The 56,044-nt window shown below is 63.1% G+C and carries 50 protein-coding genes, 3 tRNA genes and 3 rRNA genes (1 of these 56 cut by a window edge); 25 read left to right on the top strand and 31 right to left on the bottom strand.

From position 1 onward, the window contains the following. The 11 genes from ACZ415_RS06360 to dksA form a co-directional block, all read right to left on the bottom strand. On the bottom strand, window positions 1–1,039 hold the 5' portion of the coding sequence (locus tag ACZ415_RS06360; RefSeq protein WP_344701154.1) for an acetyl-CoA C-acetyltransferase. Its footprint begins 152 nt before the window's first position; the window shows 1,039 of its 1,191 coding nt (coding positions 1–1,039); its start codon is at window positions 1,037–1,039; the stop codon falls past the left edge of the window. A gap of 73 nt (window positions 1,040–1,112) precedes the next feature. Beyond that, a complete protein-coding gene (gene panD, locus ACZ415_RS06365) occupies window positions 1,113–1,493 on the bottom strand; it encodes an aspartate 1-decarboxylase (RefSeq protein ID WP_344701152.1) in 381 nt (126 codons plus the stop codon). 126 nt (window positions 1,494–1,619) lie between these two features. Then, window positions 1,620–2,471: a pantoate--beta-alanine ligase gene (gene panC, locus ACZ415_RS06370; protein WP_344701150.1), complete on the bottom strand. Its 852-nt coding sequence runs from the start codon at window positions 2,469–2,471 to the stop codon at window positions 1,620–1,622. A 73-nt stretch (window positions 2,472–2,544) separates the two neighbouring features. Then, entirely contained in the window at window positions 2,545–3,336 is a 792-nt protein-coding gene (gene panB, locus ACZ415_RS06375) for a 3-methyl-2-oxobutanoate hydroxymethyltransferase (protein WP_344701148.1), read from the bottom strand. A 67-nt stretch (window positions 3,337–3,403) separates the two neighbouring features. Beyond that, on the bottom strand, window positions 3,404–3,898 hold the full coding sequence (gene folK, locus ACZ415_RS06380) for a 2-amino-4-hydroxy-6-hydroxymethyldihydropteridine diphosphokinase (RefSeq protein WP_344701146.1): 495 nt from the start codon (window positions 3,896–3,898) through the stop codon (window positions 3,404–3,406). Window positions 3,899–3,906: 8 nt separating this feature from the next. Continuing rightward, window positions 3,907–5,238 (bottom strand): polynucleotide adenylyltransferase PcnB, encoded by a 1,332-nt coding sequence (gene pcnB / locus ACZ415_RS06385; protein WP_344701144.1) that lies wholly within the window; start codon window positions 5,236–5,238, stop codon window positions 3,907–3,909. Between the two features lie 917 nt (window positions 5,239–6,155). After that, a complete protein-coding gene (locus tag ACZ415_RS06390) occupies window positions 6,156–7,550 on the bottom strand; it encodes a sigma-54-dependent transcriptional regulator (protein WP_344701142.1) in 1,395 nt (464 codons plus the stop codon). Continuing rightward, on the bottom strand, window positions 7,528–10,464 hold the full coding sequence (locus ACZ415_RS06395) for an ATP-binding protein (protein WP_344701140.1): 2,937 nt from the start codon (window positions 10,462–10,464) through the stop codon (window positions 7,528–7,530). The genes ACZ415_RS06390 and ACZ415_RS06395 overlap by 23 nt, the downstream gene beginning before the upstream one ends. After that, the gene (locus tag ACZ415_RS06400) at window positions 10,454–10,630 is read right to left on the bottom strand and encodes a hypothetical protein (protein WP_344701138.1); all 177 of its coding nucleotides are present in this window, start codon (window positions 10,628–10,630) and stop codon (window positions 10,454–10,456) included. Before ACZ415_RS06400 ends, ACZ415_RS06395 begins: the two co-directional genes overlap by 11 nt. Window positions 10,631–10,632: 2 nt before the next feature. Continuing rightward, on the bottom strand, window positions 10,633–11,538 hold the full coding sequence (gene gluQRS, locus ACZ415_RS06405) for a tRNA glutamyl-Q(34) synthetase GluQRS (protein ID WP_464387709.1): 906 nt from the start codon (window positions 11,536–11,538) through the stop codon (window positions 10,633–10,635). A 92-nt stretch (window positions 11,539–11,630) separates the two neighbouring features. After that, window positions 11,631–12,068, bottom strand: a complete 438-nt coding sequence (gene dksA / locus ACZ415_RS06410) for an RNA polymerase-binding protein DksA (protein WP_344701133.1) — start codon at window positions 12,066–12,068, stop codon at window positions 11,631–11,633. A gap of 174 nt (window positions 12,069–12,242) precedes the next feature. On the opposite strand from dksA, the gene sfsA reads away from it, so the two are divergent. Next, window positions 12,243–13,001: a DNA/RNA nuclease SfsA gene (gene sfsA, locus ACZ415_RS06415; RefSeq protein ID WP_344701131.1), complete on the top strand. Its 759-nt coding sequence runs from the start codon at window positions 12,243–12,245 to the stop codon at window positions 12,999–13,001. Between the two features lie 34 nt (window positions 13,002–13,035). Here the strand turns inward: sfsA and ACZ415_RS06420 are convergent, their stop codons facing one another. From ACZ415_RS06420 to ACZ415_RS06445, 6 genes are read right to left on the bottom strand one after another with little or no spacing between them, the layout of a single operon-like run. Next, window positions 13,036–13,485: a DUF4426 domain-containing protein gene (locus ACZ415_RS06420; RefSeq protein WP_344701129.1), complete on the bottom strand. Its 450-nt coding sequence runs from the start codon at window positions 13,483–13,485 to the stop codon at window positions 13,036–13,038. A gap of 57 nt (window positions 13,486–13,542) precedes the next feature. Then, window positions 13,543–14,139: a methionine biosynthesis protein MetW gene (gene metW, locus ACZ415_RS06425; RefSeq protein WP_344701219.1), complete on the bottom strand. Its 597-nt coding sequence runs from the start codon at window positions 14,137–14,139 to the stop codon at window positions 13,543–13,545. Further along, the gene (gene metX / locus ACZ415_RS06430) at window positions 14,139–15,338 is read right to left on the bottom strand and encodes a homoserine O-succinyltransferase MetX (protein WP_344701127.1); all 1,200 of its coding nucleotides are present in this window, start codon (window positions 15,336–15,338) and stop codon (window positions 14,139–14,141) included. The genes metW and metX overlap by 1 nt, the downstream gene beginning before the upstream one ends. A gap of 42 nt (window positions 15,339–15,380) precedes the next feature. Next, the gene (locus ACZ415_RS06435) at window positions 15,381–15,974 is read right to left on the bottom strand and encodes a YggT family protein (protein WP_344701125.1); all 594 of its coding nucleotides are present in this window, start codon (window positions 15,972–15,974) and stop codon (window positions 15,381–15,383) included. 46 nt (window positions 15,975–16,020) lie between these two features. Next, window positions 16,021–16,848, bottom strand: a complete 828-nt coding sequence (gene proC, locus ACZ415_RS06440) for a pyrroline-5-carboxylate reductase (protein WP_344701123.1) — start codon at window positions 16,846–16,848, stop codon at window positions 16,021–16,023. A 32-nt stretch (window positions 16,849–16,880) separates the two neighbouring features. Then, on the bottom strand, window positions 16,881–17,591 hold the full coding sequence (locus ACZ415_RS06445; RefSeq protein WP_344701121.1) for a YggS family pyridoxal phosphate-dependent enzyme: 711 nt from the start codon (window positions 17,589–17,591) through the stop codon (window positions 16,881–16,883). A 31-nt stretch (window positions 17,592–17,622) separates the two neighbouring features. Here ACZ415_RS06445 and ACZ415_RS06450 point away from each other — a divergent pair, with 31 nt between their 5' ends. Both ACZ415_RS06450 and ACZ415_RS06455 read left to right on the top strand, forming a co-directional pair. Beyond that, entirely contained in the window at window positions 17,623–18,657 is a 1,035-nt protein-coding gene (locus tag ACZ415_RS06450) for a type IV pilus twitching motility protein PilT (protein WP_344701119.1), read from the top strand. Between the two features lie 46 nt (window positions 18,658–18,703). Next, a complete protein-coding gene (locus tag ACZ415_RS06455) occupies window positions 18,704–19,873 on the top strand; it encodes a PilT/PilU family type 4a pilus ATPase (RefSeq protein WP_344701117.1) in 1,170 nt (389 codons plus the stop codon). Window positions 19,874–19,894: 21 nt separating this feature from the next. Here the strand turns inward: ACZ415_RS06455 and ACZ415_RS06460 are convergent, their stop codons facing one another. Continuing rightward, complete coding sequence (locus ACZ415_RS06460) at window positions 19,895–21,019, bottom strand: anhydro-N-acetylmuramic acid kinase (protein ID WP_344701115.1); 1,125 nt, start codon at window positions 21,017–21,019, stop codon at window positions 19,895–19,897. 175 nt (window positions 21,020–21,194) lie between these two features. On the opposite strand from ACZ415_RS06460, the gene ACZ415_RS06465 reads away from it, so the two are divergent. Both ACZ415_RS06465 and tyrS read left to right on the top strand, forming a co-directional pair. Further along, complete coding sequence (locus tag ACZ415_RS06465) at window positions 21,195–22,319, top strand: RNA-guided endonuclease InsQ/TnpB family protein (RefSeq protein ID WP_344701113.1); 1,125 nt, start codon at window positions 21,195–21,197, stop codon at window positions 22,317–22,319. Window positions 22,320–22,479: 160 nt separating this feature from the next. Then, window positions 22,480–23,679, top strand: coding sequence for a tyrosine--tRNA ligase (gene tyrS, locus ACZ415_RS06470; protein ID WP_344701111.1), 1,200 nt, complete (start codon window positions 22,480–22,482; stop codon window positions 23,677–23,679). 183 nt (window positions 23,680–23,862) lie between these two features. On the opposite strand, the gene ACZ415_RS06475 is transcribed toward tyrS, so the two are convergent. Next, the gene (locus tag ACZ415_RS06475) at window positions 23,863–24,105 is read right to left on the bottom strand and encodes a hypothetical protein (RefSeq protein ID WP_464387710.1); all 243 of its coding nucleotides are present in this window, start codon (window positions 24,103–24,105) and stop codon (window positions 23,863–23,865) included. Between the two features lie 59 nt (window positions 24,106–24,164). Between ACZ415_RS06475 and ACZ415_RS06480 the strand changes: the two genes are divergently transcribed. The 3 genes from ACZ415_RS06480 (at window position 24,165) to rrf (ending at window position 29,018) form a co-directional block, all read left to right on the top strand. Beyond that, window positions 24,165–25,698 (top strand): 16S ribosomal RNA (locus ACZ415_RS06480). Window positions 25,699–25,934: 236 nt separating this feature from the next. Then, window positions 25,935–28,821 (top strand): 23S ribosomal RNA (locus ACZ415_RS06485). An 81-nt stretch (window positions 28,822–28,902) separates the two neighbouring features. Beyond that, a 5S ribosomal RNA gene (gene rrf, locus ACZ415_RS06490) occupies window positions 28,903–29,018 on the top strand. The 16S, 23S and 5S rRNA genes sit together here, the layout of an rRNA operon. Window positions 29,019–29,223: 205 nt before the next feature. Here the strand turns inward: rrf and hisC are convergent. Further along, window positions 29,224–30,285 carry a histidinol-phosphate transaminase gene (gene hisC, locus ACZ415_RS06495; RefSeq protein ID WP_344703572.1) on the bottom strand — a complete coding sequence of 354 codons (1,062 nt, stop codon included), beginning with the start codon at window positions 30,283–30,285 and terminating at the stop codon, window positions 29,224–29,226. Window positions 30,286–30,460: 175 nt separating this feature from the next. Here hisC and ACZ415_RS06500 point away from each other — a divergent pair, with 175 nt between their 5' ends. From ACZ415_RS06500 to mnmH, 4 genes are all read left to right on the top strand, one after another. Next, window positions 30,461–30,910: a copper resistance protein NlpE N-terminal domain-containing protein gene (locus tag ACZ415_RS06500; protein ID WP_344703574.1), complete on the top strand. Its 450-nt coding sequence runs from the start codon at window positions 30,461–30,463 to the stop codon at window positions 30,908–30,910. 111 nt (window positions 30,911–31,021) lie between these two features. Then, the gene (radA, locus tag ACZ415_RS06505; protein WP_344703576.1) at window positions 31,022–32,398 is read left to right on the top strand and encodes a DNA repair protein RadA; all 1,377 of its coding nucleotides are present in this window, start codon (window positions 31,022–31,024) and stop codon (window positions 32,396–32,398) included. A 74-nt stretch (window positions 32,399–32,472) separates the two neighbouring features. Further along, window positions 32,473–33,525, top strand: a complete 1,053-nt coding sequence (gene selD / locus ACZ415_RS06510; protein WP_344703578.1) for a selenide, water dikinase SelD — start codon at window positions 32,473–32,475, stop codon at window positions 33,523–33,525. After that, window positions 33,522–34,646: a tRNA 2-selenouridine(34) synthase MnmH gene (gene mnmH, locus ACZ415_RS06515; protein ID WP_344703580.1), complete on the top strand. Its 1,125-nt coding sequence runs from the start codon at window positions 33,522–33,524 to the stop codon at window positions 34,644–34,646. The genes selD and mnmH overlap by 4 nt, the downstream gene beginning before the upstream one ends. Here the strand turns inward: mnmH and ACZ415_RS06520 are convergent. Then, window positions 34,643–35,332 carry a type 1 glutamine amidotransferase gene (locus ACZ415_RS06520; protein WP_344703582.1) on the bottom strand — a complete coding sequence of 230 codons (690 nt, stop codon included), beginning with the start codon at window positions 35,330–35,332 and terminating at the stop codon, window positions 34,643–34,645. The genes mnmH and ACZ415_RS06520 overlap by 4 nt on opposite strands. 101 nt (window positions 35,333–35,433) lie before the next feature. Between ACZ415_RS06520 and ACZ415_RS06525 the strand changes: the two genes are divergently transcribed. Further along, window positions 35,434–36,030, top strand: a complete 597-nt coding sequence (locus tag ACZ415_RS06525; RefSeq protein WP_344703584.1) for a YjaG family protein — start codon at window positions 35,434–35,436, stop codon at window positions 36,028–36,030. 40 nt (window positions 36,031–36,070) lie between these two features. Here ACZ415_RS06525 and ACZ415_RS06530 read toward each other — a convergent pair whose 3' ends face one another. The 5 genes from ACZ415_RS06530 to hisB are packed head-to-tail and all read right to left on the bottom strand — an operon-like array spanning window position 36,071 to window position 39,415. Beyond that, window positions 36,071–36,592, bottom strand: coding sequence for a hypothetical protein (locus ACZ415_RS06530; protein WP_344703586.1), 522 nt, complete (start codon window positions 36,590–36,592; stop codon window positions 36,071–36,073). A 22-nt stretch (window positions 36,593–36,614) separates the two neighbouring features. Next, window positions 36,615–37,388 (bottom strand): imidazole glycerol phosphate synthase subunit HisF, encoded by a 774-nt coding sequence (gene hisF, locus ACZ415_RS06535; RefSeq protein WP_344703588.1) that lies wholly within the window; start codon window positions 37,386–37,388, stop codon window positions 36,615–36,617. Beyond that, window positions 37,385–38,131, bottom strand: a complete 747-nt coding sequence (gene hisA / locus ACZ415_RS06540; protein WP_344703590.1) for a 1-(5-phosphoribosyl)-5-[(5-phosphoribosylamino)methylideneamino]imidazole-4-carboxamide isomerase — start codon at window positions 38,129–38,131, stop codon at window positions 37,385–37,387. The genes hisF and hisA overlap by 4 nt, the downstream gene beginning before the upstream one ends. A gap of 38 nt (window positions 38,132–38,169) precedes the next feature. Continuing rightward, window positions 38,170–38,811, bottom strand: a complete 642-nt coding sequence (gene hisH, locus ACZ415_RS06545) for an imidazole glycerol phosphate synthase subunit HisH (RefSeq protein ID WP_344703592.1) — start codon at window positions 38,809–38,811, stop codon at window positions 38,170–38,172. Window positions 38,812–38,821: 10 nt separating this feature from the next. Beyond that, entirely contained in the window at window positions 38,822–39,415 is a 594-nt protein-coding gene (hisB, locus tag ACZ415_RS06550) for an imidazoleglycerol-phosphate dehydratase HisB (protein WP_344703594.1), read from the bottom strand. 208 nt (window positions 39,416–39,623) lie between these two features. Between hisB and ACZ415_RS06555 the strand changes: the two genes are divergently transcribed. The 11 genes from ACZ415_RS06555 (at window position 39,624) to tdh (ending at window position 48,952) form a co-directional block, all read left to right on the top strand. Beyond that, the gene (locus ACZ415_RS06555; RefSeq protein ID WP_344703596.1) at window positions 39,624–40,070 is read left to right on the top strand and encodes an acetyl-CoA sensor PanZ family protein; all 447 of its coding nucleotides are present in this window, start codon (window positions 39,624–39,626) and stop codon (window positions 40,068–40,070) included. Further along, complete coding sequence (locus ACZ415_RS06560; protein ID WP_344703597.1) at window positions 40,067–42,364, top strand: AsmA family protein; 2,298 nt, start codon at window positions 40,067–40,069, stop codon at window positions 42,362–42,364. The genes ACZ415_RS06555 and ACZ415_RS06560 overlap by 4 nt, the downstream gene beginning before the upstream one ends. A 6-nt stretch (window positions 42,365–42,370) precedes the next feature. Continuing rightward, complete coding sequence (mutY, locus tag ACZ415_RS06565; RefSeq protein ID WP_425552736.1) at window positions 42,371–43,504, top strand: A/G-specific adenine glycosylase; 1,134 nt, start codon at window positions 42,371–42,373, stop codon at window positions 43,502–43,504. Between the two features lie 41 nt (window positions 43,505–43,545). After that, a complete protein-coding gene (locus tag ACZ415_RS06570; protein WP_344703598.1) occupies window positions 43,546–43,818 on the top strand; it encodes an oxidative damage protection protein in 273 nt (90 codons plus the stop codon). Between the two features lie 115 nt (window positions 43,819–43,933). Further along, window positions 43,934–44,009, top strand: a tRNA-Phe gene (locus tag ACZ415_RS06575). 5 nt (window positions 44,010–44,014) lie between these two features. Further along, window positions 44,015–44,089, top strand: a tRNA-Gln gene (locus tag ACZ415_RS06580). A gap of 75 nt (window positions 44,090–44,164) precedes the next feature. Continuing rightward, window positions 44,165–44,240 (top strand) — tRNA-Thr (locus tag ACZ415_RS06585). Window positions 44,241–44,408: 168 nt separating this feature from the next. Continuing rightward, window positions 44,409–45,008: a DUF2726 domain-containing protein gene (locus ACZ415_RS06590; RefSeq protein WP_464387711.1), complete on the top strand. Its 600-nt coding sequence runs from the start codon at window positions 44,409–44,411 to the stop codon at window positions 45,006–45,008. Between the two features lie 208 nt (window positions 45,009–45,216). Beyond that, a complete protein-coding gene (locus ACZ415_RS06595) occupies window positions 45,217–46,725 on the top strand; it encodes a Na+/H+ antiporter NhaC family protein (protein ID WP_344703601.1) in 1,509 nt (502 codons plus the stop codon). Beyond that, window positions 46,722–47,915 (top strand): glycine C-acetyltransferase, encoded by a 1,194-nt coding sequence (locus ACZ415_RS06600; RefSeq protein WP_344703602.1) that lies wholly within the window; start codon window positions 46,722–46,724, stop codon window positions 47,913–47,915. The genes ACZ415_RS06595 and ACZ415_RS06600 overlap by 4 nt, the downstream gene beginning before the upstream one ends. Further along, the gene (gene tdh, locus ACZ415_RS06605; RefSeq protein WP_344703604.1) at window positions 47,912–48,952 is read left to right on the top strand and encodes an L-threonine 3-dehydrogenase; all 1,041 of its coding nucleotides are present in this window, start codon (window positions 47,912–47,914) and stop codon (window positions 48,950–48,952) included. The genes ACZ415_RS06600 and tdh overlap by 4 nt, the downstream gene beginning before the upstream one ends. A 75-nt stretch (window positions 48,953–49,027) precedes the next feature. Here the strand turns inward: tdh and ACZ415_RS06610 are convergent, their stop codons facing one another. Further along, window positions 49,028–49,996 carry a homoserine kinase gene (locus ACZ415_RS06610; protein ID WP_344703618.1) on the bottom strand — a complete coding sequence of 323 codons (969 nt, stop codon included), beginning with the start codon at window positions 49,994–49,996 and terminating at the stop codon, window positions 49,028–49,030. Between the two features lie 236 nt (window positions 49,997–50,232). Between ACZ415_RS06610 and polA the strand changes: the two genes are divergently transcribed. After that, window positions 50,233–53,019 carry a DNA polymerase I gene (polA, locus tag ACZ415_RS06615; RefSeq protein ID WP_344703606.1) on the top strand — a complete coding sequence of 929 codons (2,787 nt, stop codon included), beginning with the start codon at window positions 50,233–50,235 and terminating at the stop codon, window positions 53,017–53,019. Window positions 53,020–53,073: 54 nt separating this feature from the next. On the opposite strand, the gene ACZ415_RS06620 is transcribed toward polA, so the two are convergent. The 4 genes from ACZ415_RS06620 to ACZ415_RS06635 all read right to left on the bottom strand — a co-directional run bounded on the left by ACZ415_RS06620 (window position 53,074) and on the right by ACZ415_RS06635 (window position 55,982). After that, complete coding sequence (locus tag ACZ415_RS06620) at window positions 53,074–53,571, bottom strand: TspO/MBR family protein (protein ID WP_344703608.1); 498 nt, start codon at window positions 53,569–53,571, stop codon at window positions 53,074–53,076. 110 nt (window positions 53,572–53,681) lie between these two features. Next, window positions 53,682–54,107 (bottom strand): DUF1090 domain-containing protein, encoded by a 426-nt coding sequence (locus ACZ415_RS06625; RefSeq protein WP_344703610.1) that lies wholly within the window; start codon window positions 54,105–54,107, stop codon window positions 53,682–53,684. A 39-nt stretch (window positions 54,108–54,146) separates the two neighbouring features. Further along, window positions 54,147–54,752 carry a hypothetical protein gene (locus ACZ415_RS06630; protein ID WP_344703612.1) on the bottom strand — a complete coding sequence of 202 codons (606 nt, stop codon included), beginning with the start codon at window positions 54,750–54,752 and terminating at the stop codon, window positions 54,147–54,149. Window positions 54,753–54,989: 237 nt separating this feature from the next. Next, complete coding sequence (locus ACZ415_RS06635) at window positions 54,990–55,982, bottom strand: glycine betaine ABC transporter substrate-binding protein (protein WP_344703614.1); 993 nt, start codon at window positions 55,980–55,982, stop codon at window positions 54,990–54,992. Window positions 55,983–56,044: the final 62 nt, after the last annotated feature.

Consider the following 56,044-nt stretch of genomic DNA (forward strand, 5'->3'; position numbering starts at 1 on the left):
CGCCGCCGTTGACGTTGATGCGTGAGGTGTCCCAGCCCAGCGCGCGGTTAACGGCAATGGCCTGAGCGGCAAAGGCCTCGTTGGCCTCGATCAGGTCAAGCTCGCCTGTCTGCCAGCCGGCTTTGTCCAGGCAGCGCCGGGTCGCCGGTATTGGCCCTGTGCCCATGAGCGCCGGGTTTACCCCGGCGCTTGCATAGCCGGCAATGCGCGCAAGGGGCGTAAGCCCAAGCGCTTCGGCCTTGGCCGCCGAGCACAGCATGACAACGGCCGCGCCGTCGTTGATGCCCGAGGCGTTGCCCGCGGTCACGCGGCCATCAGCCTTGAATGCCGGGCGCAGGCCGGCGAGCTTCTCGGCGGTCAGCGCTCGTGGGCCCTCGTCGGTGTCGAAGACGTGGGTGTGGCCTTTGCGCCCGGGCACGTTAATGGGCGTGATTTCGCCGCTGAAGCGGCCTTGCGCTACGGCGTCGACGGCCTTGCGCTGGGATTCGGCGGCAAAGGCGTCCATCTCCTCCCGGCTGATGCCATAGTGCTCGGCCAGATTTTCCGCGGTTATGCCCATATGGTAGTCGTTGAACGCATCCCACAGGCCGTCGTGGATCATCGAGTCCACAGCGGTCCAGTTCCCCATGCGCTGGCCGTGGCGGGAATGGGGCAGCAGATGCGGGGCGGCGGACATGCTTTCCTGGCCGCCGGCCAGCACCACCTCGGCATCGCCGCAGCGAATGGCCTGCGTTGCCAGGTGCAGCGCCTTGAGCCCGGAGCCGCAGACCTTGTTGACGGTCATTGCCGGTACGCCCTCGGGCAGCCCGCCGCCGATGGCGGCCTGCCGCGCGGGGTTTTGTCCGCAGCCGGCGGTCAGTACCTGGCCCAGCAGCACTTCGTCGACTTCGCTCGGGGCGACGCCGGCGGTGCGCATTACGTCTTCAATGACCTGAGCGCCCAGCTCGCTTGCCGGCATGCCGGCAAGCGAGCCGCCGAACGTGCCGATGGCGCTGCGCTTGGCGGCAACAATGACGACGTCTTGATGACCCGATGACATTCTGGCACCTCCTGCTCAATGCGATGATAGCGGCCAGCCGGCAAGAGCGCCGCGGGCCCGGTGGCGTCCGGTATCAGCTTAGCTGTACGGGAATGGCGTTGCTGGTGTGGCTGACCTCGTTGCCCTCTTTTAGATAAACCAGCGAAGGCTTGTGCTCGGCAAGCTCGCTTTGCTCGTAGTGCGCGTAGCTGCAAATGATGATGCGCTGCCCCGGACTTCCGTGGTGGGCGGCAGCTCCGTTGATGGAGATCATCCGCGAGCCTTCCTCGCCGCGAATAGCATAGGTGGTAAAGCGTGCGCCGTTGGCGACGTTGTAGATCTGGATCTGTTCGTTTTCGCGAATGCCGGCCAAGTCGAGAAGCTCGCCGTCGATGGCGCAGGAGCCTTCATAGTGGAGCACGGCGTGCGTAACGCGCGCCATGTGAAGCTTGGCCTTGAGCATAACGGTATGCATGGGGAAATCCTTTCAAGCAGGACAGGCCCCCGGCAAGAAGTGCCGGGAGGCTATCAAAAACGCAGTATAAACAATCGGCTCGCCGGCATAAAAGCCGCGTGGCCGGCGGGTTTTGAACGTCAACGATTACCGGTGAGGAAGCGTAAGCGTCAGGTTGTCGATCAGCCGGGCTGGCCCCAGCTGAGCGGCGGCCAGCAGTACGGCTTCTCGGGTGTCTGCGACTACCGGATTCAGCTGGCGGTCGCGCAGGGCTATATAGTCCGGCATAAAGCCTGCGGCCTGCAGCGCCCGGTGGCCGTCTAGCAGTACGGCATCGCCGTCGTCTCCAGCCGATAGCCGTTCACCCATGGCGCAAAGCGTTCGGTACAGCGCCGGCGCCTGGGCGCGCTCCTCGGCGCTTAGATAGCCGTTGCGCGATGAAAGCGCCAGGCCGTCGTCGGCGCGCACAATCGGCACGCCCTCGATATCAACAGGCAGGTGCAGATCAGCGACCATTTTACGAATCACCGCCAGCTGCTGGTAGTCTTTTTCGCCGAAGCAGGCAAGATTCGGGGCGACCAGGTGGAACAGCATGCTGACCACTGTGGCCACGCCGTCGAAGTGCCCGGGGCGCGAGCCGCCGCACAGCCCTTCGCTGACGCCGGGGACGTGAACGCGGGTGGCGGTTTCAAGCCCGCTGGGGTAAAGATCCGCCGCGCCGGGGGCAAACAGCAGATCACAGCCGGCGCTTTCCAGCGCCGCCTGGTCTGCGGCAAAGGTGCGCGGGTAGGCATCGAGGTCTTCCCCCGGGCCGAACTGCAGCGGGTTGATGAACAGGCTCGCCACCACAACGTCGGCACGGGCGCGGGCATGCTGGACAAGCGCCAGGTGCCCGGCATGCAGGTTGCCCATGGTGGGCACAAGAGCCACGGTTTGCCCTTGCTGCCGCGATGGAGTAAGCGCCGCGTTGAGCGCCTCGACGGTATACAGGGTGTGCATGATAAAACGGCCTGCCGATTAGAAGCGAGAGTATCGGTGATAAATAGCGTACCGGTTACGAATAGCGTACCGGTTAAAAACAGTGCGCCGGCGTGGGGAAGGCACGCTGTTTGACGTCCTGATGATAGCGGGCAAAAGCGTCCTGGATGCTGTCTGCCTCGGCCATGTAGTTTTTCACAAAACGCGGCGTGTGTCCGGTGCTGACCCCCAGCACGTCGTGCATGACCAGTATCTGACCGTCGGTATCCGGCCCGGCGCCGATACCGATAACCGGCACGTTCAGCGCCTCGGTAACCGCCCGGCCAAGGCTTGCGGGAACGCATTCCAGCAAAATGACCGAAGCCCCGGCATCGACCAGGGTGCGGGCGTCTGCAAGAATGCGCTCGGCCTGCTCGGCATCGCGGCCCTGCACCTTGTAGCCGCCGAGTTGATAGACGGTTTGCGGCGTCAGCCCCAGGTGCGCGCACACCGGCACGCCGCGGCGGGTCAGCTCGCGCACGCCGTCGGCCATCCACGCCTCGCCTTCTACCTTGATGATTTCGGCCCCGGCGCGCATCAGCGCGGCGGCGTCGTTGAGCGTGCGCTCGACGGTTGCGTTGCTCATGAAGGGCAGATCCGCCATGAGCAGGCTGGCCCCCTTGCCTGCCGCCGCCGCTCGGGTGTGATAGCAGATATCGTCAAGCGTTACCGGCAGCGTGCTTGAGTGCCCGTGGAGTACCATCCCCAAAGAGTCCCCCACCAGCAGCACGTCAATGCCGGCCTGGCTTGCAGCGTTGGCAAAGGAGGCGTCGTAGGCGGTCAGGCAGCTGAACGTTTCCCCGCTGTGCTTTAGCGCGCGCAGGGTGCTCAGAGTGACGGTTTTCATGGTGTGGCCTCGCGGTTGGTTGCGTAAAGAGTAACAAAACGGGCGTGGGTGAGGCGGGCAGCACCCGTTAGCCTAGCGGCGTGACGTCGTCGGCCAGAGGTGCCAGCCAGTGGTCGAGCGGTTTGCCATACAGCAACAGATCAGGGGCCACCTCGCGCAGCGGCCGCAGGGCAAATGCCCGTTCGTGCAGATAAGGGTGCGGCACCTGCAGCCTTGGGTGCGCCATCGAGAGCGCGCTGAACAGCAGCACGTCAAGATCCAGCGTGCGCGGCCCCCAGCGGCGCTCGCGCCGGCGGCGGTGACGCTGTTCCAGCGCCTGCAGCTGATCGAGCAGCGCAAGCGGGGAAAGCGCCGTTTCAAGCACGGCCACGGCGTTGACGAAGTCGGGCTGGTCCTGGGGGCCGACCGGCCGGCTGGCGTACAGCCCGGACGCCCCGACCAGGCGGCACAGTGCCAGCCCGTCAAGCGCGACCAGCGCTGTGGCAACCTGGCGGCGCGGATCGGCCAGGTTGCTGCCCAGGCCCACGTAGGCAAGCGAGGTGGATAAAGCGAAAGCCGGCATGCTGCGTTTTACTCCGAGGGAGACGGTGCGCGCCGGCGCTTGCTTCGCTTGCCCCGGCTGGCCGGGTCGCTGCCGATTTTGCTGAGCAGGCGGCGCTGCTCGTGCTCGTCGCCCTGCTGAAAGGCCGTCCACCACTCGCCCAGGCCTGAAGAAATTTCGCCGGCCTGTTCGCGCAGCAGCAGCAGGTCATAGGCGGCGCGAAAGCGCGGGTGTTCTCGGGTTTGAAAGGCGCGCTTGCCCTGGCGCTTGGCCAGGCGCTCCTGCAGATCCCAGATATCGCGTACGGGCATGGCAAAACGCTTGGGAATCGAGACGTGCTGGAGCTGGCGCGAGATGACCTGCTGGGCGGCGGCCTGCATGGCCGGTATTCCGGGCATGCCGTCCTGCTCGAACGCGGCTTTGCGCTGCATAACCGCCGGCCACAGAAAAGCCGCCAGCAGAAAGGCCGGCGTTACCGGGCGGCCCTCGGCGATGCGCCGGTCGGTATTGGCCAGCGCCGCTTCGATCAGCTGTTCAGCCCAGGCGGCATCGGCCATGGTCTCTTCGGCTTCGGGAAACAGCATGCCGAACAGCTCGTAGTGGCTGAGCAGGCGAAACGTCATCAGCCCGTGACCGGCCATGAACAGTTTGAGCACTTCGTCAAACAGCCGCGCCGGCGGAATCTGCAGCAGCAGCGGCGCCAGCTCGTAGATGGGGGCTTCGGTGGCGGCGTCCAGCAAAAAGTCCAGCTTGGCGGCAAAGCGCACCGCGCGCAGCATGCGCACCGGATCTTCGCGGTAGCGGGTTTCCGGATCGCCGATCAGCCGCAGGGTGCGCGTTTCGATATCGCGGGCGCCGTCGGCAAAATCATGCAGGCTGAAATCGGCAATGCTGTAGTACAGCGCGTTGACGGTAAAGTCGCGGCGCAGCGCATCTTCCTCGATGCGGCCCCAGACGTTGTCGCGCAGCAGCAGCCCGGCATCGGACTGCTGGGCAATGTGGTCGGCGTGGCTTTCCTGGGGCTTGCCGCGAAACGTGGTGACTTCAATGATTTCGCGGCCAAAGCGCACATGGACAATGCGAAAGCGCCGGCCGATCAGGCGTGCGTTGCGAAACAGCTCGCGCACCTGCTCCGGGGTGGCGTTGGTGGCCACGTCGAAGTCCTTGGGCATTTTGCCCAGCAGGGCATCGCGAATACAGCCGCCCACGAGATAGGCGTCAAAGCCCGCGCCGTCCAGACGATAGAGGACCTTCAGCGCGGCGTCGCTGATGTGCTGGCGCGAGATGGGGTGTTCAGCGCGCGGAATAATGCGGGGGGCAGGCAGGCCGGGCCGGCCGTCTTCATGGTGGGGGGATTTCAAATGCTCTCCGGAAATTAACAAGCAGGACAGGTTCTGCGAACACGGCAGTGGGGCAACGGGCCCCTTTGAACATGCGACGATTTTAACTTGCGTACCACAAGACACGACATGACAAATGCCCGAGTGTAGCCGACGCCCCGAGCCTTGCAAAGCGCCACCGCCAAGACAAAAAAGGGGAGCCCGGCGGGCTCCCCTTGAAAATAGGCGGTTTGCAATGGGTCATTTGGCGTCTGTGCCGCTCTTTTTTTCGTGTTGGCGCATCGCCCTGAATACGCACCGCAGTCGGCAGGCGTGAGGTGTAAACGTTTCCAACCGCCTCGTATTCAAAACAATCATCCAAGCGCGAACTTCACTCCCGGCGGTTGTTATTGTTGCCGGGGGCACGTCAATGGCCGTAGTTGCTTTTGTTGTTGTGCATGGCCTGCGTGCGTCGCGTTTTCTACCGGGCTCTTGCTTGCCGGCACCCGTTGTTATTGTTGGCGGTGCCGGCGCAAGTCGAGAACGTCTCCGTTGTTGTTGTTATGCGGGGATGTCTCTTGTTTCTCTGGCGATTGTTCTGCCGGGTTGTTGTTGTTCGGGGCAGAAGCGAGGGCGGTGATGGCACGATTGTTGTTGTGGTCTGTGCTGTTCCGCCGGGCCCAGTGTGTCCGTTTGTTTTTCTTGCTTTATGTATTGCATACTGCGTGCCAGTTCTATAAAAAATGATATTTATCAAATAGATATGAAAATATTGGGGCGTCAGAAAAAAGCCGCTACGGGTAAGTGTTACCGCTTTGTGGCCCGGTAGATACGATGACTGTGTGTCTGGGTAACAGTGCGCCACGGCCGCCGCTGCGAGAACGAACAATATGCGAACGGCCAATGCGACGTTGGTCGACGGTGGCGGGCGATAGCGGGATGGCTGACGGGAAAGTGCGTCAGGAAGAAGCGCGCCGGGCGTGTTTTTTGCGCGGAATGCCCAGCCGCTGGCGACGCTCCCAGAGGTTTTTGCGGCTGATGCCGAGCTTTTGCGCCAGCTCGGTTTCGCTCATGTGATCCTGATGTTCCAGCACGAAATGCTGAAAATAGGCTTCCAGCGAGACGCCTTCGGCGGCCTCGTCGGCGGCTGACGTGTCGTCGAAATCGGCCGTTTCCGCGGCTGTGACCGGCGCGGGCGGGGGGCGTGTAGCGACCGGGGCCAGCCCCAGATCGTCAGGATGAATCAGATGGCCTTCGGCAAGGATGACGCCACGCTCCAGCGCGTTTTCCAGCTCGCGGACGTTGCCCGGCCAGGGGTAGTCGCGCAGGTCCTGGCGCGCCGCCCGGGACAGGCGCAGGCCTTCGCGGCCGTGGCGCTTGAGCGCCTTGTCGAGGAGGATGTCGGCGATGGCCAGCACGTCGTCTTCGCGCTCGCGCAGCGGCGGCAGGTCGATCTGCATGACGTTGAGCCGGTAGTAAAGATCCAGACGGAACTCGCCGCTTTTGGACAGCGCGGCCAGATCGCGGTGGGTGGCGGCGATCAGGCGCACGTCCACGTGGCGGGTTTCCACCGAGCCGATCTTGCGGATTTCGCCTTCCTGAAGCACGCGCAGCAGCCGGGCCTGGGCGTCCAGCGGCAGCTCGCCGATTTCATCGAGAAACAGGGTGCCGCCGTCGGCGGCCTCGACCAGCCCGGTACGCGAGGCGCTGGCGCCGGTAAAGGCGCCCTTTTCGTGGCCGAACAGCTCGGATTCGATCAGCGTTTCGGGAATCGCCGCGCAGTTGACCGAGACCAGCGGGGCCGCGGCGCGCTTGCTCTGCTGGTGCAGGGCGCGGGCCACCAGCTCCTTGCCGGTGCCGGACTCGCCCAGAATCAGCACGGTGACGTCGGCCGGGGCGGTCTTGCGGATGCGGGTGTAGACCTGCTGCATGGCGTCGCAGTCGCCGATCATGGGCTGCTGGCTGCCGCCTTCGTCGGTGATGGCCGGCGGCTCGCTCTGGCGCATGGCCTGCTGGTGCAGAACGCGCGAGACGGTTTCCACCAGTTCGGCGTGGTCAAACGGCTTGGCGATGTAGTCCACCGCGCCCTGTTTAAGCGAGTCGATGGCCGAGCGCATGCTGGCGTAGCTGGTCATGATCAGCACCGGCACCGGGGCGGCGCGTTCGATCAGCGAGGTGCCTTCTTTTCCCGGCAGGCGCAAATCGCTGATGACCAGATCAAAGCGCTGCGGGTCCAGCGCCTCGGCTTCTTCGGCGTTTTCCGCTTCGCTGACCGCGTAGTCATGACGCTCCAGCAGGCGCTTGAGCGCGCTGCGGATGATCGCTTCATCTTCAACAATCAGAATCTTGTGCATAAAGCGGCGAGTCGTCCTGTGGGTAAAGCGGTAGCCATAGCGTCATGGCCGTGCCGCGGGAGTGGCCGGGAGGCGGCGAGGCGACGTCGATACTGCCCTGGTGTTCGTTGATGATCTGATAGGCCAGCGATAGCCCAAGCCCGGTGCCCTCGCCGGCGGTTTTGGTGGTGGTAAACGGCTCAAACAGGCGGTCGCGCACGGCGTCGGGAATGCCGTGGCCGGTGTCAGCGATGCGCCACCAAGCGTGGCTGCCCTGACGGCCGGCGCTGAGGGTGACCGTGCCGTCCGGCGCGCAGGCGTCCCGGGCGTTGCCCAGCAGGTTGAGCATCACCTGAATGAGCCGCTGGGCATCGCCGCGCACGACGATGCCGGCCGGGCATTCGTTGTGAAAGCTGACCGCTTCGCCGCTGCGCGCCAAGTGTAACAAATGCAGGGCCTCGTCGCTGATGCGGGCAAGCTCCACCGGCGAGCGCGGCAGGGCCACCGAGCGGCGCCCGCCGTGGGCAAATTCCACCAGCGAGTTGACGATGCGGGTAATGCGCTCGGTCTGGGTCTGAATGTGCTCGGCGGCCTGTAGCACGGCGGGGTCGTCGGTGTCGTAGCGCAGGTTTTGCGAAAGCGATGAGATCGCGGTGACCGGGTTGCCGATCTCGTGGGCGACGCCGGCGGCCAGCTGGCCGATAGAGGCAAGCCTTGCTGCGTGTACCAGCTCGTCTTCCAGCCATTTCATCTCGGTGTGGTCTTCAATGAGTACCACGGTGCCGCCGTGGCTGTCGTCGCCGTCAAGGCGTGCCTTGTGCAGGGTGAGAAAATAGTCGCGCTCATGGAGGCGTGCGGCCTGCTGGTACAGCGTTACGCTTGCGCTTTGCAGGGCGTTTTGCATCAGCGTCGGCCAGGGCTCGGGCAGGCTGTCGCGGTGCGCGCCGATCACGCTTTCCCCGCCGATGCCGGAAAGCCCGGCGAGCGCCCGGTTCCACATGACGATCTCGTCGTCGTGGCCGAAGATGCAAAGCCCCACGGGCAGGTTGGCCAGCGTCTGGCGGTGGTGGCGGCGCAGGCCGTCCAGCTCTCGGGCAAGTCCGGTCAGCCGTGAGCGATAGGCTTCCAGCCGGCTTTCCACAAAATGGATGTCGTCGGTGGCCGGGGCGTCGTCGTGGCGGTAGGGCAGGTAGCGGTCGACGATATCCCGGGCCACCGACGGGCCCATCAGCCCGGACAGGTTGGCCTGGATGCGGTCGCGCAGGCGGCGCAGGGCATAGGGGCGGTCTTCATGGCGGTCAAGGTTCAGCGCGCCAAGCGCCCGCTTGACCTCGCGTTCGGCGGCCTCGTCGCCCAGCGCCTCGGCCAGCTGGGCGCTGAAGTCGGCCACCGTGGCGGCCTGCAGCGGCAGGCGCTTGGAGCGCACAACGGCGTCTACTGAGCAGGCCTCGGCCGCGGAGCGCTCGCCCGGGGAGGTGCGGCTGAACAGCGACACGCCGATCAGGGCGACAATGTTGACGGCAAGGGATAAAAGCGTCACCTGATACCAAAGCGGCTCGCCGGGCAGCGGTGACCATAGCGCCGGCAGCGGGACGAACAGCGGCAGCCAAAGCCCCCACAGCCATATGGCGCTGCCGGCGGCAAGCCCGGTGACTACGCCCTTGCGATTGGCCCCGGGCCAGTACAAAAGCGCCAGCATGCCGGGCAGGCACTGCGCCATGCCGGCAAAGGCGGCAAGCCCCAGCGCCATGAGGTCATGGCGGCCGACGCTTTCGTGAAACAGCCAGCCGCTAAACACCACCGCCACCACCAGCCCCCGGCGCAGCCAGCGCAGCCAGCCGTAGAGATCGGCGCGGGCCTCGGGCGGACGCGCCACCAGTACGACGTGGTTGAGCACCATGCCCGAAAGCGCCAGTGCGATCATGATCATGGTGCCGCTGGCGGCGGCCAGCCCGGCAATGAACGCAAGCGCGCCGACGCCGGCATGCTCGCTCATCAAATAGGCGGCATAGGCGGTAGCGCCGATGGGCGCGTCGGTCGCTTTCTGTGCGGCCCACCAGATCAGCGGCACGGGAAGCGCCATCAGCAGCAGATACAGCGGCAGCGTCCAGCTGGCCTGCAGCAGCGTATGCCGAGACAGGCTTTCGGCAAAGGTGACGTGAAACAGGTGAGGCATCATAAAGGCAGCCGCGAAGAACAGCAGCAGCAGCGTGCGCCAGTGCGCCGGGTCCAGCGACGGGGTTTGTGCCGTCAGCGCCTGCCCCTCGCCGCTGGCCAGCCACTGCTGCAGCGGCTGCGGGCCGTCGAAGACGCCCCACAGGGCGAACGCGCCCAGCGCCAGCATGGCGCCAAGCTTGACCAGCGACTCAAACGCAATAGCCGCCAGCAAGGTGTTGTGGCGTGTGCGCAGATGGCTGGAACGGGCGCCGAAGATCACCGCAAACGCCGCGACCACCAGACAGAACAGCAGTGCCACCGAGCTGCCGGCCCGGGTGTGGGTCATGACGTTGATGGCCTCGCTCAGGGTTTTGACCTGAATGCCCAGCAGCGGCAAAACCGCAAGACTGCTGACCAGCGTGACCAGGGTGCCGGCCCAGCGCGTGCGGTAGCGAAAGGCAAACAGATCGGCCAGCGAGGCCAGCTGATAGGTGCGGCTGATCCGCTGGATGGGCACCAGCAGCACCGGGGCGAGCAAAAAGGCCCCGGCCGCGCCCAGGTAGTACGCCAGATAGCCAAAGCCGGCGTCGGCGGCAAACTCCACGCTGCCGTACACCGCCCAGGCGCTGGCGTAAACGCCGAGCGACAGCGTATAGACCGCTGGATGGCGCGTCACCCGGGTGGAAACCCAGCCGCGCTCCACGGCCAGACCGCAGCCAAACAGCAAGGCAAGATAGCCCAGCCCCAGCAGCACGATGGCCGTCAATTCAGCGTTCATCGAGCTTCCTTTTCTGTTCCAGCCACAGCGTCAGGGCGATAAGGCCGCCCCAGATCAGAAAGGGCCGATACCAGGCAATATCCGGGTCGCCCCAGCCGCTCATCAGCAGCGGCGAGAGCAGGTATCCCCCGAACACGAAAAACAGCATGATGCGATAGACGTACACGGTTAATGCTCCTGCGGCACAGGGCGCGTAGCGGCGCCGGCCAGGCGCGCCGGTGACCAGCGGGCGATACCCCAGGCCAGCTGCTCGGCGACCGGGCACCGGGCCAGCGCGGCCGGCGGCGCTTGGCTGAGTGCTTCAAGGGCGGCAAACAGCTGGCGGCGAATGCCCGCGGGCTCGGTGGCAAGCGCCGGTGCGTGATTTTGCTTGGAGAGCTTTTGGCCGTTGGCGGCAACGACCAGCGGCAAATGCAGATAGCGCGGTGCCGGATAGCCCAGCGCCCGCTGTAGCTGGCGCTGCCAGGGGGTGTTATCGAGCAGGTCCATGCCGCGCACCACGTCGGTGATGCCCTGCTCGGCGTCGTCCACCACCACGGCCAGCTGGTAGGCAAAAAGGGCATCCTTGCGCTTGAGCACCGCATCGCCAAGCGCTGCCGGGTCAAATTCAAGGCGGCCCTGAAGGCGGTCGTCAAAGCGTGCCGGGTGCTCGCCGAGATCGCTTCGCAGCCGCCAGGCCACCGGAGCATTCGGGCGGCACACGCCGCGGCGACACCAGCCGGGGTAGACGGCGTAGCTCTGCCACTGTTTGCGCGAGCAGCTGCACGGGTAGGCCAGCCCCAGCGTTTCCAGCCGCTCCAGGGCTGCCTGATAGGCGGCGTGGCGGCGGTGCTGCCAGCTGACCTCGCCGTCCCATTCCAGGCCGAAGGCCTCAAGCTGGGCCAGGATGGTATCGGCAGCACCCTCGGGGCAGCGCGGCGGGTCGATATCTTCAATGCGCAGCAGCCACTCGCCGCCGGCGGCCCGGGCATCCAGGTAGCTGCCCAAGGCCGCCACCAGCGAGCCGAAGTGCAAAGGGCCTGACGGCGTGGGCGCGAAACGGCCGCGGTAGCGGGGTGTCGCGTGTGTGTTCATGCCGGCCATGATAGCAGCGTCCCCGTGGGGATGAGGGGCAGAAAACGCCAACGGGCACCCGCAGGTGCCCGTGGGTCAAGCTTTGTCGGCGGTTAGCCGCCGAGCTGTTTTTCCTTGAGTTCGTCGAGGGTTTTGCAGTCCACGCACAGCGTGGCGGTAGGGCGGGCTTCCAGGCGACGAATGCCGATTTCAATGCCGCAGGCTTCGCAGAAGCCGTAGTCGTCTTCGTCGATTTTCTCGATGGTTTCATTGATTTTTTTCAGCAGTTTGCGCTCACGGTCCCGCGTGCGCAGCTCCAGGTTGAACCCTTCTTCCTGCGTCGCTCGGTCGGCCGGGTCGGCGTAGTTGTTGGCCTCTTCCTGCAGGTGGCGAACCGTGCGGTCCACCTCCACCATAAGCTCTTGCTTCCAGTCCAGCAGCAGCTGACGAAAATGCGCCAGCTGCTGCTCGTTCATGTATTCTTCCCCCGCCGCCGGCTCATACGGGATGAAAGTCTTGGACGCTTCCGTTTGGTTTTCCGCTACTGGCATGGGAGTGCCCCTTACGTAAATGACTGCTGAATGATCATTAGATGGCCTAATGACGTCGCGCCAAAAGCATGCTTGTTTAGCCCAAAACGTTACAAAATGCAAGTCTTTAGCCTGCTGAGGTAAACGGCGCAGGGCCTCGGACCGGCGCCGATACACCCACCATGAAGGGGAGTTATGGATAGATCGAATACGGATGAGAAGGGCGCGCTGCCTTATCCGCTGCTGACGCGCGGCACGCTGCTGCGCCGCTACAAGCGGTTTCTGGCCGATGTGCGCCTGGATGACGGCCGTGAAGTCGTGGCCCACTGCCCCAATACCGGGGCGATGACGGCGGTCAACCAGCCGGGGTGCCGGGTGTGGGTTGAGCCAAACGACAATCCCAGGCGCAAGCTTGCATGGACCTGGGAGCTGATCGAGCTGCCGCGCGAAGACGGCGGCGTGGACATGGCATCGGTCAATACCGGGCGCGCCAACCGCATCGCCGAGCAGGCGCTCGGTGCCGGGCTGATGGCACCGCTGGCCGGCTATGCCAAACTCAAGCGCGAGGCCCGAGTGGACGGCGCGCGGCTGGACTTTGTGCTTGACGATCCAACGCGAGGCCGGGCCTATGTGGAGGTCAAGCAGGTTACCCTGCGAGAGTCCGACGGTCTGGGGTATTTTCCCGATGCGGTAAGCCAGCGCGGTACTCGGCATCTGCACACCCTGGCTCGGCTGGCCGGACAAGGGCATCGAGCGGTGCTGCTGTTCTGCGTGGCCCACGAAGGGATTGACAGCGTAGGGGCGGCCGCGCATATCGATCCGGCCTACGCCGCGGCGCTGGCGGACGCCGTTGCCTGCGGTGTGGAGGTACTGGCCTACGGCGTGCGTTTTAGCTGGCAGCACGGCGCACCTTTCGCCGTAGCGCTGCGCCGGCAGCTAGGCGTGCGTCTTTAGGCCTGCAGCGCCGGGGCTGCGCGGCGGGGCGAATCTAGCGCTCCAGGTAGAAGCGCTGGACAAAGCGTACGGTTTCAGCGGCGGCGTTACGATCGGCGCGCACCTTGAGGGTAAAATGCATCGGCGCGTCGTGCGTCAGGCGGAAGGTGGCCAGCTGGTAGACCGCGCCGTTATCGCGCACGGTGCGAAAGTCGAGGCTTTTCGGTGTTTCCTTGAGCGGGCCTACGCTGCCCTTGACGCTGGCGCTTGCCGGCCGGGTGGTGCCGTCGTCCCGGTGTTCGCGAACGCTTACGTGAACCAGCCCTAGCCCGGCGCTGCGCTGTATGCCGTATTCCTCGGCGACTTCCGGGGCCAGAAAACGGGTGCCGATTGCGCTGTAGTGGATGACGTAGTCGCCGACGCGCTGCCGGTCGCCGTGCGCGCCGAAGGCGCCAAGGCACAGGGCTAAAAAGACGGTCATGCGAAGCAGCCAGCGGTTTGCCATGAACGTTTCTCCTCAATGATGCGTTCCGGGCCTTGCCCGATTCGGCCGGTAGCGGCGCTAGGACCGCCGCCGGACGCGGAAAATCGCGATTTCGCCGAACAGATTGGGCCAAAGCCGCGATGTCCAATGCCCTCGATGATTGCCCACGCCCACCGCGCGGTCAACGATCACCAGCCCCTGGTCGCGGCACAGGTGTTCAAAATCGTTAAACGTCGACAGGTGGATGTTGGGCGTGTCGTACCAGGCGTGAGGGAGCGACTTGGACACCGGCATATAGCCGCGCAGCCCTAGGTGAACGCGATGGCGCCAGTAGGCGAAGTTGGGGAAGGTGATAATGCCCTCGTCGGCTACGCGCAGCATTTCATGCAGCATCAGGTCCGGCCGGCGCAGCGCCTGCAGGGCCTGGGTCATGATCACCTGATCGTAGCTGTAGTCGTCAAAGCTTGCCAACCCGTCGTCCAGGTTGTGCTCGATGACGCTTACCCCGCGAGCCACGCAGCCGGTAATGCCGTCGGGGTCGATTTCCAGACCGTAGCCGGTCACGCCCTTGTGCCGGGCCAGCGCTTCGAGCAGCACGCCGTCGCCGCAGGCCAGGTCAAGCACGTGGCTGTTGGGGGCTACCCAGTCGTAAATAATGGTGAGGTCGGCGCGCATCACGGCGGTGTCTCCTCTGCGGTGGCCTCAGGGCGGGGCGCGGGAGCGGCGCGCTGCATAAAGGCGCGAAAAATAGCCTGATAGCGCGGCTCGGGCAGCAAAAAGGCGTCATGGCCGTAGGGCGAGACGATATTGGCGTAGCTGACCGGCTTGCCGGCGCGGATCAGCGCATTGACCAGCTCTTTGGAACGTGACGGCGGAAAGCGCCAGTCCGAGGAAAAGCTCAGCACCAGAAACGGGCACTGCGCCGGGGCCAGCGCCCGGGCCAGGTCGCCGTCGTGCTCGGCGGCCGGGTCGAAGTAGTCCAGCGCCTTGGTCATCAACAGGTAGGTGTTGGCGTCAAAGGCGGTGGAAAAAGTGTCTCCCTGGTAGCGCAGGTAGGATTCCACCTGAAACTCCACGCCAAAGCCGAAGTGCAAGTCGTCGCTGCGCAGATCGCGGCCGAACTTGGCGCCCATGGCGTCTTCCGACAGATAAGTGATGTGGCCCACCATGCGTGCAAGCTTCAGCCCGCGCTTGGGCACGGCGTCGTGCTCGGCGTACCGGCCGGCGTGAAAGTCCGGGTCCGAACGGATGGCCTGGCGGGCCACTTCGTTGAAGGCGATGTTTTGCGCCGAGAGCCGGGGCGTGGCGGCAATCACGGCCGCGCTAGCGATGCGCTCGGGGTAGTCGATGCTCCACTGCATGACCTGCATGCCGCCGAGGCTGCCGCCAATGACCGCAGCAAAGCGTGTAATCCCCAGCCGGTCGGCCAGCCGCGCCTGGCTTGTCACCCAGTCGCGCACCGTGACCACGGGAAAATCCGGCCCCCACAGGCGGCCGGTTTCCGGGTTGTGGCTCAGCGGTCCGGTGCTGCCGTGGCAGCCGCCGAGGTTGTTGACCGACACCACAAAAAAGCGCTCGGTATCCACCGGCTTGCCCGGGCCGATGTAGGCGTCCCACCAGCCGGGCTTGCGGTCGTCCGGATGATGGTAGCCGGCGGCGTGGTGGTGGCCGGAAAGCGCATGGCAGACCAGCACGGCATTGCTGCGCTCGGCGTTGAGGGTACCGTAGGTTTCATACACCAGATCGTAGGCGGGCAGCGTCTTGCCGCAGGCAAGCTCAAGCGGCGTGGTAAAGCGGGCGACGTCGGGAATGACCACCCCCACCGAGTCCGGCGGCAGCTGGCGTTCCGGGTCAGCGGAATGTAAGTCAGACATGACAGATCATCGTTTTGGACAAAAAAAGCGTAAATGCAGGCGTTATAGTCCGACCAGCCTACCGGAAATGCCGGCGGCGCGAATCAGCGCGCCGACCACCAGGCCGTCGAGCAGGTTGATGCCGATAAACACCACAATGGGTGAAAGATCGATCATGCCCAGCGGGGGAATGACCCGGCGCACCGGTGCCATGATCGGCTCGACCAGCTGCATCACCAGCAGCGCCCCCGGGTGGCTTGCGTTGGGCGCCACCCAGCTCAGGATGATCATCACGATCAGGGCAAAAAAGTAGATCTTGAGAATGGCCCCGAGCAGGGCGGCTACCCCGGCAATCAGCACGCCGCCCAGCGGCGGTATGCCCACGCCGATGATCATGAAGATGGCGATAATGCTGAGGATTTTGAGTACCGCCCCGGCGGCCAGCGTGGCCAGATCAAAGCGCCCGGCCACCGGGCCGAGAAAGCGCTGAAACGGCTGCACCACCGGCTGGGTAATCTTGACCACCGACTGGCTCATGGGGTTGTAGTAGTCAGCGCCTGAGGCTTGCAGAAGAAAGCGCAGCATGAGAATGAACAGGTAAATGCCGATAAGCGTGTTGATCAGCATCAGCCCGGCGTTGCCGAGTTGGGTGCCCATGGTGAAATCTCCGTCGTCGTGGGTCGTGCAAGGGTGGGCGAGGGGGTTAGCGTTTGTCGCGCAGTTGTTGGGCCATCTGCCCGGCGTGTTCGGCACAGGCCTGCATGGCATCCGCCACGGCCTGCCGCAGCCCGGCATCTTCCAGGGTGGCAATGGCGCGCTCGGTGGTGCCGCCCGGCGACATCACGTTCTGCTTGAGCGTGGCCGGGGCGTGCTCGCTCTGCCCGGCCATGGTGGCCGCGCCCAGCGCGGTTTGCATCGCCAGCCGGCGGGCGGTGTCGGCGGGCAGGCCAAGCTTCACGCCGGCGTCTTCCATGGCCTCAAACATCAAAAAGAAGTAGGCCGGCGCGCTGCCGGACACCGCGGTGACGGCGTCAAGCAGCGACTCGTCGTCGACCCATTCAACCAGGCCCACGGCCTGCATCAGCCGGGTCGCGGTGTCGCGCTGGGTGTCGCTGACGCGGGCGTTGGCGTACAGGCCGCAGGCGCCCTGGCCGACCAGCGACGGGGTGTTGGGCATGCAGCGCACCAGGGCGTTGCCGCCGCCCAGCCAGCCGTCGATGGTCGCGGCATCAAGCCCCGCGGCAATGGAAATGACCAGCGGGCGCGCCTTTTGCACCGCGTCGGCGAGATCATGGCAGACGTCGCGCATGATCTGGGGCTTGACCGCCAGCACCACAACCTCGGCGTCGGCCACGGCCGCGGCGTTGTCTGTGGCGGTATGAATGCCCAGGTGCTGGCTGATGGCGTCCAGCTGGTCGCGGTCGGGTGCAGCGGCGGTGATGTGTTCGGCCGGGGTGCCGCTTTTTACCAGCCCGCCGATGATGGCGCCGGCCATGTTGCCCGCGCCGATAAATGTCATCTTGGTGTCCATAGGTTTATCCTGGCTATAGGTTTATCCTAGCGTCATTGAACAAAGCGTTGGCGGGCGCCAAAGATGGCGGTGCCCAGCCTCACCAGCGTCGCGCCTTCGGCAATGGCGGCTTCAAGATCGCCGCTCATGCCCATGGAAAGCGTGTCCAGCGGGGCGTCGGGTAGCGCCGTTTGCAAATTGTGCAAACACGCGCGCAGCTCGGCCAGCGGCCGGCGCTGGGCATCGAACGTCTCGGCCGGGGCAGGAATGGCCATCAGGCCGCGCAGAGACAGCCCGGGCAGCGCCGCTACCTGGCGGGCCAGCGCGTCAAGCTCAGCGGGCATAACGCCGGACTTGGAGGCCTCGCGGCTGACGTTAACCTGCAAGCAGATATTGAGCGGTGGCATGCCTTCGGGGCGCTGCCGGCTTAGCCGGCGGGCTACCTTGAGGCGATCGACGCTGTGCATCCAGTCAAACCGCTCGGCAACGGTGCGCGTCTTGTTGGACTGCAGCGGGCCGATGAAATGCCAGACAATATCGTCAAGGTCTGCAAGTTCGGCCTGTTTGTCCAGCGCTTCCTGCAGGTAGTTTTCGCCGAAATGGCGCTGTCCGAGGGCGTGGGCACAGCGCACGGCGGTGGCCGGCTGTGTTTTACTGACCGCCAGAAGTCGCGCGTCGTCCGGCGGTCGTCCGGCGTCGCTCAAGGCATCTGCCAGGCGCCGGCGTGCGCCGTCGAGCGCGTCAGAAAGAGCATCGTTTGTCATGCGCAACACATTACCGTAGCTGGGGAAGAATATGGATATTACTGAACTGCTGGCCTTTGCGGCAAAACAGAACGCCTCTGACCTGCACCTGTCGGCGGGCCTGCCGCCCATGATACGCGTTGACGGCGACATACGCAGGCTGGACGTGGCGGAAATGGATAATGCCACCGTGCGCAAGCTGATCTATGAAATCATGAATGATAACCAGCGCCGCGACTACGAGGAGCATCTGGAGACGGATTTCTCCTTCGACTTGCCCGGCGTGGCGCGCTTTCGCGTGAACGCGTTCAATCAGTCGCGCGGCGCGGGTGCTGTGCTGCGTACCATTCCCAACGAAGTGCTGACCCTGGATGATCTGGGCATGGGCACGGTCTTTGAGCAGCTCGCTATGCTGCCGCGCGGGCTGGTACTGGTCACCGGGCCTACCGGGTCAGGCAAGAGCACGACGCTTGCGGCCATGGTGGATCATGTCAACGCTCGACGCCACGAGCATATTCTGACCATTGAAGACCCGGTGGAGTTTGTTCACACCAGCAAGCGCAGCCTGGTCAATCAGCGCGAGGTCCACCGCGATACGCGCAGCTTCGCCAGCGCTCTGCGCAGCGCCCTGCGCGAAGACCCCGACGTTATTCTCGTCGGAGAGCTGCGCGATCTGGAAACCATTCGCCTGGCCCTGACCGCGGCGGAAACCGGGCATTTGGTGCTTGGCACCCTGCACACGACCTCGGCGGCCAAGACCATCGACCGCATTATCGATGTCTTCCCCGCCGCGGAAAAAAGCATGGTGCGTTCCATGCTCTCCGAATCGCTGCAGGCCGTTATTTCCCAGATGCTGCTCAAGCGCCAGCAGGGCGGGCGCGTGGCGGCCCATGAAATCCTGGTGACCACGCCGGCGGTGCGCAATCTGATCCGTGAAGACAAGGTGGCGCAGATTTACTCGGCGCTGCAGACCGGCGCCAGTCTGGGCATGCAAACGCTTGACGCCGCGCTCACCCAGCTGGCCCGAGAAGGCGTGATCAGCCGTGAGCTGGCACAGGCGCAGGCCAAAGGGCAGCTTGCTCTTTAACACCGCAGGCAGCTGTGAAAAGCAACCAAGGTGGCAAGGAGTCATCATGAGCGAGAAGATCAACGCAGCGCCTGAATCGCTGATGCACCGCCTGCTGGAGGCGATGGTGGCGCGGCAGGCGTCGGATCTGCTGATTTCTGTCGGCGTACCGCCGAGTCTGAAAATGCCTTCGGGGCTGGAGCCGGTAACGTCTGCGCCGCTGGATGCCGAGACGGTGTCTGAGCTGGTCATGCATGCGCTGCCGGACGGGCTGCGCGAGACGTTTGAACAGGAGCGCGAAGCCAATTTTGCCCTGAGCCTTGGCGGCACGGGGCGCTTTCGAGTGAGCGCTTTTCAGCAGCGCAACCAGATGGCCATGGTCGTGCGCCGCATCGCGCTGGACATTCCCCAGCTGGCCACGCTGGGCGTGCCGGCATCGCTTGCCGATCTGGCGCAAAAAAAACGCGGTCTGGTGCTGGTTGTCGGCGGCACCGGCACGGGGAAATCAACCACGCTTGCCGCGATGATCCAAAAGCGTAACGAAACCCTCGGCGGCCATATTATCAGTATCGAAGATCCGATCGAGTATATACATCCGCACAAGCGCGGCATCATTAACCAGCGCGAAGTAGGCATCGACACCGAGTCTTTCGAAGTGGCGCTGAAAAACACGCTGCGCCAGGCACCGGATGTGATTTTGATCGGCGAGATTCGCACCCGGGAGGTCATGCAGCACGCGCTGACCTTTGCCGAGACCGGGCATCTGTGCCTGGCCACCCTGCACGCCAACAATGCCAACCAGGCGCTGGACCGTATTCTCCACTTTTTTCCCCATGAGCAGCGTGAGCAGGTGCTCATGGATCTGTCGCTCAACCTGCATGCAATTGTGGCCCAGCAGCTGCTGCCCACCCCTGAAGAGGGGCGCTGCGCGGCCATTGAAATCATGCTGCGTTCGCCGCGCATTGCCGATTTGATCCGAAAAGGACGCATCGACGACATCAAGGAGGCCATGGCCGGCTCGCGGGATAGCGGTATGCAAACCTTCGATCAGGCGCTGTGCGAGCTGGCCCAGGCCGGCCGCATCAGCGAGGAGGTGGCGCTGGCGCACGCCGATTCGGCGAACAATCTTCGCATGATGCTGAAATTCGGCAGCGAACAGCGAGCCGTGGAAGACGGGGCCACGCTGGCAAGCCGAGTGCCCGAAGGGCTGTCGCTGCGCGATGCCGACGACTTCTAGCGGCCGGCGGATCGCGGCTTCTCAGGGCGCGTAAACCCCGCCGAGAACGCGCTCGCCGGCCGCGCCGGTTACGCTGGGAAGATTGCCGGGCAGATGATGCAGGCGGCGGTACGCCAGCCAGGCAAAAGCGCCGGCTTCGATCCAGTCGGCCGGCCAGCCCCAGTCGTTCGCTGAGCGCAGGGTAGCGCGCGGGAGGTGAGCGGCCAGCCGCCGGCACAGCGCAGCGTTATGCGCACCGCCGCCGCCGATGATCAGCGTGAGAGGGCGCTCGCCCAGCAGCTGAGTGATGCCCTGCGCCACGCTGGCGGCGGTCAGCTCGGTGAGCGTGGCCTGCACGTCAGCAGCGGCTTCGCCGCCGTCCAGGTGCTTTTCCAGCCAGGCCCGATCAAACAGCTCGCGCCCGGTGCTGCGCGGCGGCGGCTGATGGAAAAACGGCTCGCGCAGCAGGCGCGTTAGCAGCTGTGGGTCGACCGTCCCCGATGCCGCCCAGGCGCCGTTAGCGTCGAATGCGCCGCGGCCGTGCTCCTGGCACCAGGCGTCCAGCAGCACGTTGGCCGGGCCGGTGTCAAACCCCAGCGGCGCGCTGCCGTCCCGGGGCAGCCAGGTGATGTTGGCAAATCCGCCCAGGTTCAATACCACCCGCTCTTCCGTGCTGTCGTGAAACAGCGCCCGGTGAAACGCCGGGGCCAGCGGGGCGGCCTGGCCTCCGGCGGCAAGGTCTCGGCGGCGAAAGTCCGCCACGACGCAGCAGCCGGTCAGCTCGGCCAGAAGGCTGGGGTTGTCCAGCTGCAGCGTATAGGCCGGCCCGCCCCGGTGGCCGCCCGGCGCGTGCTCAACGGTTTGTCCGTGGCTGCCGATGGCCTTGATCGTGCTGGCCGGCACGCCGTATTGCGCCATGACCGTTGCGACAGCCCGGGCCTGCAGCTTGCAAAAAGCCTGCTCGGCGGCGGCCAGCTCGGCAAAGTTTGCGCTATCGGCGTGGCACAGTGCCAGCAGCCGCTGGCGCAACGCCCGAGGCATGGGCTCGGCGTGTGTGGCCAGAAGGCGAGGGGGGGCATCTTGTGTGACGGCCACCAGCGCCGCATCAATGCCGTCCAGGCTGGTGCCGGACATCAAGCCGGCGTAAATATCCGCGTCGCGTTGCATAAAGCCGTTCAATTCTCCCGGGCAAGGCTCAACCATCAACGGCGAGCATGGTACCATCGTGCGCCGTTTACCAAATAGCGCGTAAAGCATCGCCCCGTGCGGGCGGTGATAAAAGCGCACACCGCAACGCGGTGCCGGGGTTGAAGGTTCCATCACCACCTGATATTTATACAAAATGACGAAACGCGCCTACAAGGAACGGTTTTATCCGACGCCCGAACAAGCCGCCTTGCTGGCGCAATCGTTTGGCTGCGCGCGTTTTGTCTGGAACAACACCCTGGCCTATCGCACCGAAGCGTATCAGCAGCGCGGGGAAACGCTCACCCACTCGGCAGCGGAAAAGCGGCTGGTGGCCCTCAAGGCGGAATATCCGTGGCTGAAGGACGTGTCCAGCGTGATCCTGCAACAAGCCCTGCGCGATCAAAAAGCGGCCTTCGACAACTTCTTCAATCCGACGCTCAAGGCGCGCTATCCGCACTTCAAGGCCAAGGATGGCCGGCAATCCATCCGACTGACCCGAGCCGCCTTCCGCTACCGGGACGGCGAGATCACTATCGCCAAAACAAAGGCGCCATTGCCGATCCGCTGGAGCCGGCCATTGCCTGGCGCTCCCTCCAGCGTCACCCTTTCACGCGACCGTGCAGGCCGCTACTTCATTAGCTGCCTGTGCGAATTCACGCCTGAGCCTCTGCCAGTTTCTCCTAACACCGTAGGTGTTGATCTAGGGCTGACCGACCTGTTCATCACCAGCAACGTGCAGAAGTCGGGCAACCCGCGCTATCTCAAGCGGTATGCCGCCAAACTGGCCTACCTGCAACGCCGACTGAGCAAAAAGCAGCGAGGCTCGAACAACCGCCACAAAATGCGCCGCAAGGTGGCGCGTCTGCACGCCAAAATCGCGGACTGCCGCCGCGACGCCATGCACAAGGCCACTCGAACGCTGGTCAACGAAAACCAAGTGATCTGCGTCGAGACGTTGAACATTGTCGGCATGCTCAAGAACAAGACACTGGCCAAAGCCATCAGCGATGCCGGCTGGGGCGAGTTCCTGCGCCAGCTGGCCTACAAGGCCGACTGGGCGGGCCGCCAGCTCATTCAGGTCAGCCGGTGGCTGCCCAGCAGCAAGACGTGCCACCATTGCGGCCACAAGATCAAAAAGCTACCGCTATCGCAGCGCCACTGGCACTGTGACGGCTGCGGCCAAGCCATTGACCGCGATATCAACGCGGCCAGGAATATCGAAACCGCCGGACGGGCGGGGGTAGCCTGTGGAGCGACTGGATCGGGGGCTGTGGCTTAATCGTCACGGTCTAGTGAAGGCGCGTGGAAGCAGGAAGGTTCTGGGGATGACCCAGCAACCCTCGCCCGAAGCGCAGTGCGCGGCGGGCGGGGAGTGTCAGAATCGTCCGCTAGCCGGCGGCCTGAGCAATCAGTCTTTAACAGTCAGGGGAGAATAATCAATGAGTGAGGTGGATCAGGCTTTAGCGCTGCTGGCGCGTGGTACCAACGAGATACTGCTGGAAGACGAGCTGAAAGAGAAGCTTGCCTCCGGCCGCACGCTGCGTATCAAAGCGGGCTTTGATCCTACCGCGCCGGATTTGCACCTGGGGCACAGCGTGCTTTTGACCAAGATGCGCCAGTTTCAGGATCTGGGCCATACGGTGATCTTTTTGATCGGCGATTTCACCGGCCGAATTGGCGATCCTTCGGGCAAGAACGTAACGCGCAAGCCGCTGAGCGAAGAGGAGGTCAAGCGCAACGCTGAGACCTATAAAGCACAGGTGTTCAAGATTCTTGATCCGGCCAAAACCGAGGTGCGTTTCAACGCCGAGTGGTTCAGCGAGCTCAGCGCCGCCAAGATGATCGAACTTGCCGCCCAGAGCACCGTTGCGCGGATGCTGGAACGTGACGACTTTGAAAAGCGCTATCGGGCCAACCAGGCCATTGCCATCCATGAATTCTTGTACCCGCTGGTGCAGGGGTACGATTCCGTAGCGCTGGAAGCCGACGTTGAGCTTGGCGGCACCGACCAGAAATTCAACCTGCTGATGGGCCGCGAAATCCAGAAGCACTACGGCCAGGCCTCGCAGGTTGTGATGACCATGCCGCTGCTTGAGGGTCTTGACGGCGTGCAAAAGATGTCCAAGTCGCTGGGGAACTACGTCGGTGTCAACGAAGCGCCAGGGACCATGTTCAATAAGCTGGTGTCCATGCCTGACAGCCTGATGTGGCGCTACTACGACCTGCTGTCGCTCAAGTCCAACGAGACCATCGACGCGCTGAAGCAGCAGGTCAACGAAGGCGCCAACCCGCGGGATATCAAAATGGAGCTGGCCCGAGAGCTGATTACGCGCTACCACGGCGAAGAAGCCGCGGCTAACGCGCACCGGTCGTCGGGCAATCAGCTGGCCGACGGCGAGCTGCCCGACGATCTGCCGGACGTGGAGGTAGACTTCGAAGGCGGAGCAAAAGCGCCTATTGCTGCTATCCTCAATCGCGCGGAGCTGACCAAAAACAGCGCCCAGGCTAAAGATATGCTGAAAAACGGCAGCGTTAAGGTCGACGGCAAGGTCGTCGCCAAAGATGCCATGCTGCCCACGGGCAAAGCCTATGTAATCCAGGCCGGGAAGAAGCGCTACGCGAGGGTCACGCTCAAGTAGGTGCGGCGGCTCTATCGCCGTATAAAAGGCTTCGGAAAACTTTTTGCACGGTTCCCTTGCCAAACGCCGCCGCAGCCCGTAGAGTACGCATCCGCTGCAGGCGACGCCAAGCGTTGCCCGCGGTGAAAGGCCCAAAAAGGCCTTGGGTGTCAACGATTTATGCGAGTTTAAAATCGTGGCGGTTTAAAGAATCGCAGTTGACAACCACTTCAAGGCGTGTAGAATACGCCTTCCTCGCAGCAGAGACGGCAAGTCATCGCCGCTTTGCAGGCCGACATAACGGCCTTGCGAGATGCTCTTTAACAAGTTGATCAGGTAATTCATGTGGGCGCTTGCCTGAGTGGGTGACAAATCATCTACTATCAAGGCAAGTGTCTCGTCAAAAACCTTCGGGTTTTGTTTGAGACGTTTGAAACCTTGAGCCAAGATTGATTCGCTTTTTCCAACGCCCTCGGGCGGCGGAAAGCAAGAATCACAATGATTTTAAACTGAAGAGTTTGATCATGGCTCAGATTGAACGCTGGCGGCAGGCTTAACACATGCAAGTCGAGCGGAAACGATGGAGTGCTTGCACTTCAGGCGTCGAGCGGCGGACGGGTGAGTAACGCATAGGAATCTGCCCGGTCGTGGGGGATAACCTGGGGAAACTCAGGCTAATACCGCATACGTCCTACGGGAGAAAGGGGGCTTTGGCTCCCGCGATCGGATGAGCCTATGTCGGATTAGCTGGTTGGTGGGGTAACGGCCTACCAAGGCAACGATCCGTAGCTGGTTTGAGAGGATGATCAGCCACACCGGGACTGAGACACGGCCCGGACTCCTACGGGAGGCAGCAGTGGGGAATATTGGACAATGGGCGAAAGCCTGATCCAGCCATGCCGCGTGTGTGAAGAAGGCCCTCGGGTTGTAAAGCACTTTCAGTGAGGAAGAACGCGGTCGGGTTAATACCCCGGCCGAAAGACATCACTCACAGAAGAAGCACCGGCTAACTCCGTGCCAGCAGCCGCGGTAATACGGAGGGTGCAAGCGTTAATCGGAATGACTGGGCGTAAAGCGCGCGTAGGCGGCTTGATAAGCCGGTTGTGAAAGCCCCGGGCTCAACCTGGGAATCGCATCCGGAACTGTTGGGCTAGAGTGCAGGAGAGGAAGGTAGAATTCCCGGTGTAGCGGTGAAATGCGTAGAGATCGGGAGGAATACCAGTGGCGAAGGCGGCCTTCTGGACTGACACTGACGCTGAGGTGCGAAAGCATGGGTAGCAAACAGGATTAGATACCCTGGTAGTCCATGCCGTAAACGATGTCGACCAGCCGTTGGGGTCCTTGAGACCCTTGTGGCGAAGTTAACGCGATAAGTCGACCGCCTGGGGAGTACGGCCGCAAGGTTAAAACTCAAATGAATTGACGGGGGCCCGCACAAGCGGTGGAGCATGTGGTTTAATTCGATGCAACGCGAAGAACCTTACCTACCCTTGACATCCTCGGAACTGGGCAGAGATGCCTTGGTGCCTTCGGGAACCGAGAGACAGGTGCTGCATGGCTGTCGTCAGCTCGTGTTGTGAAATGTTGGGTTAAGTCCCGTAACGAGCGCAACCCTTGTCCCTATTTGCCAGCGATTCGGTCGGGAACTCTAGGGAGACTGCCGGTGACAAACCGGAGGAAGGTGGGGACGACGTCAAGTCATCATGGCCCTTACGGGTAGGGCTACACACGTGCTACAATGGCCGGTACAAAGGGCAGCGAGCTTGCGAAAGTCAGCGAATCCCATAAAGCCGGTCTCAGTCCGGATCGGAGTCTGCAACTCGACTCCGTGAAGTCGGAATCGCTAGTAATCGTGCATCAGAATGGCACGGTGAATACGTTCCCGGGCCTTGTACACACCGCCCGTCACACCATGGAAGTGGACTGCACCAGAAGTGGTTAGCCTAACTTCGGAAGGCGATCACCACGGTGTGGTTCGCAACTGGGGTGAAGTCGTAACAAGGTAGCCGTAGGGGAACCTGCGGCTGGATCACCTCCTTAATCGATGCGTCACCCGCTCGGCAAGTGCCCACAATGAATTACCTGATCGATGTGTCGAAGTGCAGTCATAAGCACGGGGGCAACAGCCCGCCTGTTTACGACTGCTTTTTGGCAGTGCTCTTTAACAAGGTATATCAAGCTGATAAACGATCATTTCAGATGAAATGATCATGTGATACGTCTCAAGCGTATCCGGCAATCGTTGTCATTGCGACCCCGACTCCTTCGGGTTATAGGGTCAAGCAATGAAGCGCACACGGTGGATGCCTAGGCAGCCAGAGGCGATGAAAGACGTGGAAGCCTGCGATAAGGCTCGGCGAGGTGGCAAACAACCTGCGACCCGGGCATCTCTGAATGGGGAAACCCACTCACCACAAGGTGAGTATCGTATTCTGAATACATAGGAATACGAGGCGAACCGGGGGAACTGAAACATCTCAGTACCCCGAGGAACAGAAATCAACCGAGATTCCCCCAGTAGCGGCGAGCGAACGGGGAGTAGCCCTTAAGCGCGTGGCCGATTAGACGAAGGCGTTGGGAAACGCCGCCATAGCGGGTGATAGCCCCGTAGTCGAAAATCCAAACGCGTGAAATCGAGTAGGTCGGGGCACGTGTAACCTTGACTGAAGACGGGGGGACCATCCTCCAAGGCTAAATACTCCTGGCTGACCGATAGTGAACCAGTACCGTGAGGGAAAGGCGAAAAGAACCCCGGAGAGGGGAGTGAAATAGATCCTGAAACCGTGTGCGTACAAGCAGTGGGAGCAGACTTGTTCTGTGACCGCGTACCTTTTGTATAATGGGTCAGCGACTTATTGTCCGTAGCAAGCTTAACCGACTAGGGGAGGCGTAGGGAAACCGAGTCTTAACAGGGCGTCGAGTTGCTGGCAATAGACCCGAAACCGGGCGATCTACCCATGGCCAGAGTGAAGGTTGCGTAACAGCAACTGGAGGCTCGAACCCACGTATGTTGAAAAATGCGGGGATGAGCTGTGGGTCGGAGTGAAAGGCTAATCAAGCCCGGAGATAGCTGGTTCTCCTCGAAAGCTATTTAGGTAGCGCCTCACGTATCACCGCCGGGGGTAGAGCACTGTTTCGGCTAGGGGGTCATCCCGACTTACCAACCCGAGGCAAACTCCGAATACCGGTGAGTGCAGCGTGGGAGACACACAGCGGGTGCTAACGTCCGTTGTGGAAAGGGCAACAACCCAGACCGTCAGCTAAGGTCCCCAAATCCTGGTTAAGTGGGAAACGATGTGGGAAGGCTCAGACAGCTAGGAGGTTGGCTTAGAAGCAGCCATCCTTTAAAGAAAGCGTAATAGCTCACTAGTCGAGTCGGCCTGCGCGGAAGATGTAACGGGGCTAAACCAGGTACCGAAGCTACGGGCTCATCCTGTGGATGAGCGGTAGAGGAGCGTCGTGTAAGCCGATGAAGGGGAGTTGAGAAGCTCGCTGGAGGTATCACGAGTGCGAATGCTGACATGAGTAACGATAAAGGGCGTGAAAAACGCCCTCGCCGGAAGACCAAGGGTTTCTGTTCGACGCTAATCGAAGCAGAGTGAGTCGGCCCCTAAGGCGAGGCCGAAAGGCGTAGTCGATGGGAAACGGGTCAATATTCCCGTACCGGATCGTATTGCGATGAGGGGACGAAGAAGGCTAGGTGAGCCAGGCGACGGTTGTCCTGGTGAAAGTCCGTAGGCTGAGCCGCCAGGCAAATCCGGCGGCTCAAGGCCGAGAGACGAGACGAAGACACCACGGTGTTGAAGTCATTGATGCCACGCTTCCGGGAAAAGCCTCTAAGCACCAGATACGATGCGACCGTACCCCAAACCAACACAGGTGGTCAGGGTGAGAATCCCCAGGCGCTTGAGACAACTCGGGTGAAGGAACTAGGCAAAATGGTGCCGTAACTTCGGGAGAAGGCACGCCGCCGGTACGTGAAACCCCTCGCGGGCGGAGCGGAAGGCGGTCGAAGATACCAGGTGGCTACAACTGTTTACTAAAAACACAGCACTCTGCCAACGCGCAAGCGGACGTATAGGGTGTGACGCCTGCCCGGTGCCGGAAGGTTAAGTGATGACGTTAGGTTCGCCGAAGCGTTTGATCGAAGCCCCGGTAAACGGCGGCCGTAACTATAACGGTCCTAAGGTAGCGAAATTCCTTGTCGGGTAAGTTCCGACCTGCACGAATGGCGTAATGATGGCCACGCTGTCTCCACCCGAGACTCAGTGAAATTGAAATCGCCGTGAAGATGCGGTGTACCCGCGGCCAGACGGAAAGACCCCGTGAACCTTTACTATAGCTTCACACTGGACGCTGATGTTGCCTGTGTAGGATAGCTGGGAGGCTTGGAACCCCGGTCGCCAGACCGGGGGGAGCCACCCTTGAAATACCAGCCTGGCATCATTGGCGTTCTCACTCTGATCCGTGATCCGGATCGAGGACCGTGTGTGGTGGGTAGTTTGACTGGGGCGGTCTCCTCCCAAAGCGTAACGGAGGAGCACGAAGGTACCCTCAGCACGGTCGGACATCGTGCAGTGAGTGCAAGAGCACAAGGGTGCTTGACTGCGAGACAGACACGTCGAGCAGGTGCGAAAGCAGGTTCTAGTGATCCGGTGGTTCTGTATGGAAGGGCCATCGCTCAACGGATAAAAGGTACTCCGGGGATAACAGGCTGATACCGCCCAAGAGTTCACATCGACGGCGGTGTTTGGCACCTCGATGTCGGCTCATCACATCCTGGGGCTGAAGTCGGTCCCAAGGGTATGGCTGTTCGCCATTTAAAGTGGTACGCGAGCTGGGTTTAGAACGTCGTGAGACAGTTCGGTCCCTATCTGCCGTGGGCGCAGGATGTTTGCGAAGGGCTGCTCCTAGTACGAGAGGACCGGAGTGGACGACCCTCTGGTGTGCCGGTTGTCACGCCCGTGGCATTGCCGGGTAGCTAAGGTCGGACGGGATAACCGCTGAAAGCATCTAAGCGGGAAGCCTCCTTCAAGATGAGACATCCCCGAGGCCTCGAGCCTCCTGAAGGGCCCAGCGAGACGAGCTGGTGGATAGGCACGGTGTGGAAGCGCTGCAAGGCGTTGAGCTAACGTGTACTAATGGCCCGTGAGGCTTGACCCTATAACACCCAAGGGGTCGGGTTGCAGGACAACGATCGGATACAAGAGACGTATCACACAGCTTGATAGACCACCAGTTACGCCTGACGGCCATAGCGAGCGGGAACCACCTGATCCCTTGCCGAACTCAGCAGTGAAACCGTTCAGCGCCGATGGTAGTGTGGGGCCTCCCCATGCGAGAGTAGGACATCGTCAGGCATTAATACGCAGAGAACCCGGCCACGTGCCGGGTTTTTTGTGTGCGCGGAAGAAAAAGTGCGTAAGAAAAAGCGAGACAGGACAGGGCCGAGGGCAGGGAATAACGACCAGATGGAGCGCACTGAAGCGCGCAAATGCGGCGTTGCGGCTGTGCTGTTGCGCAATACATCGCCCTGCCACGATGTGCTACCAGGTTTGCAGCGCTTCAGGCACAAAGGGTTTCCAGGACTTCGATCAGCGAGTTCATTTCATCGTCGGTGCCGATAGAGATGCGCAAAAAATTCTGCAGCCCGGCTTTATTGAAGTGGCGCACCAGAATGCCGCGCTCGCGCAGCCCGACAAACAGCTGGCCGCCGTCATAAGCGGGATGCTCAACCAGTAAAAAGTTGGCCTGAGAGGGCAGAACCGTAAACCCGAGCGATTCCAGCCGGGTTTGGGTACGTTGGCGAGTGGCAATAACGCTTTCGCGACAGGCCTGAAAGTGCGCGGTATCTTCCAGCGCGGCGATGCCGACACGTTCGGCTAGCCGATCGACGGGGTATGAGTTAAAGGAATCCTTGATGCGCTTGAGCCCGTCGATCAGCTCCGGTGAGCCAATCGCATAGCCCAGGCGGATACCCGCCAGGCTGCGGGATTTGGAAAACGTACCGGTGACTAAAAGGTTGGGATAGCGCTGGGTAAGCGCAGCGGCGCTTTCGGCACCGAAATCTACATAGGCCTCATCAAGCAGAACTACCCGGTCGGTTACTTGCTTGAGCAGCGCTTTTAGCGCGTCGAGCGAGTGGGCGTGGCCGGTAGGGGCATTGGGGTTGGCAAAAATAATGCCGCTTCTGCTCTCGGCCTTTGTCAGCGCGTCCAGGTCGACTTCCCATCGTTCGTTCAGCGGGTGCTGACGCAGCTCAATGTCGTAAAGCTTGGCATAGACCGGATAGAAGCTGTAGGTGAGCTCCGGCACGTCCAGCGGTGCGCCGTGGCGAAAAAAAGCCTGAAAGGCGAACGCGAGAATTTCGTCTGAGCCGTTGCCCGCAAAGACGCTGCTGACCGGCACGCCGTATGTTGCCGCCAGCGCCTGACGCAGCGCGACCGAATCCGGGTCAGGGTACAGGCGCAAATGGCTGGCGGCGTAGTCGCGCAGCACCCGGCCGACGCCCGGCGCCGGTGCGTAAGGGTTTTCGTTGGTATTAAGTTTGATGACCTGCTCGGTTGGCTGTTCGCCGGGAACGTACGGGGTCAGCTCGTGCAGGGCAGGGCTCCAGAATTGGCTCATGGCAATGACCTGAATCGGTGGAAACAATGCCGGCCATGGTCGCTTGGGGGGAAAAAAAGCGCAAGTAACTCGCACAGCGCCGGCAACCCGAGCAAAGGGGGTGGGCGTGTTTGCAAGGAGCGGTTATGCTGTTTCGGGTGTATTTTACCTGTTGAATGCGATGAGGAGCTCAACGATGCAACTAAGAAGCGTGCTGATCGGCTCGGCCATGCTATCGCTGCTGGCAGGTTGTGCCGGCGGCCCCGCGAACACGGCCAGTCAAGAATCCATTGAACCGACGACGGCCACCTATCAGGGAACGCTGCCCTGCCGTAACTGCGACGGCATCGGCCTTGACGTGGAGATGGTCGGCCAAGAGTCTGACGCCGCTCAGGACCGCACTTTTACGCTTACCGCTTCCTATAAAAACCATCCGCAGAACCCGCCGGACGAAAACTACGCGGGCGGCTGGGAAGTGCTTACCGGTACGCCGTCCAATCCGGATGCCAAGGTATATGAGCTGACGCCGGACACGGAAGGGCAGACGTATTACTTTTTGCGCCTGGATGAAAGCACGCTGGAGCTGATTGATCCCGAGCGTCGCCGCTTTGAAAACGGCGAAATGCTGCGCCTTAAGCGCCAGTAAGATGAGACAAGGCGCCCGCCGTCGCGATACGGCAACGCAAGCGCAACAAAGCAAAGGCGGCCCCGGGCCGCCTTTGCTGTGTACGGTAGGGAAGAGAGAGGAGCATGTTCTGTGGCCAAAGCCAAAAGCGCTTTTGTGTGTACCGAATGCGGCGCCGAATTTCGCAAGTGGCAGGGGCAGTGTTCCAGCTGCAAAGAGTGGAATACGCTAAGTGAAGTGCGCCTTGCCCCGGCGCGCCCCGGGGCCGGTGCGCCAGCGGCGGCGTCGCGGGGCGGCTACAGCGGCGCGCTGACCCGGGAAGTGGTGGACCTGGGCGAGGTGGACTTAAGCGAAGTGCCGCGCATGACCTCCACCTTCGGCGAATTCGACCGGGTGCTGGGCGGCGGGCTGGTGCCCGGTTCTGCGGTGCTTTTGGGCGGCCACCCCGGTGCGGGCAAGTCCACGCTTTTGCTGCAGACGGCCTGCAAGCTGGCCCAGACCCGCCAGATTATCTACGTCACCGGCGAGGAGTCACTTTCTCAGGTGGCCATGCGCGCCCACCGGCTGCAGCTGCCGACCGAGGGGCTGAAGATGCTCGCCGAAACCAGCATCGAGACCGTTCTGGCCGTGGCCGAGCGGGAAAAGCCCGATATTCTGGTGATCGACTCGATTCAGACCATGCACTTGGAAGACATTGCCTCGGCTCCGGGCGGCGTGGCCCAGGTACGCGAGTCCGCCGCTGCACTCACCCGCTTTGCCAAACAGAGCAACACCGTGCTTTTGCTGGTCGGGCACGTCACCAAGGACGGCACGCTTGCCGGCCCCAAGGTGCTCGAGCACATGATCGACGCGTCGCTTTTGCTTGAAGGCGGGTCGGACTCGCGCTTTCGCACCCTGCGCGGGCAGAAAAACCGCTTCGGCGCGGTCAACGAGCTGGGCGTGTTTGCCATGCTCGAACAGGGGTTGAAAGAGGTAAAAAACCCCAGCGCGATTTTTCTTTCGCGCAACGAAGAGCAGGCCCCGGGCAGCCTGGTGATGGTGGTATGGGAAGGCACTCGGCCGATTCTGGTAGAAGTCCAGGCGCTGGTGGATGAATCTGCGCTGGGCAACCCGCGCCGGGTGGCCGTGGGCCTCGACCCCAACCGGCTGGCCATGCTGCTGGCCGTGCTCAATCGCCACGGGGGGCTTTTTACCGGCGATCAGGACGTGTTCTTGAACGTGGTGGGCGGCGTCAAGGTACTGGAAACCAGCGCCGACTTGGCCGTGCTGCTGGCGGTGGTGTCGAGCCTGCAAAACCGCGCGCTGCCCCGGGAGCTGGTGGTATTCGGTGAGGTGGGCCTTTCAGGCGAGATTCGTCCGGTGCCTAGCGGCCAGGAGCGCATCGCCGAGGCCGCCAAGCACGGCTTCACCCGGGCCATTGTGCCCCGGGCCAACGCGCCCAAAAAATCGCCCAAGGGCATGGACGTGATTCCGGTGGACAAGCTCAGCGATGCCCTGGATGCGCTATAGCCGCCACGTACGCAATATGCCGTAAGTGGGCGTCTGCGTTAAGATGCACCACCGATTTGCAAGGAGATATCTCAATGAGCGCCATTCGCCTGACGCAATACAGCCACGGCGCCGGCTGCGGCTGCAAGATCGCCCCCGACGTGCTCGACGGTATTCTGGCCAAGGCCGGCCCGCCCGCCGCAAGCGACAGGCTGGTGGTGGGCAACCAGGGGCGTGAAGACGCCTGCGTCTACGACCTGGGCGACGGTCGCGGCATGATCGCCACCACCGATTTTTTCATGCCCATTGTCGACGACCCGTACGATTTCGGCCGTATCGCGGCGACCAACGCCATCAGCGACGTCTACGCCATGGGCGGTGACCCGGTCATGGCGCTGGGGATTCTCGGCTGGCCGCTGGATCAGCTCAGCGTGGATGTGGCCGGCGACGTGATGGCCGGCGCTCAGGCGGTATGCCGCGAGCACGGCGTAGCCCTGGCCGGCGGGCACTCCATTGACGCCCCGGAGCCGATTTTTGGCCTGGCCGTCAACGGCCTGGTGGATCTGGAACGCTTAAAACTCAACAGCGCCGCCAAGCCCGGCGATCTGTTGTTTTTAACCAAGCCGCTGGGCGTAGGCATGCTCACCACCGCGGAAAAGCGCGGCCTGCTGGCCGACGAGCACCGGGGCCTTGCCCGGGAAACCATGCTGGTTTCCAACCGCATCGGCGCTGAGCTTGCCGGCGTTTCCGGCGTGCACGCCATGACCGATGTGACAGGCTTTGGCCTTGCCGGGCACTTAAGCGAAGTTTGCGCCGCCAGCGGCGTGGCCGCGAGCCTGGATTTCACCCGTCTGCCGCGCCTTGAGGCGGCGGAAACCTACCGCCGGCAGGGGGCCGTGCCCGGCGGCACCGGGCGCAACCGCACCGCGCTGGGGGCAGCGCTGCCGGAGATGGCCGACGAGCACTGGCAGTGGCTGTGCGACCCGCAGACCTCCGGCGGGCTGCTGCTGGCCGTGGATCCGGCAAGCGTAGAAGCCGTGCAGCGTATCGGCCGCGAACACGGCGTCGAGCTTGCCGCCTTCGGCACGCTCAAGGCCCAAAACGGCGACGCTCTAATCGGCTTCAACAGCGACGAGGTGGCGGGGTGAGTGGGGTTGGCAGCGACACGGCGAGCGTAGCCCCAAAAGCGGAGCTTGTACGTCAGGGCCGCCCGCTGATCGACGTGCGTGCCCCGGTCGAGTTTGCGCAAGGCTCGCTGCCCGGCGCGGTCAACCTGCCATTGATGAACGATGACGAGCGCCACCAGGTCGGCATCGCCTATAAAAAGCACGGCCAGCAGCAAGCCGTTGCGCTGGGCGAAAAACTCGTCAGCGGCGCGGTCAAAACGGCGCGCGTCAACGCCTGGTGCGATTATTTAGCCCGGCATCCGAATGCGCTGATCTACTGTTTTCGCGGCGGGATGCGCTCGCAAATTGTCCAGCAGTGGCTGGCAAAAGCCGGCTGCTCCGCCCCGCGCATTGACGGCGGCTGGAAGGCCATGCGCCAGATGCTCTGCGCGCGCATTGACGCCGCCGCCGAGCAGCCCATGCTGATGATCAGCGGGCTGACCGGCTGCGCCAAGACGGTGCTGATCAACCGGCTGGAGTGTGGCGTGGATCTGGAAGGCTTTGCCAACCACAAGGGCTCGGCGTTTGGCCGCATGCCCGAACCGCCGCCGCCGCAAATCGACTTTGAGCACGCGCTGGCACAGCGTCTGATGGCACTTTCCGGCCCGCTGATACTGGAGGACGAATCGCGTCAGGTGGGTAACGTCAACGTTCCGCTGACGTTCTGGCAGGGGATGGAGCAGGCGCCGCGTATCCGTGTGGAAATGCCCCTGGACTGGCGTCTGGAGCAGCTGCGCCAAGACTACATTATTGATCTGGAGCGCGCCCACTGCGAGCGCTTCGGTGAGCAAGAAGGCTGGGAGCGCATGCGCCAGCAGCTGGGCAACGCCCTGCTGCGGCTGAAAAAGCGTTTGGGCAGCGCTCGCCTTGCTCGGCTGCAGCGGCTACAGGCGCTGGCCTTTGCCGCCCATGAAAGCGGCGATCGCCAGGCGCACGAGGCCTGGCTGGCACCGCTTTTGACCGAATACTATGACCCCATGTATCGCTATCAGCTAACGCGCAAGCAGCAAGCAGGGCTGAAAGAGTACCACGTAGGCGACTGGGACAGCTGTCTGGACGCCGCCCGGCAGTGGCAGGCAGAGCAGCGCGGCCTGAAGCGTTAGCGGGCAACCGCTGTGCGCAGCCACGGATACAGCACCCGGTCAAGCAGCGGGGCAAGGCGCTGGAAAGCATCGTCGTCGGCAAGTATGTCGGCCTGCGGCTGAATGAAATCATCGCGGCCGGCCGGCGGGGCCTGGTTTTCGAGCAGGGCGGCAGCGCTTTTCCGGGTGGCGTGCAGGTGGCAAAGAAGGCCGATGACGCGCCCGTCGTCCCAGGCAAAGCCCTGCAGCGGGGCCGCCGCACTGGCGCCCAGCGGCGTTGCGTTATCCGGCAGGCTGAACACCGTACGGTGCCACACAAAAGCGTGAAACTGCTCGGGCAGGTCAAACGTTGCGTCTTTGGCCAGGCGAACGGCGTGAAAGCCGGCTTCAGGAAACGTGCCGGGGCCTACGGTTGCGCCCAGCGCATCGGCGATCAGGTGCGCTCCCAGGCCGATACCCAGCAGCGGCTTTTGCCCGTCCAGGTAGCGCTCGATGAGTTTTTGCTCTGCCCGCTGCCAGGCGGGCGGGGCCTCCAGCAGGGCCTCGTCGCCGTCGAGAACGATCAGCGCATCGCTGTCGCCCGGACGCGGGGCAATTTCGCCGTCGTCCAGATGAAACACGGTATAGCTGTGTCCCATGCTGGAAAGCCAGTCGGTAAGGCGCGCAGGCCCGTGATGGGGGCCGTGCTGTAGCAGATGAACGTGCATGATATTCTCCTCACCCAACGATGACTTTCGCAATACGTGCCTTGCCTGTGAGTACGCAGCCTTTGTGTACCGGCCCGGCAAGCACGCACAGGAACTTTAACATGGCGTCAAAAAAACCGGGCTTTTATCAGCGGCTTCAACAGCTTGGCCGGCCCGCACAGCAGGCTTTCATGGCGGCGCTGGCCGAGCGCCAGCTGCCCAACTACGCGCTCTACGCGCAAACCACCGGCCACGGCGATACGCACACGCTGCGCACCGTGCTGGACCTGGTGTGGGAAAAGCTTGCCGTGCACAGCGCAAGTATCGACTTCGAGCGCCAGGCGGAAAAGCTGGCCGAGTGTGAGCCGCCCGTCGAGGACGACAGCTTCGGCGCTCGCCGAGCGCTGGACGCGGTGGTATCGGTGGCGGCGCTGCTGGATACGTGGCGCGGCGAAGCGCCCGAGGCGGTGCTTGACGTCAGCCGCACGTCGCGTGCCGGGGTGCGCGCCTTTATTGAGCTGACCGAAGGCGAAGACGACGCCGATAAGCTGGCGCTGCTGGTGCGTGACCACCCGCTTACCGACGACGAAAACGATTTTCAGGACGCCGTGCTTGAGGCCGTCTCGCCGCCGCTTTCCAGAGACCGGCTGAAAGAGGTGCGCCGGCTGGGCAAAAACGAGGGCGTGAGCAACCTGGGGCTTTCGTTGGACTCGGAATAGGCGAGCAGAGGCCGCCGGATGCCGCCGGCAGTTTTGGGAATTAAATACGGATGCCGGCGTTGAGCATGACGCCGGCGGTGCCGAAGAGCAGCATGTCGGTTTCAACCTTGCCCCAGCGCACGCCAACGGCCGGCAGAACGGCCGGGGCAACGCCGTAGTGGTTGAACGGAATCTTGTGCTTTTTGCTGCCTTTGTAGCCGCGCAGCGCGCCGGCGGTGAGCTTGGCGCGAAACTCCAGGTTCGGCGCCGGCTGCCAGAAGGCAAACTCGCGGCCGGCGTAGAAATACCATATGGGCTGGTTGAAGGAGTTTTTCAGCCAGGCCGTGCCTGCCAGCCAGCGGTCGGGGTTGTGCAGCTCGATACCGATCAGGTTCTGATCTTCGTTGTAGCCTGAACTGCCGGAAAAGTGCTGCGTGGCCAGGCTGGTTTGCACAAAGGTGTGATCGTATTGCCAGAAGTCGTTGCCCGATGCGCTCAAGGGAAGGGTGGCGCTCGCCAGCAGAGCGATAAGCCAGCGGCGCGCCCTGGGGGTGCGCGCCGCCATGTCAGAAATAAAGGGCATGCCGGAAATAAACGCCGTCATCTTATAGCCGCATCTTGATACCGTGATCGGTCATGTAGCGCTTGGCCTCGGGGACGGTGTATTCGCCGAAATGGAAGATGCTCGCGGCAAGCACCGCGTCGGCGCCGCCCTTGAGCACGCCGTCTACCAGGTGATCAAGGTTGCCCACCCCGCCCGAGGCGATCACCGGCACGCTCACCGCCTCGGAGATGGCGTGGGTCAAGTCCAGATCAAAACCGGCCCTGGTGCCGTCTCGGTCCATGCTGGTCAGCAGCAGCTCGCCGGCGCCGTAGTCGGCCATTTTCTTTGCCCACTCCACCGCGTCAAGGCCGGTCTCCTTGCGTCCGCCGTGGGTGAAAATCTCCCAGCGCGGCGCCTCGCCTTCCCGGGATACCTGCTTGGCGTCAAGCGCCACGACGATGCACTGGCTGCCAAAGCGCTCGGCGGCTTCGCGGACGAACTCCGGATGAGTGATCGCGGCGGTGTTGATCGCCACTTTATCCGCCCCGGCGTTGAGCATGGTGCGGATATCCTCGCAGCGGCGGATGCCGCCGCCCACGGTCAGGGGAATGAACACCTCGCCGGCAATGCGCTCGACCATGTCCACGGTGGTGTCGCGGTCGTCGCTGCTGGCGGTGATGTCGAGAAAGGTGATCTCGTCGGCGCCCTGCTGGTTATAGCGCTGGGCGATTTCCACCGGGTCGCCGGCGTCGCGGATGCCGATGAAGTTGACGCCCTTGACCACGCGGCCGGCGTCAACGTCCAGGCAGGGGATAATGCGTTTGGCAAGGCTCATGATTTTTCTCCGCTCAGGCGATCGCTCAGCCGCTGGGCCTCGGCGACGTCCAGACTGCCTTCATAAATGGCGCGGCCGGTGATCGCGCCCAGAATGCCGCTGTCAGCCACTTCGCACAGCGCCTGGATATCTTCAAGGTTGGTGACCCCGCCCGAGGCAATCACCGGCAGGCCGCCGTCCCGGGCAAGGGCGGCGGTGGCCTCGACGTTGACGCCGGCCATCATGCCGTCCCGGGCGATGTCGGTGTAGACGATGGAGGAGACGCCGTCGTCGGCAAAGCGCTTGGCAAGCTCGGTGGCCTTCACCGTGGAGACCTCGGCCCAGCCGTCGGTGGCAACAAAACCGTCTCGGGCATCCAGCCCCACGATCACGCGGCCGGGAAAGGCGCGGCACATCTCGGTGACAAACGCCGGTTTTTTCACCGCCTGGGTGCCGATGATGACGTAGGACACCCCGGCGTTTATATAGTGCTCGATGGTGTCGGCGCTGCGGATGCCGCCGCCGATCTGGATGGGCAGATCCGGATAGGCCCGGGCAATGGCGGTGACCGCCTCGCCGTTGACCGGCTGGCCGGCAAAGGCGCCGTTTAAATCGACCAGGTGCAGGCGCCGCGCGCCGGCCTCGACCCAGCGGGCGGCCATGGCCACGGGGTCATCGCCGTAGGACGTGGCTTCGTCCATGCGGCCCTGCTTGAGGCGTACGCACTGGCCGTCTTTCAGATCAATGGCGGGAATGACTAGCATGGTATGTTTACCTTGGTGAAACGCATGGAGCGTCCGGGTTACGGTGACCAGGTGACGAAGTTTTCCAGCAGCCGCAGCCCGGCGCGGGAGCTTTTTTCCGGGTGGAACTGTACGGCAAAGCTGGATTGGTGACCAATGGCTACATGGGCGTTGATGTGGCCGTAGCGGGTGGTGCCGAACACTTCGGTCTTTTCGGCGGCGTCGACGTAGTAGCTGTGCACGAAATAGAAATGCTCGTGGCAATCAATGCCGTTCCATAGCGGGTGTTCGCCGTGCTGATCGACCAGGTTCCAGCCCATGTGCGGGACTTTCAGCCGGGCGTTGTTGTGGTCGCGCATGCCGTCGGGGAAGCGCTTCACCTCGCCCTTGAACGCGCCCAGGCAGGTCACGCCGCCGCTTTCTTCGCTGTGCTCCAGCAGCATCTGCTGGCCCACGCAGATGCCCAGCAGCGGCTTGCCCTGGCGCCGAATCACGTCTTCCACCAGGCCGCGCAGTTCGGTGCGTTCAAGTTCGCCCATGCAGTCGCGGATGGCCCCCTGGCCGGGAAGCACCAGCCGGGTCGCCCCGTGAATGCAGCGGGCATCCCGGGTGATGATCACGTTTTCATCAGTGACATGCTCCAGCGCCTTGGCCACAGAGTGCAGGTTGCCCATTCCATAGTCGATCACAGCAATGGTCATGGTGTGCTCCTTATAAGCTGCCTTTGGTCGACGGCATCTGACCGGCCATGCGCGGATCTTCGGCAACCGCCATGCGCAGCGCCCGGCCGAACGCCTTGAAAATGGTTTCGGCCTGGTGGTGGACGTTAATGCCCTTGAGGTTATCGATATGCAGCGTCACCGCGGCGTGGTTGACAAAGCCCTGGAAGAATTCCTGGAATAGCTGAGTATCCATGGCGCCCACGGTATCCCGGGTAAAAGCGACCTGCATGAATAGCCCCGCACGCCCGGAAAAATCCACCACCACCCGGGAAAGCGCTTCGTCCAGCGGTACGTAGGCGTGACCGTAGCGATAAATGCCGCGCTTGTCGCCGATCGCCCGGGCAAACGCCTGGCCCAGGGTAATGCCTACATCCTCTACCGTGTGATGGTCATCGATATGGGTGTCTCCCGCGGCGCTGATATCCAGGTCCATCAGGCCGTGGCGGGCAATCTGGTCGAGCATGTGATCGAGAAACGGCACGCCGGTTTTGCCGTTGAGCCGGCCGCTGCCGTCGAGATCGACGCTGATCTTGATCTGCGTTTCCTGGGTGTCACGGCTGACCGTGGCGGTACGCGCTGACATGGGGGCTTCTCCTGCGTGGGCACACTTGAAAAAAACAGCAATGGCGACGCACGCTTGTCGCGTCGAGCGCGCATGCTGAACACGCAGGCCAGCGAAGTCACAAGGCAGGCCTGCGGCAAGCCACCAGTATAGTGAATCGCCCCGGCTATCGGCTACAATGCGCGCACCAGGTACGCTTGAAAGACCGGGCCAAAAGGAAGCCATGACCATGCCGGTGACACTGCAACACCTAGACCAGACCCGCTGGGCACAAGATTTTCAGGCCCGCCACGACCTGGTGCGCATTTATCAGGATGCCGACCCGGACAAGCTGGCGCCGGATGCCGTCGAGTCGTTTATCGCGCGCCACCTGCGCGCCGGCAACGGCTTTGCCTGTGCGCTGTTCAACGCCCGGCGGCTGGGCGCGGTGGCGATTACCCCGGCCGCTGACGGTACCTGGCAGCTGGGCGCGCTGTGCGTGCGCCGCACGACCCGCGGCCGCGGCGTCGCCACTCGGCTGTTGGCGCTGGTGGCCGATGAGGTCGCCCGCAGCACGCACCCCCGCCTGGCCGTCGCCTCGGCATCGTCCGCCGAAGGGCGGCTGCTCACCGGGCTGGGCTATGCCGTCACGCACGACGGAGATGTGCGGGTGGGCGCTGCCGGGGGGATATCATGAGGCAGCTATTGCGCATTGTGCTGGCCGCCGTTGGCATTCTGGGCATGCTGGCCGTGGCCTCGGTGGTGTATGTGACCACTTTTATGGACCCGGAAGACTTCAAGCCGCGTCTTACCGCCGTGGTGGAAGAGCAGACCGGGCTGGATATCGAGCTGGACGGCGCGCTTGCGTGGTCGTTTTATCCGCGCATCGGCGTTAGCGTGGAAAAAGCCCGAGCCTGGCTGGACGAGCAGGACAAGGACACTCCGCCGTTTGCCGGCGTGGAACGGGCCGAGGTCAGCGTTGCCTTTGCCCCGCTGCTGCGCGGGGAAATCGCCGTGGACGGCCTGACCCTTGACGGCCTGCGTCTGAACCTGCGTCGCAACGAACAGGGCGAAGGCAACTGGGAGCCGCTGGTTCAGCGCATGGCCGAGCGCGGCGAAAAAGCCGAAGCCGTGCTGGCCCCGGCCAGTGCCGGTCCCGGCGCCGACGCTGCCAGCCTGGACGTGGCGCTGAGCATTGCAAGCGTCAAGGTCAATAACGCCGATCTTCGCTTTCGCGATGCCCGGCACGGCACGCTCTGGCACGTCGACAAGCTCAACGTCACCGGCAGCAACGTCAATCCGCAGCGCTCTTTTCCGCTCAAGGCCGCGCTGACGCTTTCACGCTACGAAAGCCTTGACGCCCAGGCGATGACGCACCCGCCGGCCGCCAGCAGCGAGATCGAGCTGGATACGCGGCTCACCCTGGCGCCGGCCGAGCACGGCTTCGTACTGGAAAGCCCCCGCCTGGCAACGCGCACCCGGCTTGTGCCCGATGCCGAGCCCCAGGCGCTGCGCCTTGAGGCCTCGCGCATCGAGGCGAGTCTGGACCATCAGCGTCTTGTCGTCACCGACGGCGCGCTGAAAGGCACCCTGCACCACCCTGACGGTTGGAAAGGCGGTCTGGCGCTGGCGCTGACGTTTGCCTTTGACGGTGACTGGGGCGAGCAGGTTGCCACCGTCAACGACATGCGGCTCACCGGCCCCGACGAGCTGCGTGCCCGAGGCCGGCTGACGCTGGAAAACTGGCGGGATGCGCTGCGCTACGACGGCCAGCTTACGCTCAAACCGCTGTCGCTGCGCCCCTGGCTCAAGCGCCTGGGCGTCACGCCCAATATACGCGATCCCGACGCTTTCTCGGATGTCTCGCTCACCAGCCAGATAGACGGCGACGCCGAGCGCATTCGCCTGGCGCCGCTGTCGCTGGTGGTCGATAACACCACGCTGACCGGAGCGCTTGCCGCCGATCTCGACGGTACCGCGCTGGACGTTGATCTGGAAGGCGACACTCTCAACGCCGATCGCTACCTGCCTGCCGCGGCTGCTCAGCAGGCCGGTATCGAGCCTGTCCGCCGAGCGCTGGCGCAAAATGCCCCGCCTGCGCTGCTGCCTCAGCCTTTGCTGGCCTCGCTTGCGCTGGACGGCCGGCTGGCGCTGGGCACGCTGACGCTGGGCGGCTTGACCTTTGACACGCCTCGCGTTGCGCTTCAAGGGCGCGACGGCAGCCATCGACTCAAGACCTTGGAAGCCGGCTTCTACGGCGGCAAGCTCAGCGCTACAGGCCGGCTGGATGCCGGGCAAGTACCTTTGGAGTGGGCGCTGGCACCTCGCGTTGAAGGCGTCAAACTGGCGCCGCTTTTAAAAACGCTGAACGAAGGCGATGCCAGGCTCAGCGGCCGGCTTGACGCCGGCGGTGCGTTCACCACGCAAGGCAATACCCGTGAAGATCTGCTGCGCCGGCTCAACGGCAAAGGCCAGGCCGAGCTTAACGACGGTGTGATCGCCGGCGTTAACGTTTCCAGGCAGCTGTGCGAAGCCGTCGCCGCCGTGCAGGAGCGCGAAACCACCCGCGACTGGAACGCTAACACCCGCTTTGAGCGTGCGGATGCCACCTTTACCGTGCGCGACGGCGTCGTACAAAGCGATGATGTGCTGATCACGCTGCCCGGTATCGACGTTCACGGCGAAGGGCAGTACGACCCGGGCCACCGGCAGTTCGACGTGTTGGCCAGCATTCGCCTGGTGGATACCGCTGATGCGGCCTGCAAGGTCAACCCAAGGCTTGCCAAACTGGCGCTGCCGGTGCGCTGCGAAGGCAGCCTGGGCGCCGAGCCGGGAGACTGGTGCCGGGTGGATCAGGACACATTGGCCGACAGCGTGTCGCGGCTGGTGGGCGACGAAGTGGGCAGCCGCATTGAAGAAAAGCTCGACGAGAAACTCGGCGAAGGCGCGGCCCAAGAGCTGCGCGACGGCCTGAAACGTCTGTTTGATTGAGGTTGCATGTCACAGCCCAAGCATCATCAACGCCGGCCCGCCATGCCTGAACCGGTGCTTGAGCCGGCGCGCTTTCAGCAGCGCCTGCTTGACTGGTTCGACCAATACGGGCGCTACGATCTGCCCTGGCAGGCGCTGCGCACGCCGTACCGGGTGTGGGTGTCGGAAATCATGCTGCAGCAAACCCAGGTCGCCACCGTCATCGGCTATTTCGAGCGCTTTATGCAGCGCTTTCCCACCCTTGGCGATCTGGCCGCCGCCGAGCAGGACGAGGTGCTGCACCTGTGGACGGGACTTGGCTACTACGCCCGGGCGCGCAATCTGCACAGGGCAGCTCAGGTGGTAGTGGAGGATTACGGCGGCGAGCTGCCAACCGCAAGCGTGGAGGAGCTCACTGCGCTGCCGGGCATCGGCCGCTCCACCGCCGGGGCGATCATTGCCCAGAGCACCGGCGAGCGCGCGGTCATGCTCGACGGCAACGTCAAGCGCACGCTTACCCGCCTGCACGCGGTAGCAGGCTGGCCCGGCAGGCCCCGGGTAGAGCGCGGCCTCTGGGCGCTGGCGGACCATTACACGCCTGATACGCGACTTGCCGACTACACCCAGGCCATGATGGATCTGGGCGCGACGCTGTGCACGCGCGCCGCGCCGGACTGCGCGATTTGCCCGTTTGCTGATGTTTGCGTGGCCCACGCCCGGGGCGAGGAGCGCCGCTATCCCGAGCCCAAACCCAAAAAGGCCGTACCCACCCGGCAAACGCTGATGCTGATGCTCCACGACGGTCAGGGGCGCGTGTGGCTCGAGCAGCGCCCGCCAGCGGGACTCTGGGGCGGGCTTTGGTGTTTGCCGCAGTTCGATACCCGCGAACAGCTGAAGGACTGGCTGGCGGCCCATGCCAAAGCCCCCGAGCACGAGCCGGCGCGGCCGACGTTTACCCACGTGTTCAGCCATTTCCGCCTGGAGATTACCCCTCAGCCCGTGGCCTGCGATGCGGCGGGCACGGTGCGTGAAGGCGGTCTGTGGTACGACGTCAATCGGCCGCCGGCGCTGGGGCTGGCCGCCCCGGTCAAACGTTTGCTTACGGAATTTGCCGCCGAGCGGGCGCCGTTTCGTCTGGATAATACGCCGGGCCATGCGTAGCCTGTTAGATGATCACTTCGCGTTGCTGCAAGGAGTCAGCCATGAGTCAGACCGTATTTTGCCGCAAGTACCAAAAAGAGCTTAAAGCGCTGCCGTTTCCGCCGCTTCCCGGCCAGAAAGGCCAGGAGATCCAGCAAAGCGTCTCCCAGCAGGCGTGGGAAGAGTGGCAGGCGCTGCAGACCCGCCTGATCAACGAAAAGCACCTCAATATGCTGGACCCCGACGCCCGGGCCTACCTGATGGAGCAGATGGAGCGCTTTCTGGACAACCGCGAAACGGATCGGGCCGAGGGCTACGTACCGCCCCAGGCATAGGGCGTTGAGCCGCGTAGAAGATAAGCTGCGGAAAGCAAAGGCAGAAACGAAAGAAAGTTTTACAAAAGAGTTGACGAAAGGCGTCGCTTTTAGTTTAATACGCACCGTTGGCGGCGGCCGGATAGCTCAGTTGGTAGAGCAGTGGATTGAAAATCCTCGTGTCGGCGGTTCGATTCCGTCTCCGGCCACCAACCGTTGGGGTATCGCCAAGTGGTAAGGCACCGGTTTTTGGTATCGGCATGCGCAGGTTCGAATCCTGCTACCCCAGCCATTCGCCAACACTCTTTCTTGATGAACGTGCCAAAGCGTATCGCCTCGGCATGTTTGTTTTCTCAAGAAACGCAGCGCCGACATAGCTCAGTTGGTAGAGCAACTGACTTGTAATCAGTAGGTCCCGGGTTCGACTCCTGGTGTCGGCACCACTGCAAAAGCCTTTGCAGTCAGTGCGTTAGAGAATATAAAAAGCCGCCCCGAAGGGCGGCTTTTTTGCGTTTGCATAATACGCCACATAGCTGTTCCGTAGATCTCCACGGCTATCCTTCGGCTTCAGGTGTGCGTTGCGGATGTTTCTGCCCTTTGAGCTCCCTTTTATGCCTTCTTTTACGTTCCCTTTTGATGTGACCTTTAGCAGGCCGGAGTATCTGAACAACCCGCTTGTCTGGGGATTTGCCGGCGTCGTTGTCCTTGCACTTGGCATTGCCCTGTTCAAGAGGTTGCGACCGAGGTCTACGCGCCGTGCGCGCTACCAGACACGCAATTATCTTTTTACTCGCGCCGAATGGCGCTTTGCCCGGGCGCTGCAAAAGGCCGTGGGCGACGACTGGCTGCTTATGGGGAAGGTCAGAATCGCTGATGTGCTTGCCGTGGAGCACGACCCCCGGCTGCCCCGGGGCGAATGGCTGCGCGCCTTTTCGCGTATCAGCCAGAAGCACGTCGGCTATGTGCTGGTCGACCCCGAAAGCGGACGAGTGGCGTGCTGCATCGAGCTGGACGACGCCACGCACGGGCGCCGGGAGCGCATCCGGCGCGACGCTTTCGTCAACGCCGCCTTTGCTCAGGCCGGCATGCCCTTGCTGCGCATCCCCACCGCCAAGCAGTATGCGGTGCCCGTGCTGCAAAAAAAGATCCGTTCGGCCATTCGCGCCCGTCCCGCCAAGCGGGGCAAGGCCGCCAAGCGCCTTTCGGCGTAGCCGTCGCCGGGCCAGGGATCTACGCCTATGGTGTAAGACGGCGATGCTTTTCTGCGCGCTGCATATCCTCTACTTTGACCTTTGTCTAGGTAAAAAATGAACGCTTGCAGCCGCTTTGCCGGCAGATACCGCTGCGGATCTCGGCGGCCGGCGCGCTGTGGCACTGCACACCGCGTTGATGCCTACGCTGCATACAAGGAGAAATGACATGGCAGAGCCCACTACGTCGTCCGGGCAGTCCCAGCCGCCGCCCATCGCGTCTTTGAGCTTTCGCTTCGGCGCGCTGGGTGCGGCCGTGCCGCTGGCCTTTTTTGTCGTCTGGGCCGTTACCATCAGCGTGCTGGGCCTGTCTTCAGAGATAGGTCTGGTGATGGGCGCGCTGTTTGGCATTGTGCTGGGGCTTTTCTGCTGTAAAAGCCGCTGGTCAGACTATGCCAACGGCCTTTTTGAAGGCATGACCCAGCCGGTAGGCGTGGTCGCCATTGTCGCCTGGTTTTTTGCCGGTATGTTCGCCCAGGTGCTGCAGGTCGGCGGGCTGGTCGAAGGCCTTGTGTGGCTGGGCGGCGTGTCCGACGTGACCGGCGGGCTGTTTGTGGCCATGACGTTTTTGCTGGCGGGCATCTTTTCCACTGCGGTGGGCACCGGCTACGGCACCACGGTGGCGTTCTGTACGCTGATGTACCCGGCGGGCGTGGCCGTGGGCAGCGACCCGACCATGCTGTTCGCCGCGATTCTTTCCGGGGCCATTTTTGGCGATAACCTGGCGCCGGTATCCGATACCACCATCGTCTCGGCCACCACCCAAGGGGCCGACGTGCCCGGCGTGGTGCGCAGCCGCTTCAAGTATTCCATTGCCGCGGCGATCCCCACCGCCATTTTGTTTGCCGTATTCGGCGGCGGCGGAGATGCAAGCTTTGCCGACCCGGCGGCGCTGGAGTCGATGATGGCGTCTACCGATCCCATGGGCCTTTTGATGCTGGCGCCGTTTGCGCTGGTGCTGGTGCTGGCGCTGTCCGGCCAGCACCTGTTGACGTCGCTGACCTGGGGTATCATCGCCTCCGTTCCGGTGATTCTGCTGGCCGGTACCGGCGTGCTGGGCGATATCATCGGCTTTGATGCCGAAGCCGACACGGTGATGACCGGCGCGCTGGTGCAGGGCGTGAAAGGCTACGTCAACATGGCGATTCTGATTTTGCTGATCGTCGCGGCGGCCTATCTGCTCAAGCTGGGCGGCACCATGGAAGTGGTTACCGGTAAGCTGGTGGGCTGGATCAAGAACTCCGTGCGCCGCGCCGAGCTTGCCATCTGGGGCATTGTGGCGCTTTTGAACACCGCCATTACCATCAACACCGCCGCCGAAATCGCCGCCGCGCCCTTTGTGCGCGAGCTGGGCGAGCGCTACCGCATTCACCGCTACCGCCGGGCCAACATGCTTGACGCGATGACCTCAGCGCTGGGCTATATTTTTCCCTGGGGCGCGCCGGTGCTGCTGGGGTGGTCCACGATCAAGCTGATGCAGGAAACCTACGACTGGCTGCCAAGCGTTGCCCCCACCGAGGTGTTTCCGTTTGTCTTCCAGGGCTGGCTGCTGGTGGTCATCATGCTCGTGGCGGTGCTGACCGGCTGGGGCCGTCGCTATGAAGGCCCCGGCGGGCAAGAGCTGAAAGCGCCGCCGGAAAAATCAACACACACCGCAGCCGAGGGAGAAAAAGTATGACCCGAGCGTTTCAGCAACAGCTGCAGAGCCAGCTCGACGAGCTTCACGCAGAAGGCCTCTACAAGCACGAGCGCGAACTGATGTCGCCCCAGCGGGCGCGGATCGAGGTCGCCCAGGGCGAGGTGATCAACTTCTGTGCCAACAACTACCTGGGCCTGGCCGACGACCCGGCGCTGATCGCCGCCGCCGAGCGCGGCCTACACGAGCAGGGGCTGGGCATGGCGTCGGTGCGCTTTATCTGCGGCACCCACGCCGAGCACCGCCGGCTGGAACATCGCCTGGCAGAGTTTCTGGGCATGGACGACGCGATTCTCTATTCTTCGTGCTTTGACGCCAACGGCGGGCTGTTTGAGACGCTTTTGGGCCCCGAGGACGCGGTGATTTCCGATGCGCTCAACCACGCCTCGATCATCGACGGCATCCGCCTGTGCAAGGCGTCGCGCTACCGCTACGCCAACAACGACATGGCCGAACTTGAAGCGCGCCTGCAGGAGGCCGACGCCAAGGGCGCGCGCTTCAAGCTCATCGCCACCGACGGCGTTTTTTCCATGGACGGCGTGGTGGCCAACCTCACCGCGATCTGCGATCTGGCGGAGAAATACGACGCCATGGTGATGATCGACGACTGCCACGCCACCGGCTTTCTGGGCGAGGGCGGCCGCGGCACCCACGAATACCACGGCGTGATGGGGCGGGTTGATATCATCACCACCACGCTTGGCAAGGCGCTGGGCGGCGCCTCCGGCGGGGTGACCGCCGCGCGCGGGGCGATCGTCGAATGGCTGCGCCAGCGCTCGCGGCCGTACCTGTTTTCCAACGCGCTGGCGCCGCCGATTGTGGCGGCAAGCCATGAAGTGCTCGACATGGTGGAGCAGGGCGGCGAGCTGCGCGGCCGGCTGTGGGACAACGTCGCCCGCTTTCGTCAGGGGCTGGAAAAAGCCGGCTTTACCCTGACCGGCGCCGACCACCCGATCATCCCGGTGATGCTGGGCGACGCCCGGCTGGCATCGACCTTCGCCGAGCGGCTGCTGGCCGAGGGCATCTACGTTATCGGCTTTTCCTTTCCGGTGGTGCCCCGGGGGCAGGCGCGCATTCGCACCCAGATGTCGGCGGCGCACACCCCGGAACAGATCGACGCCGCCCTTGAGGCGTTTACCCGTATCGGCCGCGAACTGGAGGTGATTGCATGAAAGCCCTGGCCAAAAGCCACGCCGAGCCCGGCATCTGGATGATCGACGCACCGGTGCCCGAGCCCGGCCACAACGACGTGCTGATCAGGATTCGCCGCACCTCCATCTGCGGTACCGACCTGCACATCTACCACTGGGACGAGTGGGCGCAGAAAACCGTGCCGGTGCCGATGATTACCGGCCACGAATACAGCGGCGAGATCGTCGCGCTGGGCGAAGGCGTGGACGGCTTTGCCGTGGGCGACCGGGTTTCCGGCGAGGGCCACATTACCTGCGGCTACTGTCGCAACTGCCGCGCCGGGCTGCGCCATCTGTGTCGCAACACCGTGGGCGTAGGCGTCAACCGCCAGGGCGCCTTTGCCGAGTACATGACGCTGCCGGCCTACAACCTCTTTAAGCTGCCCGATGAGGTCTCTTTTGATCTGGCGGCGATTTTTGACCCCTTCGGCAACGCTGTGCACACCGCGCTGGCGTTTGATCTGGTGGGCGAGGACGTGCTGATTACCGGCGCCGGCCCCATCGGGATCATGGCCGCCGCCGTCGCCCGCCACGTCGGCGCGCGCCATGTGGTGATTACCGACGTCAACGATGAGCGCCTGGCGCTGGCTGCCCGCATGGGCGTGACCCGCGGGGTCAACGTTGCCCGGGAATCGCTGGAAGATGTCATGGCCGAGCTTGATATGACCGAGGGCTTTGACGTGGCGCTGGAAATGTCAGGCGTGGCCTCGGCCATCGATCAGCTGCTTGACGCCATCAACCACGGCGGCAAGGTGGCGATGCTGGGCATCCCCCCGGGCGAAATGCCCATCGACTGGAGCCGGGTGATCTTCAAGGGGCTGACCATTCGCGGCATCTACGGCCGGGAAATGTTCGAGACCTGGTACAAGATGGCAAGCCTCATCCAGTCCGGGCTGGACCTGGAACCGGTTATCACCCACCGCGTTGCCGCGGACGACTACGAGCAGGCTTTCGCCATCATGGAAGAGGGCAGCTCCGGCAAGGTGGTCATGAACTGGGACAGCGCGTCTTCGGGCTGACGCTGAAGCTTGCCAAGCGAGCCGAGGCCATCGATGTTTGGCGTGCGCCAAGGCCTCGGCCGGTACGTGCTGTCTCTACGCTGTGTGCGCCGGGGCCTCAGGCAGCGGCAGCGCGCCGTGCAGCTGGCGCGCCTTGAAGATGGTGCGAAACTGCGTGGGATCGTGAGGCGTCAGGTCATGCGCCGGCGGGTTGACATACACCACTAAAAGCCTGGATAGCCAGTAGCGCAGTGCGGTCATGCTCAGCATGGTAGGCCACAGCGCGCGCTCGTCGGCGGTGAGCGCCCGGCGCGCCTGATAGGCGTTGATGATCGTGTCGTGGCGCGCCTGATCCAGCCGGCCGTCTTCACCGGTGGCCCAGTCGTTGATCACAATGGCGAGATCAAACAGTAGATCCCCGGTGCAGCCGTTGTAAAAATCGATGATGCCGCCGAGCCTGTCGCCCTCGAACAGGGTGTTATCGCGAAACAGATCGCCGTGCAGCGCGCCCTGGGGCAGCTCGCCCCGGGCGGCAAACTCGCCTTCGAAGTCGTCCACGGCGTTTTTCATCAGCGTCTGGTCTTGCTGGCGCAAAAAGCCCAGCACCTTGTGGTGCATGGCCGTAAGCCAGCTCAAATCCCGCGGGTTGGGGCGATGGCCGGAAAAGCGCTGGGAGAGTACGTGCATGCGGCCCAGGGTATCGCCCAGCACCCGGCACTGCTCAAGGCTTGGGTGCTCCGGGTGGCGGCCGGGCAGGCGCGGGAACAAAAGCGCCGGTTTGTTCGCCAGGCGCTTGAGCGCGACGCCGTCGCGGTCGTTCAGCGGCGCCGGAACCGGCAAGCCGCGCTCGTCCAGATAGTCCAGCAGATCGACAAAAAACGGCAGCTCCTCCTGCTCGCCCTGTTCAAACAGGGTGAGCACCAGGTCGCGCCGGTCGGTGGTGACAAAAAACGTCGAATTTTCCGTACCGCCGGCCACGCCCTGCAGCGACACCAGCCGGCCTGCGTCAAAAGATTCGAGAAACGTAGCGACCTGCGCGTCGCCAAGCGGAGTGAATACAGCCATGAGAATCTCGCTCAGGTTGCCAAGCCCCGTATTGTAGCGGCTCAAGGTCTCACTTGGCAGCGTTGCTGCGGAACAACGCAGCGCTGCTCGCGGGTAACGCCCGGGCAAACGCTGCCGGTGCTCGCCGGACCGGCGCCACTGCGCGTATTATAGCGGCCAACGTTGGCGGCAAACATTTTCCGCGCTTTCTTTTCCGCATTCTCTTTTCTGCACCCTCCTTTTGGCAACGGATACTTATGGCTCGCGCACCGATCGTTTTAGTTGACGGCTCCTCCTACCTTTACCGGGCGTTTCACGCGCTGCCGGCGTTAACCACTTCTCAGGGCCGGCCCACCGGCGCGGTGAAAGGCGTGCTCAACATGCTCAAGCGCCTGATCAAGGACTATCCGGAAAGCCCCATGGCGGTGGTGTTCGACGCCCCGGGCAAAACCTTTCGCGACGAGCTTTACAGCGAATACAAAGCCCAGCGCCCGCCGATGCCGGATGACCTCAAAAGCCAGATTGCGCCGCTGCACCAGTGCGTGAAAGCGCTGGGCCTGCCGCTTTTGTGCATTGACGGCGTGGAGGCCGACGACGTCATCGGCACCCTTGCCCACCACGCCACCGAGGCCGGGCGCGACGCGGTGATTTCCACCGGCGACAAGGACATGGCCCAGCTGGTCAACGAGCGTGTTACCCTGGTCAACACCATGAAGGGAGAAGCCCTGGACGCCGCCGGCGTCGAGGGTAAATTCGGCCTGCCGCCCGCCCTGATCGTTGACTATCTGGCGCTGATGGGCGACAGCTCCGACAACATCCCCGGGGTGCCCGGGGTGGGCGAGAAAACCGCGCTGGGGCTTTTGCAGGGCATAAGCGGCGGGCTGGATGCGATCTACGCCGATCTGGAGCGGGTTACCACGCTTGGCTTTCGCGGCGCCAAGAGCCTGCCCAAAAAGCTCGAAGCGCACCGCGAGCAGGCGTATCTCTCCTATGAGCTGGCCACCATCAAGACCGACTGCGAGCTGCCGGCGGGGCTGGATGATCTGGACATCGCCCACCCGGACCGGGAAGCGCTGGTAGAGCTCTACCACGAGCTCGAGTTCAAGCGCGAGCTGGCCGAGCTGCTGCAGGGGAAAGATCAGGGCGTGGACGACGTGAAAGGCGGCACGCCGGCCCCGGCAAGCGCCGCGGACGGCGAGAATGAAAACGCCGGCGAGCCGTCAGGAGCCTCCGGCCGGCGCAAGGACGTGACGATTACCACGCAAAAAGAGCTGGACGCCTGGCTTGCCCGGCTGCAAAAGGCCGAGCGCTTCTGCTTTGATCTGGAAACCACCAGCCTCAACTACATGGAGGCCGAAATCGTCGGCGTGGGGATGGCGCTGGAAGCCGGCGAGGCGGCGTATATTCCGCTGGCCCACGACTACCTGGACGCCCCGGACCAGCTCGATCGCTGCGCCGTGCTCGAAGCGCTCACGCCCCTCTGGCAAAGTGCTGACAAGACCAAGATCGGCCAGAACCTCAAATACGATATTTCCGTGCTGGCAAGCTACGGCATCGACGTGGCGCCGCCGCTGGCCGACACCATGCTGGCCTCCTATGTGCTCAACTCCACCGCCACCCGCCACGACATGGACTCGCTGGCGCTGAAGTACCTAGGCGAGACCACCACGTCGTTTCAGGAAGTCGCGGGCAAGGGCGCCAAGCAGCTGACGTTTAATCAGGTAGCGCTGGAGCAGGCCGTGCCCTACGCCTGCGAAGACGTGGATATCACCCTGCGCCTGTTCGACGAGCTGATGCCCCGGGTCAAGGAGGAAGGGCGGCTGGCCCAAGTGCTGGAAACCCTTGAGCTGCCGCTGATCTCGGTGCTTTCGCGCATGGAGCGCGCCGGTGTCGCGCTGGACGCCGAGCGCCTGCACAGCCAAAGCGGCGAGCTTGAAACGCGCATTCACGAGCTGGAACAGCGGGCGTTCGAGCTGGCCGAGCGCGAGTTCAACTTAAGCTCCCCCAAGCAGCTCGGCGAGATCCTGTTCGACGAGCAAAAGCTCCCCGTGCTCAAGAAAACCCCCAAGGGCGCGCCGTCTACCGCCGAAGCCGTGCTCGAAGAGCTGGCGCTGGACTACCCGCTGCCCAAGGTCATCATCGAGCACCGGGGGCTTTCCAAGCTGAAATCCACCTACACCGACAAGCTGCCGCGGCTGGTCAACCCCGCCACCGGGCGGGTGCACACCAGCTACCACCAGGCGGTGACCGCCACCGGGCGGCTGTCGTCGTCGGCCCCCAACCTGCAGAACATCCCCATCCGCACCGAGGAAGGGCGCAAGATCCGCCAGGCGTTTACCGCGCGCCCCGGCTACCGCGTGGTCGCCGCCGACTATTCCCAGATCGAGCTGCGCATCATGGCCCACCTGTCCGAAGACAAGGGCCTGCTGGCCGCCTTCGCCGAAGGCCAGGACATCCACGCCGCTACTGCCGCAGAAGTGTTCGGCACGCCGGTGGACAAGGTCACCGCCGACCAGCGCCGCAGCGCCAAGGCCATCAACTTCGGGCTGATCTATGGCATGAGCGCCTGGGGGCTTTCGCGCCAGCTGCACATTGAGCGCAGCCAGGCGCAGACCTATATCGACCGCTATTTTGACCGCTACCCCGGCGTGGGGCGCTACATGGAGCGCATTCGCACCCAGGCCGCCGAGGACGGCTTTGTCGAAACCGTCGCCGGCCGGAGGCTTTACCTGCCGGAAATCAACGCCCAGAACCGCAACCGCCGCCAGGCAGCCGAACGCACCGCGATCAACGCGCCCATGCAGGGCACCGCGGCGGATATCATCAAGCGCGCGATGATCGACGTTGACGCCTGGCTGCAACAGGGCGAGTTCGACGCGCTGATGGTGATGCAGGTCCACGACGAACTGGTGTTTGAAGTCGCCGAAGATCAGGTAGACGCGTTCAAGGAAGACGTCGCCAAGCGCATGCAAAACGCCGCTAGCTTGAACGTGGCGCTAACGGTGGAAGCCGAAAGCGGCACCCATTGGGACGAAGCGCACTAAAGCGCAGAAAGACGCCGGCATAGCCGGCGTTTTTTGTCGAAAGGCCGCGCTATGTCAGCCCAGAATCTGCGGGTTGAGCTGCCACACTGAATAGTTGAGCGCCGCGGCGAAGCTGATCCACAGCAGGTAGGGCGCAAGCAGAGCACCGGCCAGCCGCTGCGCCCGCCAGAAAGCGACGATCGTCGCCGCCACCAGCACAATCAGCAGCAGGATATTGAAAAATCCGAGCGCGCCCTGGTGCCAGACAAAAAACACCCAGCTCCACAGCGCGTTTACCGCAAGCTGCACAAGAAACAGCGCAAGCGCCCGCCGCTGGCGCGCAAACCCGCCCCGCCGCCACACCAGCCAGGCGGCGATGCCCATCAGTGCGTAAAGCGTCGTCCACACCGGCCCAAACACTGACGCCGGCGGCGCCCAGTCAGGCTGCATCAGCTGGCCGTAAAACTCGCTGGCCCGTATCGAGGCAATCGCCCCCACGGCAGATGCGGCAAAGCACACGGCCAGCCAGCCGAGCAGGCCGAGGGCTTGTTTTTGCTTTGAGAATGGTGGCATACAAGGTTCTCGATTTTTTAACGTGTGGCTTGATTGTGCTGCGTCACAATACGGTAGCGCGTTTCCAATGCAAAACGGCCGCCCGTGGGCGGCTGTTCTATTGGCCGGGCTTAATCCAGGCGCGAAAGCTCGTTTTCCAGCCGCTGAATGTCAGCTTTTTTTTCTTCCACCTCCTGCTGGTACTGGCGGCGGTCATCCGCATCGCCGTTTGCTTTAGCTTCTGCAAGGTCGGACTCGTGCTCGGCCAGGTCTTCTCTGGCGTCCTGTAGGTCGTCGATCAACTCCTCGCGAAGACCTTCATCGGTACAATGCCGCGTTGCCTCTTGCAGTGCCTTTTTCAAGCCGGCTATCTGATGATCGTTACCATGCTGTTGGGCGATGCTCAGCTTGTTTTCGATCTCGCAGAATTTCCAGTCGCAGCCTGTGACGCTATCACAGCTTGACGATGCTAACGCTGGAGCGGCTGCAAGCAGCAACGCGAGCCCTGCCAGGGCGCTGGCTGAGCGGGTTAAGAAGGGAGCGAGTATCTTGAGCATGGCAGTTCTATTTGTGGATTCGAAGAGCCGTCGCTTGAGTTAGTGGTGGCCGTGGGCGGCGACATTAATAGCATCAGATAGCTCGTGATGCCTGGCGCAGCTTGGGTGTAAACGCAGTAAGTTTCTTAAGCCGATGCTTTTTTGCTTACCAAGCTGCTGATTCAGCACCTCGGTGGGAAGAACGTAAAATTCCCACTGATCCAGGTTGAGCGGATCGACGGTCGACTTGTCTTTGTGCGCCAAAATACAAAATACATAAACATCAGCTTGGCGAACCTGCGTTGTACCGAGTTTTTCGGTTTTGGAATCCCAGCCGAAAGAGGGGCTTATGTTGAATTGGATGGTTGAGAGCTTGGTCTGCGCCCAGGTTTGCAGATACGCACCAGACTTAACTTCGACCCGGACCCCAGACGCCGTTTTTACATCGTAAGCATCCCATTCGGTTCGTGTGCCACTGTCACCTTTTACCGCAACCGCGACAAGGTACTCGGCGAGAACGCCGCGCATCGCGTTACCAACAAGGTCCGATGTGGACCATTGCCAAAAATCCAGCAGGCTCTTGCCGACTGGGCGTCCACACTCTGTGATGGGTTCATGTCCCGACTTGCGAATTACCGCGATTGCATCAAGTTGTGAGTTTTCCATCCAAGGCACCGAATTGTTGGGGCGCGCATGATTAATGATTGCCTGATCATGTAACATCGCCAACTGGAACAGGAAAAGAAATCATCGATTTGGATGTCCCTCTGGCTGGTTCTGTTATGCGCTGAATTTAGAAGCAAAATTGTATCGATAAATAGCAGAATGTGCCGCCACCCAACGCAGAACGGCCGCCCGTGGGCGGCCGTGTGCCTTTTCTCTTGCGCTTGTGCCGGCAAGCACTCAGGCGTCGGGCAGGTTGAGCGTGTCTTTCACCGCAGGCCAGGCGGGCTTGCCGCTGCGGGTGGTGACGCCGTCGAGGAACGCTTTTACCTGAGCGGGGTTATCCCGCAGCCACGCAAGCGCGACTTCGTCGGCGGGGCGCTCTTCATAGCTAAAGCCGCTGATCATCGCGCTTTGCTGATCGGCGCTGAACGTCAGCTGTTCAAGCAGGCGTGCGGCGTTGGGATTTTGTTCGGCAAACGTTGGGGTAATCAGCGTACGTACGTCGCTGCGCCCGCCGTCCGGGCCCCAGGCGTCTTCCGGGTCGTCGAGAAACTGGATATCGTACTCGATGCTGGCCCAGTGCGGCGTCCAGGCGTAGAACACGATCCACTCGTCGCGGTTCATCGCTGCCTTGGCCTGGCTGAACATGCCCGAGGCCGAGGTTTCCGAGAGGTTCCATTCGTCCAGGCAGTAGGTGGCGCTGTCCTGCATGTCAGCCAGCAGATCGCTTGTGCCGGAGCCGACCTCGATGGAATAGATCGTGCCGCCGGCCTTGTCCTGCAGGTCTTTGCTGCACAGGTCTTCGCCCGAGGTGTAGCCGGCTTGGTAGACATAGTCCGGCACAACAAAGCCCAGCCGGGCGCCGTCGACGTTGGTGCCCAGGTCAACCAGCTGTTGCTTGCCGCTGGTGGCGGTGTCGTACATGCCTTGCTGAGCCGGCAGCCAAGACGCCAAATAGGCGTCAAGTTCGTTTTCGCCCAGCGCCTGATAGGCGATAGTAGCGCCGATTTCCTGCTGGGTCGGGGCGTAGCCAAGGGCGTCAAACAGGGTGGCGGCAAGCTGGGACTTGACGGTAACGCCGGGCCAGGGCGGCACGGCAAAACGCACGGCGGCGGGTTCGTCAGCGGCGCTTGCGGCGAGCGGGGCGGCCAGCAGTGCGCTACCGAGGGCACAGGCGGTGATGCCTGCATGAAGGGTAAAGCGACGAGAAGTACGCAAGCCAGATGTCATTCGGGCTCCTTATGGTTGCTGCGGTAAGCACGACCTTAGCGCTGCTTTACATGAAGAGCAAC

It is taken from the genome of Halomonas cibimaris (assembly GCF_055379665.1).

Bases quoted from the DNA above. Each gene is read 5' to 3' on its own strand.
- panD (WP_344701152.1), bottom strand. From the start codon at position 1,493: ATGCATACCGTTATGCTCAAGGCCAAGCTTCACATGGCGCGCGTTACG.
- panC (WP_344701150.1), bottom strand. From the start codon at position 2,471: ATGCACACCCTGTATACCGTCGAGGCGCTCAACGCGGCGCTTACTCCA.
- panB (WP_344701148.1), bottom strand. From the start codon at position 3,336: ATGAAAACCGTCACTCTGAGCACCCTGCGCGCGCTAAAGCACAGCGGG.
- folK (WP_344701146.1), bottom strand. From the start codon at position 3,898: ATGCCGGCTTTCGCTTTATCCACCTCGCTTGCCTACGTGGGCCTGGGC.
- ACZ415_RS06390 (WP_344701142.1), bottom strand. From the start codon at position 7,550: ATGCACAAGATTCTGATTGTTGAAGATGAAGCGATCATCCGCAGCGCG.
- ACZ415_RS06395 (WP_344701140.1), bottom strand. From the start codon at position 10,464: ATGAACGCTGAATTGACGGCCATCGTGCTGCTGGGGCTGGGCTATCTT.
- gluQRS (WP_464387709.1), bottom strand. From the start codon at position 11,538: ATGAACACACACGCGACACCCCGCTACCGCGGCCGTTTCGCGCCCACG.
- dksA (WP_344701133.1), bottom strand. From the start codon at position 12,068: ATGCCAGTAGCGGAAAACCAAACGGAAGCGTCCAAGACTTTCATCCCG.
- sfsA (WP_344701131.1), top strand. From the start codon at position 12,243: ATGGATAGATCGAATACGGATGAGAAGGGCGCGCTGCCTTATCCGCTG.
- ACZ415_RS06420 (WP_344701129.1), bottom strand. From the start codon at position 13,485: ATGGCAAACCGCTGGCTGCTTCGCATGACCGTCTTTTTAGCCCTGTGC.
- metW (WP_344701219.1), bottom strand. From the start codon at position 14,139: ATGCGCGCCGACCTCACCATTATTTACGACTGGGTAGCCCCCAACAGC.
- metX (WP_344701127.1), bottom strand. From the start codon at position 15,338: ATGTCTGACTTACATTCCGCTGACCCGGAACGCCAGCTGCCGCCGGAC.
- ACZ415_RS06435 (WP_344701125.1), bottom strand. From the start codon at position 15,974: ATGGGCACCCAACTCGGCAACGCCGGGCTGATGCTGATCAACACGCTT.
- proC (WP_344701123.1), bottom strand. From the start codon at position 16,848: ATGGACACCAAGATGACATTTATCGGCGCGGGCAACATGGCCGGCGCC.
- ACZ415_RS06445 (WP_344701121.1), bottom strand. From the start codon at position 17,591: ATGACAAACGATGCTCTTTCTGACGCGCTCGACGGCGCACGCCGGCGC.
- ACZ415_RS06450 (WP_344701119.1), top strand. From the start codon at position 17,623: ATGGATATTACTGAACTGCTGGCCTTTGCGGCAAAACAGAACGCCTCT.
- ACZ415_RS06455 (WP_344701117.1), top strand. From the start codon at position 18,704: ATGAGCGAGAAGATCAACGCAGCGCCTGAATCGCTGATGCACCGCCTG.
- ACZ415_RS06460 (WP_344701115.1), bottom strand. From the start codon at position 21,019: ATGCAACGCGACGCGGATATTTACGCCGGCTTGATGTCCGGCACCAGC.
- ACZ415_RS06465 (WP_344701113.1), top strand. From the start codon at position 21,195: ATGACGAAACGCGCCTACAAGGAACGGTTTTATCCGACGCCCGAACAA.
- tyrS (WP_344701111.1), top strand. From the start codon at position 22,480: ATGAGTGAGGTGGATCAGGCTTTAGCGCTGCTGGCGCGTGGTACCAAC.
- hisC (WP_344703572.1), bottom strand. From the start codon at position 30,285: ATGAGCCAATTCTGGAGCCCTGCCCTGCACGAGCTGACCCCGTACGTT.
- ACZ415_RS06500 (WP_344703574.1), top strand. From the start codon at position 30,461: ATGCAACTAAGAAGCGTGCTGATCGGCTCGGCCATGCTATCGCTGCTG.
- selD (WP_344703578.1), top strand. From the start codon at position 32,473: ATGAGCGCCATTCGCCTGACGCAATACAGCCACGGCGCCGGCTGCGGC.
- ACZ415_RS06520 (WP_344703582.1), bottom strand. From the start codon at position 35,332: ATGCACGTTCATCTGCTACAGCACGGCCCCCATCACGGGCCTGCGCGC.
- ACZ415_RS06525 (WP_344703584.1), top strand. From the start codon at position 35,434: ATGGCGTCAAAAAAACCGGGCTTTTATCAGCGGCTTCAACAGCTTGGC.
- ACZ415_RS06530 (WP_344703586.1), bottom strand. From the start codon at position 36,592: ATGCCCTTTATTTCTGACATGGCGGCGCGCACCCCCAGGGCGCGCCGC.
- hisF (WP_344703588.1), bottom strand. From the start codon at position 37,388: ATGAGCCTTGCCAAACGCATTATCCCCTGCCTGGACGTTGACGCCGGC.
- hisA (WP_344703590.1), bottom strand. From the start codon at position 38,131: ATGCTAGTCATTCCCGCCATTGATCTGAAAGACGGCCAGTGCGTACGC.
- hisH (WP_344703592.1), bottom strand. From the start codon at position 38,811: ATGACCATTGCTGTGATCGACTATGGAATGGGCAACCTGCACTCTGTG.
- hisB (WP_344703594.1), bottom strand. From the start codon at position 39,415: ATGTCAGCGCGTACCGCCACGGTCAGCCGTGACACCCAGGAAACGCAG.
- ACZ415_RS06555 (WP_344703596.1), top strand. From the start codon at position 39,624: ATGCCGGTGACACTGCAACACCTAGACCAGACCCGCTGGGCACAAGAT.
- ACZ415_RS06560 (WP_344703597.1), top strand. From the start codon at position 40,067: ATGAGGCAGCTATTGCGCATTGTGCTGGCCGCCGTTGGCATTCTGGGC.
- mutY (WP_425552736.1), top strand. From the start codon at position 42,371: ATGTCACAGCCCAAGCATCATCAACGCCGGCCCGCCATGCCTGAACCG.
- ACZ415_RS06570 (WP_344703598.1), top strand. From the start codon at position 43,546: ATGAGTCAGACCGTATTTTGCCGCAAGTACCAAAAAGAGCTTAAAGCG.
- ACZ415_RS06590 (WP_464387711.1), top strand. From the start codon at position 44,409: ATGCCTTCTTTTACGTTCCCTTTTGATGTGACCTTTAGCAGGCCGGAG.
- ACZ415_RS06595 (WP_344703601.1), top strand. From the start codon at position 45,217: ATGGCAGAGCCCACTACGTCGTCCGGGCAGTCCCAGCCGCCGCCCATC.
- ACZ415_RS06600 (WP_344703602.1), top strand. From the start codon at position 46,722: ATGACCCGAGCGTTTCAGCAACAGCTGCAGAGCCAGCTCGACGAGCTT.
- tdh (WP_344703604.1), top strand. From the start codon at position 47,912: ATGAAAGCCCTGGCCAAAAGCCACGCCGAGCCCGGCATCTGGATGATC.
- ACZ415_RS06610 (WP_344703618.1), bottom strand. From the start codon at position 49,996: ATGGCTGTATTCACTCCGCTTGGCGACGCGCAGGTCGCTACGTTTCTC.
- polA (WP_344703606.1), top strand. From the start codon at position 50,233: ATGGCTCGCGCACCGATCGTTTTAGTTGACGGCTCCTCCTACCTTTAC.
- ACZ415_RS06620 (WP_344703608.1), bottom strand. From the start codon at position 53,571: ATGCCACCATTCTCAAAGCAAAAACAAGCCCTCGGCCTGCTCGGCTGG.
- ACZ415_RS06625 (WP_344703610.1), bottom strand. From the start codon at position 54,107: ATGCTCAAGATACTCGCTCCCTTCTTAACCCGCTCAGCCAGCGCCCTG.
- ACZ415_RS06630 (WP_344703612.1), bottom strand. From the start codon at position 54,752: ATGGAAAACTCACAACTTGATGCAATCGCGGTAATTCGCAAGTCGGGA.
- ACZ415_RS06635 (WP_344703614.1), bottom strand. From the start codon at position 55,982: ATGACATCTGGCTTGCGTACTTCTCGTCGCTTTACCCTTCATGCAGGC.